Source organism: Leifsonia sp. NPDC058194 (assembly GCF_042883605.1).
GTDB lineage: Bacteria > Actinomycetota > Actinomycetes > Actinomycetales > Microbacteriaceae > Leifsonia.
Genome location: NZ_JBHVVL010000003.1, coordinates 499333 through 557003, shown reverse-complemented (window position 1 = coordinate 557003; position 57671 = coordinate 499333). Strand labels below are relative to the sequence as shown.

The window sequence follows — 57671 nt, the reverse complement described above, 5'->3', positions numbered from 1 at the left end:
ACCCGGTGCAGTACCCGGACAAGAACCCGCTCCTCGACAAGGCATACGCGAAGCCCACGGCCGAGCAGGTCGCGGACGTTGGCACTGCGGCGACGGCCGCCCCGACGGCGAAGGTCGGCACGGGTGGCGAGCTACCTGGCAGTGGTGGAGTTCCTGTTCCCCTGATCGTGGGAATCGTGGTCGGGGTGGTCGTCATTGCCGGGGTCGTCGTCATTGTGGCCGTCCTCGGCGGGCGACGGAGAAAGTAGACGAGCGGTGTCGCATGAGGCGCGACCGGACTGACCCGGCGGGTCCTCCCATGATTGGCGGTAGACGAACCATCCGTGATACTTGTGGGTGGGGTCTCGGGGGTATGCCGCCGGCGTTGACGTTGCGGGCCCCGAAAGGCAGTGGCCGCACGGATGCGCGGTGTGCGCGACGGTTGCAGGATGGGGTGCGATGAAGTCGAGGGGAGCCCTCCGGGGCATGTTCGCGGGCGCGCTCGCCCTGGCGTTGGCGACGGTTCCCGCGGTCTCCGCGATGGCCGACACCGGCTCCAGCTGGTGGTACGACTACTACAACGTCGGGCAGGTCCAGTCAGAGGGGTGGACGGGCGAGGGTGTCAAAGTCGCGGTCATTGATCGACAGATCAATCCAGAGCTCCCCGTGTTCCAGGGCACGTCACTGACCGTGTCCGACGCCATGTCTTGTGCGTCTCCGGTGACCACGACAGCCGTTACCCGTGACTCCCGACACGGCACGAACATCACCTCGCAGCTCATCGGCAACGGGCAAGGTCCGAGCGCGGTGAAAGGCATCTCACCGAAGGCCGACGTCACCTTCTATGGTCTGGGCGCAGGGGACAAATGTCCTACAGAGGTTGTCGGTGGACGTGACTTGAGCGACTTCGGTCAGGCCCTTCATGCGGCGGTCGCCGATGGGAACAGTATCGTCACCACTTCCGTCGCGTGGGATGCGCTTACGTCCGGGGATGTCACAGAGCTTGCGAAGGCTATTGCCCACGGCGTGGTCGTCGTCGGGTCGACCAACAACGACCCCAGCCAGAACACTGCTTTTCCGGCAGCCTCGAACGGCGTGGTTGCTGTGAACTCGATCACTAGCGCGGGCGCAATCCAGCCGGCTGAGAACGATCCGAGCGTCCCCAACATCGTCGACGAGGTGACCGTGGTCGCTGCCGGGGAGGGGCTTGCGGGAATCGGCGACGTCGAAGCCGGCAGCTGGACTGCGACATCGACATCGGGCGCTTCTCTCGCGACGCCAATCGTGGCGGGCATTCTGGCTGTGGCGAAGCAAAAATATCCGAAGGCGACGGGCAACCAGCTGGTCCAGTCGCTGATTCACAACACGACGCCGGAGGATCACGCGTTCGTGCGTGACACGACGAGCGGTTTCGGCTACGGCCCGGTTTCACTCACCCATCTCTTGGCGGTGGACCCGACGCAGTACCCGGACGAGAATCCCCTGCTGGACAAGGCCTCGGGTGAGCCGACGGCGAAGCAGATCACGGATGCGGGCGGTGCGCCGACTGCTGCCCCGTCGGCGACGCCCGGGGCGGCTGTTCAGTCACGGGACGGTGGTGGCATTTCTGTACCGCTGATCGTGGGGGTCGTCGTCGGTGTTCTCGCCGTCGTCGGTGTGATCGTGGTGATGGTCGTGCTCGGCGGCCGACGCAAGAAGAAGACAACAGGGGGTATCGCATGAGCAACCGAACCTGGGAGACGCGCCTTCGCGCACTTTCCACGACGGCGACGGATGTCCGGCTGCCAGCAGCAGACCGGATCAGGCAGCAGTTCGACGATCTAAAATCGGCCTTGGACAAGGCAGCGAGCGAGAGCGGTCTCCAGGGGCAGACCGATGAGGCGGCAACCACTGCGTTGTCGAGCGTGTCGAGCAGGGCTGCCAATGTGAGCGCGTCTCTCGAATCCGTACAGAACACCGTCGAGTACGCGAACGAGAGACGGCGTGACCTGGCTCACCACGAGATCAACTCTCTCGATCAGAAGGCCCCGGCATCCTTGTCGGGCGCCGAAGCGAACATCCTCCAGTCAGCCGTGAGCGGCTCACTTTTCGCGTTCGGTCCGCTGTCGATCGTTGCTGGGGCCGGCGCAGTGGGAATCGTCAACAACTTCCTCGCGGCGAACCGCGAGAGCCATGCGCGCGAGGCGGTCCAGCGCATCAGTGACGTGATGGACGACATGGCACCGGAGCCCCCTGCCCCTATCCCGACGCCCAAGAACGATCGTGACAAGGACGGGAACTCTTCGAACTCGTCGACATCGCGCGACACCGTGGGCGGTGGCCCCCGCGGCGGCATCCCCACCGGCGGCTCCTTCGGCGGCTACCCCGGCGCGCACGTCGAGCCCCTGTCGCAGGTCGACACGGGCGGCGTCATCAGCTTCCCGCACTCGGGCGGCTCGACGGGAGGCGGTCACACCGGGACGGGCGTGACGCCCGGCACCGGCATCGACGGCTCCATCACGCCCGACGGCCCGATCTCCGGCGGTTCGACGACGCCCGGGTGGGGTTCGGGAGGCAGCGGCAGCGGGCTCGGTGGCGGCAACGGCGGCGGCTTCGGCGCGACGCCCGGTCTGGCGGCCGGCGCGGGCGGGGCGCTCGCGCTCGGCGGAGCGAAGCTCGTCGCGGCGCGCGGTGGGTCGATGCTCGGCTCGGGTCTCAACGCCAAGGTGGGCTCGCTCGGCGCCGGTGCTGCCGGCGGCAAGCTCGGCGGTCTGAGCGGTGCGGCGGAGTCCGCCGCGGCACGCTCCGGCTCGCTCGCGGGCGCGGGACGCGCGGGAACAGGCGGACTGCTCGGATCCGGTTCCGGCTCGGGTGCGGCGGGAGCCGCAGGCGAAGGCGCTGCCGCTCGCGGCGGTGCCGGCGCGGGCATGATGGGCGGAGCCGGCGGCGCGGGCCGTTCGGACGAGAAGCGGCAGGGCCGCGGACTCGGCGGCCCGATCGCGCCGAAGATCGACGAGGACCAGGAGCGCGGACCCCGGTCGGCGTCGGCCGGTCCCGGCGGCCGCGGCTGAGCCGCGGGTTTCGATTCACCAGGGTGCTGAAGGATGTGGGCGTGAACACGATCACGACTGAGCCGTGCAGACGGGCGTGACCGAGCGGCGTCGTCTTGCGATCGTCGACGGTGCGCGCGTGCACGAGATCGTCGTCCCCGTCGGCACGCTGCTCGAGACCGCGCTCGACGGAATCGGTCTGCGCCTCCAGCCCGGAAGGCATGTGCTCGTCGAACGCACGGGGCGCGAGGTCGCGACCGACCAGCCCGCCTGGCGCTTCGACGACGGCACCCTCCTCTCGGTGGTCGACCTCCACGACCGCCCGCAGCCGAGCACCCGCAGCTCTACCGCATCCGGAGCAGGATTCCCGACCGAGACGGTCGCCTGGTGGATCCTCGGTGCCGTCGGCGTGCTCGTCAGCGCCCTCGTTCTCGGGGGTGCGGAGTCCCTTCCGGCCGGCTTCCGGATCGGCGGAGCGGTCGGCCTCGGACTCGCTGCGCTGATCGTCGGAATCACCTGGTCAGTGCGCACGCGCGACGACCAGGCGCCCTCGGCGACCGCGACGGCCGCCCCTGCAGCGGCCCTCGGGCCCGTGGCGCTCGCTTTCGCAGCGGGAGCCGCGGCGATTCCGCCGACGGCCCACAGCATTCCTCTCGTCGTCCTCGCCGGTCTGGCCGCCACCGCGGTGCTGGCCGCCGTGATCGCCCTCGTGGCCGGTTCCGAGGCCGTGCGCGACTCCGCCGGTGCCGCTGCTGTCGTACTGCTCATCCTCGGCGCGATCTGGGCACTGGCGCTCCTGCTCGGGATGCCCGCCCAGGGGGCCGCGGCGATCTCGCTCGGCGCCGCGCCGGTCGCGTTGCGGGCTCTCCCGACGATGCTCCTGGATGTGCCGCCGGGCATGTTCATCGACTATCAGCGCTACCAGTCGACGCGCTGGGCGGTGCGTGAGCGTGTGCCCGAGCCGGGCGAGGCCGTCACTCTGACGGGGGCGCGGCGCATCGCCGGCCAGTCGACCGCTCGACTGCAGACGGCGACAGTGCTGATCGCGGGGATCGCAGCGGTCTCGGCTCCCGTGGCCCTGATCCCGCTCCAGCCCGTCGATCCGCTTCGCTACTGGGGCCAGCTCGTCCTCGCGGCCACTGTCGCGCTCGCGCTGCTGCTCAGTGCGCGGCGGTCCTCGGTCCGGCTGCTGCGCTGGGTTCCCCGCGCCGCCGCCGGAGTGGTGGTCCTCTCCGTGGTCGTCGCGGCGACCCTCGCCTCCGGCGCCCTCGGGCTCAGCGTCGCCGCGGCCGGACTGCTCGTGATCGGGATCGCGACCGCGGCCGTGCTCGTGGCCGTCGGCCGCGGGGCGAGTTCGCTGTTCTGGTCCCGCCTGGCCGACCTCGTCGAGGCGCTGTGCGTGGTCTTCGCGCTTCCGGCCGGTCTCGTCGCCGCCGGTGTCATCGACCTGATGAGAGGGGTGATGGCGTGATGAGCGCTGTCTCGTGCTGGAACTGCGGGCAGGCGTTGCCCGACGGGACCGCCCGTTGCCCGTCTTGCGGCGTCCCCCAGGACCGCCGTCCCCTCGCGCCCAGCACCGGCGGCGTTCCCGCCGTCGGTTCGCTGCCCGTGACCTCTCGCGCCGTCGCCCGCGACGCGTCCCCCCTCGGCCCGGAGTTCGCCGGGAGCCCGGCCGCCGTCGGAGCGCGCCTTGCGGCGTTCACGATCGATGTCGTCGCGGTCGCCGTCGTCGGCGTCGCCGTCGCGGCCCTGACGCGCTCCGTCGTCCTGACCGGCATCGCCGTCGTCGAGCTGGGCGTAGGCCTCCTCGTCCTGCAGGCGCGTACCGGACTGGGCCTGGGGAACGCGCTGCTCCGGCTGCGCGTCTCGCGCAGCGACGCACCCTTCTCGCCCGGCCTGGGCCGTGCGTTCGTGCGGTCCTTCCTCACCGGTGCGGGCTCGCTCGTGCTGGGTGTCGGAGCCTGGGTCGTCGAAGCCTCGTCGGCGTGGGACAGCGGTACCAAGCGCCGGTCCTGGGCGGACCGGGCCGCGGGCACCGTGGTCGTCGCCGTCCCGCGGCGCACGAAGACCGAGGCCGCAGCCCCCGCAGCGCCCTCGATCGTGGCGCCGCCGCTGCCCGGCGGCGTCTCGTTCGACCTCTCCGAGCAGGTGACGGTGCTGCCCGGCGCCGCGCCTGCCATCGCGCCCGCGTCGTCGGCGAGTCCGGCGGCGCCGCCCGCGCCCGTCCTCGCGCCGCCGCAGGTCATCCCCTCCCGTGACGTGCGCGGCGTCGTCGGCGACACGGGCCGGTCCTCCGACACGGGAACGGGAACAGGCACAGGCACAGGCACCCCCGGTGCTCCGGGTCCGGTCCCCGTCGAAGCGGCCGGCGGCACCGTCGGCGGCGAGACCGGCGGCGAGCTCCTCCTCATCTTCGACACCGGTCAGCGGGAGCAGCTCCCCGTCCCCGTCGCGGTCAACCTCGGTCGTGCCCCTGCGGGGTCCGAGCCCGGCGACCGTCTCGTCGTAGTGCGCGACCCCGAGCACACGGTGTCGAAGACGCACGCGCGTCTCGAGCACTCGTTCTCGGGCACCTGGATCACAGACGGCGGCTCCACCAACGGCACCGAGCTTCTCGACGAGACGGGCGCCTCCCGCCGCCTCGAGCCCGGGGTCCGGACCCTCGTCGAGGACGGCGACCGCGTGCAGCTCGGCAATCGCGTCTTCACCATCAGCAGACTTCTCGGAGGTGCCTCATGAGCGCTGGTCCCCGGCTCGCACCGCCGCGCGTCCCCGGCGGCAAGATCGTCGTGCAGGCGCCGCCCGAGCTCGTTCCGAGCGAGAGCGGCGGCCTCATCACGTCCCTGCTGCCCATGCTCGGCAGCATCGGCGCGATCGTCATGGTCACGATCTCGAACGCGGGGCCGACCGGGTTCATCACGGGCGGAATGTTCCTGCTGTCCTCGCTCGGCTTCGTCGCCGTCAACGGCTGGCGGCAGCGGTCGCAGCGCACGTCGCAAGTGCTCGGAAGCCGGCGGGAGTATCTGGCGTACCTCTCCGAACTGCGGGACACGGTGCGCACGGCCGCGCGCCAGCAGCGACGGTACGGCAACTGGGTGAACCCGGCTCCGGCCGCGCTTCCGTTCATCACCGAGGACCGCACGCGGGTGTGGGAGCGCATCGCGTCCGACGAGGACTTCCTGCTCGCCCGGATCGGCGTCTCCGACCAGCCGCTGTGCGTCACGCTCGAGGCCCCCGAGCTGCCGCCGCTGGCCCAGCTCGACCCGGTCGCCGCATCCGCCGCGCACCGGTTCATGCTGACGCACGAGATCCAGCCGCGCCTGCCGCTGGCCGTGCCGCTGACCGAATACTCGCGGGTGGAGATCACCGGCGGCGACGAGAACGCCGTCCGGTCCCTCGCGCGCGCCGTCCTGCTCGGCGTCGCGACGATGCAATCGCCGGACGACGTGCGCATCGCGGTGCTCGCGGGGGAAGGACAGCTGTCGCAGTGGGAGTGGGCCAAGTGGCTCCCGCACGTGCAGTCGGTCCGCGTGGAGGACCGACTCGGACCCGCACGGGCGATCGCGTCGTCCATCGACGAGCTCGCCCGGATGCTGCCAGCCGAGCTGCGCGAGCGTCCCCGGTTCTCGCCCGGTGCGAAGGCCGCGCCTCACGTCGTCCTGGTGGTCGACGGTGCGCGCGTTCCCGCGGGCGATCCGCTGGTGGGCGGCGACGGCGTCGCGGGCGTGACCGTCATCGAGCTGCCGACGCGCTGGGGCGCTCTGGAGGACTCCGACGTGCTGCGGCTCGCGCTGCCCGGCGACCCGGCCGCACCGGCCGACCGTGCGGAGGCCATCGACCTCCGTTCCGACACCCGCGTCTTCACTCCGGACACGGTCTCGGTCGTCGAGGCGGAGGCGACTGCGCGCCGCCTGCTCCCGCTCTACGCCGGTCCCGTCGCCGCGGTCGACGGCGGCACGACGCGTTCGCAGCTGGAGCTCGTGGAGCTCCTCGGCCTGCCCGATGTGCGCGAGGTCGACTTCGACCGCGCCTGGTCCGGCCGGCTGGAACGCGACAGACTGCGGGTCCCGATCGGTCAGGACACCGACGGCGCGACGCTGGTGCTCGACCTCAAGGAGGCCGCGCAGCAGGGCATGGGCCCGCACGGCGTGCTGATCGGTGCCACAGGCTCCGGCAAGTCGGAGGTGCTGCGCACGCTGGTGCTCGCCCTCGCCCTGACGCATTCGCCCGAGCAGCTCAACTTCGTGCTCGTCGACTTCAAGGGCGGCGCGACCTTCGCAGGCATGGCGGGCATGCCGCACGTGTCGGCGATCATCACGAACCTCGGCAGCGAGCTCGCCCTCGTCGACCGCTTCCAGGACGCCCTGCAGGGCGAGGTGGTGCGGAGGCAGGAGCTCCTGCGCGCCGCCGGCAACTTCGCCAACGTCTCCGACTACGAGAAGGCGCGTCGCAACGGGCGCACCGACCTCGAGCCGCTCCCCGCCCTGCTGATCGTGGCGGACGAGTTCTCCGAGCTGCTCGCGGCGAAGCCCGAGTTCGTCGAGAGCTTCGTCAGCATCGGCCGCGTCGGCCGTTCGCTGCAGATCCACCTCCTGCTCGCGTCGCAGCGCCTCGAGGAGGGCAAGCTCCGCGGACTCGACACCTACCTGTCGTACCGGATCGGTCTGCGCACCTTCTCGGCGGCAGAATCGCGCACGGTGCTGGGCGTCCCGGACGCCTACACGCTTCCCCAGGAGCCGGGCGTCGGCTATCTCAAGGCCGACACCGAGTCGATGACCCAATTCCGGGCCGCCTACGTCTCGGGACCGCCGAAGACGCGCCGCCGTGCCGGGGCCGGGGACGGCCAGGTGACGGCGACCGCGGCGGATGTCGCACTGTTCACCGCAGCGGCCCAGCCCCTGGAGATCGCGGAGTCGACCGATGCTCCGGCCGTGACGACGGTGGTCGAGACCATCGAGGAGCGCAGCACGTTCCAGATCGCCGTCGAGCGGATGAACGGCCGCGGACCCGCCGCACACGCGGTATGGCTGCCGCCGCTGCGCGATCCCGAGCCGCTCGATCGGCTCCTGCCCGATCTCGCGGTCGATCCGGCGCTCGGCCTGGTCTCGCCCTCGTGGCGCGCAGCGGGCTCGCTCACCGTTCCGCTGGGTGTCGTCGACGTGCCGCTGGAGCAGCGGCGCGAGCAACTCGTCGTCTCCCTGGGCGGAGCGGGCGGTCACGTCGCGATCGTGGGAGGCCCGCTCAGCGGCAAGTCGACGCTGGCCAGGACGCTGGTGGCGTCGCTCTCCCTCACCGGGACTCCGCTCGAGCTGCAGTTCTACGTGCTCGACTTCGGCGGCGGCAGCTTCGTCGGCCTGCAGCGCCTGCCGCACGTCGCCGGGGTGGCCACGCGCACCGAGGAGGAGTCGGTCCGCCGCACGGTCGCCGAGGTCGAGTCGATCCTGGACGCCCGGGAACTCTACTTCCGCCAGCACGGCGTCGACTCGATCGACACCTACCGCCAGCGCCGCGCGGAGGGGCTGGTCGACGACGGCTGGGGCGACGTGTTCCTCGTCGTCGACGGCTGGTCCACCCTGCGCAGCGAGTACGAAGCGCTCGAGCCGCGCATCCAGGCCATCGCGGCGCGCGGACTCAGCTTCGGTGTGCACCTCGTCATCACCACGAACCGGTGGCTCGAGATCCGTTCCAGCCTGAAGGATCTGCTCCAGACGCGGGTGGAGCTGCGTCAGGGCGACGCCAGCGACTCCGAGATCGACCGCAAGGCCGCCGCGAACGTTCCCGCCGACGCCCCCGGTCGCGGTCTCGCGCCGAGCAAACTGCACATGCTCGGCGCCCTGCCGCGCATCGACGGCTCGGGCGATGCGTCGCGACTGGTCGACGGGGTCGACGATCTCGTGGAGCGCGTCTCGAACGCCTGGCGCGGGCCCGCGGGACCGAAGCTGCGGCTCCTGCCGGAGAACATCTCGCTCGACGAGGTGCGCGACCAGGCGCCGTCGGCGGACCGTCGGCTGCTGCTCGGTGTCGACGAGGCACAGCTGGCTCCGTTCGGCATCGACCTGGCCGCCGAGTCCCACCTCTACCTCTACGGCGACTCCGGGATGGGCAAGTCGTCGTTCCTGCGCGGCATCGTGCACGAGATCGGTCGGCTCTACACGCCCGATCAGGCCAAGATCTTCGCCATCGACTACCGGCGCGCGCTGCTCGGCGAGATCCCGAGCGAGTACCTCGGCGCGTACATCACCTCGCACGACCAGGCGATGTCGGGTGTGGGCGAGCTCGCGCAGTTCTTCTCCGGCCGGCTTCCCGGACAGGACGTCACCACCGAGCAGTTGCGGGATCGCTCGTGGTGGAAGGGTGCCGAAGGCTTCGTGATCGTGGACGACTACGACCTCGTGGCGACCAGTCAGGGCAACCCGGTCGCCGCGCTGCGCCCGCTGCTCGCCCAGGCGGCGGATGTCGGCCTCCACGTCATCATCACCCGCCGCACCGGCGGGGCGAGCCGTCAGGCGTACGACCCGATCATCCAGGGGTTCACCGACCTCGGCGTGACCGGCATCATCCTCGGCGGCAACCCGGAGGAGGGGGCCTTGATCGACCGGGTGAAGCCGATCCCGTCGGTGCCGGGACGCGCCCAGGTCGTCAGCCGCGAGCGCGGCCTCTTCTCGGCGCAGCTCGCACTCCCTGCGACCCGAACGGGGCGATGAGGCGGCGGATGGAATCGAATAGGCTGGCGGTGACGCCGGGGTTCCGGCGGCCCCGTGACCAGACCGGGGCCGCACGATCCGGTTCGTCGGGGGAGAGGATCTTGATGCCCGGTCGTACGGTGCGGAGCGCTGAGGCATGAGCAGACGTGCCATCGCCTCGCCGCCCGTGCTGCCCGGGTACGCCGTCATCCGCCCGCTCGGCTCCGGGGGCTTCGCCGACGTCTTCCTCTACGAGCAGGACCTCCCGCGGCGCGTGGTCGCGGTGAAGGTGCTGGCCGCAGAGGCGGTCAGCGACGAGACCCTGCGGGCGTTCAACGCGGAGGCGGACATCCTCGCCCGGCTGAGCGCGCATCCCGCGATCGTCACCGTGCACCTCGCGAGCATCTCGTCGGACGGGCGACCGTTCTTCGTGATGGAGTACTGCCCCGACACGATGAGTGCACGACTCCGGCGCGACTCCCTCGCCCTGACGACCGTGCTCGAGACCGGCGTGCGGATCGCCGGCGCCGTCGAGACGGTGCATCGCGCGGGCCTGCTGCACCGCGACATCAAGCCGTCCAACATCCTGATCACCGCGCTGGGCTCGGCTGTGCTGGCCGACTTCGGCATCGCGGCAGCCGACGACGAGGACGGCGACGTGGCGATGTCCGTCCCGTGGTCGGCGCCCGAGGTCCTGCAGGAGACCACCAACGGCACCGTGGCGAGCGAGGTGTGGAGTCTCGCAGCCACCGTCTACACGCTGCTCACCGGGCGCAGCCCCTTCGAGTCGGACCGCCGGCAGACGAATACGCGAGACCTGATGACGGGCCGCATCCTGAAGGCCGTCTACACGCCGACCGGGCGCGACGACGTCCCCCCTCGCCTCGAGGACGCCCTGCGGACCGCGTTGTCGAAGGACCCGTCGCGTCGGTTCGCGTCCGCGCAGGCGTTCGCGGAGGAGCTGCGCTGGGTGCAGTACGAGCTCGGGATCCCGCCGACGGCGATCGAGGTCGCGTCGCCCGAGTGGGCGCGCGCCGCGGGCCTCATCGACCTCGACGACCGCGATCGCCGCGGCCCCGTCGTCTCCACCGTGAACCCCGATTCGCGCCGCGCCCAGCGCGAGGCCAAGCAGGCCGCAGCGGCGGCGGAGGCGAGGCGCGACCGCGACGGCCTCGTCGTGCGCGAACGCCGCTGGGCCGGCAACCCGCTCGTCCCCGCCCTCATCGGCGCCGGTGTGGCCGTCGTCGCGGTCGTCGGCGTGGGCGTTGCGTTGATCGCCGGCGGAGTGCTGTGAGGCAGCAGGCCCCCCGGCGCCGTTTCGGCCGCGTCGCCGCGGTTGTCGCGGTCGTCGCCGCGATCGGGCTGGTCGTGACGGGCGCCGTCGTCGCGCAGGGGTACGACACACAGAAATCCGAGGCGGTCGAGAGCTCCGTGTGGGTGACCAAGGCGTCCGGCCAGTACGCACGCGTCGACACCGACCTGAAGCAGCTCAGCACGGTGCGGGATGCGGAGGATCCGAGCGGTGTCGTGCAGCACGGCTCACAGGGCATCGTCTTCACGCAGGGGTTCCGCCAGGCGTGGGACGTCGACCCCGCCGACCCGAAGGCGCTGGTGGAGGGGTCTGCGGCGGAGGCCGCATCCGCGCCGTCCTCGTCGTCCACGGAGTCCTCCGGCGGCTCGACCGGCGCCTCCACCCCGAGCGGCACCCGGCAGGTGCTCTCGAACGGCGACTGGGCCGCCTACCTCACCGATGCCGGCACGGTGTACGTGCAGCAGATCTCCGGGCAGGGATCCGCCGGCAAACCCGTCCCGATCGACCCGTTGCAGCAGGAGCGCGCCACGACGGGTGCGGAAGGGTACGTCGCGACGGCCGTCGCGGTGGCGGCGGACGGCACCGTCGCCCTGTACTCGGCGAAGGAGCGCGCGGTGCGCGTCTACGACGCCGCGCGCGGCACCTGGACAGGCGACGCCGCGAAGCTCGACTCTCCGCCGCCGGCCTCGGCCAAGGTCGCGCTCGCGCTCGCGGGCGACACCTGGGTGCTCGCAGCGCCCGCGCAGAGCAAGGCGTGGATCGCCGGCCGTGGCGCCGCGGTCGACGTCCGCCTCGGCAGCGACGCACTGGCCGGGAGCACCTCCGACGACGGCACCGCGTACTTCGCCGACGGCTCGGGCCTCGTATCGGTCCAGGTGCGCAGCGGCCAGTCGGGCCGCACGCTCGACGCGTCCGGTACGCCCGCCCCGCCGACCGAGGTGGCGGGCACCGTCTACGGGGCGTGGCTCTCCACGACGGCCGGGCAGCTTTGGTCCGCCAGTGGCGGCACGAATACGCTGGACGTTCCCCAGGGCACCCTCGAGGACGCCAAGTCCCTCGCACCGCAGATCCTGAGCAACGGCCAGCGCGCCGTCCTCGACGAGACCGAGTCGGGGACGCTCTGGACCATCCCCGACGGCACCCTCATCCCGCCGTCGCAGTGGAACGCGGACGACGAGAAGAAGACGCAGGAGACCGAGACCACGACGCAGGTCGAGGAGGTCACCCAGGAGATGCCGCCGGTGGCGCAGCCGTCGACCTTCGGCGTGCGCGCGGGCGCGACGGCCATGCTGCCCGTGCTCCTCAACGCGCATTCGCCGGTCAAGCGCGCCGTGCTCACGATCGTTCCCGATTCGATCGGGGGCGGTCTCAGCGATCCGGGCTTCGGCGACCTCTCGCTGACGGCCGACGACCAGCAGCTCGCCATCCACGTGCGGGCGCAGAGCGGCACCGCGACGTTCAGCTACGTGGTGACCGACGGCATCATGCAGTCGCAGCCGGCGACCGTGACCTTGCACGTCGTGGCAGACGCCGACAACGGCGCCCCGGCCTGGTGCGGCATCGAGAACTGCATGCAGACCTGGCCCACCGTGTCGCTCGCGCCCGGCGGCACCGTCTCCGTGCCCGTGCTCTCCGCGTGGGTGGATCCCGACGGCGACCCGATCGCCCTGGCCGACGCCCGCAAGTCGGACGCGGCCGCGCCGATCCGCGTCGTCGCGACCGCCGACGGTCACGTGGCCGTCCGCCACACCGACCCGAACGCCGGCGCGGGCACCTACGCCGTGATCGTGACGGTGGTGGACGCGCGCGGTGCGCAGACGACGAAGGAGCTCGTCGTCTCCGTCGCGGCCGATCCTGCCTTGACAACGGTGCCCGCCGCCGTCGTCACCGGTGTCGGCGAACCGCGCACCGAGGCGATCGCCGACCACGTCGAGGGCGGCTCCGGCTCCTACCGGCTCACCGACGCCGTCATCACGACGGGCGACAAGGACAACGCGACGGTGACGCCGAACGGCGCGGCCGGCACCATCCAGCTGACGGCGAAGGCCGCCGGCGAGTATTTCGTCGGCTACACCGTTCAGGATGCGCAGACCAAGGCCGAGCAGACCGGCGTGCTGCGGTTCAGCGTGGTCGCGGGAGGCCGTGCGCTCACCATCCCGCCGCTCGTCGCCTTCGCCCGGGCGCAGGAGGACACGACGCTGGACGTTCTCCCGGCCGTCCAGAACACGTCCGGACGCGTCCTCGCGGTGCAGTCGGTGACAGCGGACGCCGACCGGCTCTCGGCGAGCGTCGTCGACAACGCCCAGGTGCGCGTCAGCGGCACCACCGCCGACGGGCGGCCCGGGCGCATCGGCACCGCCACGGTCACGATCGGCGACGGCGCGGGGCAGACCGTGCAGGGTGAGATCACGGTCTTCCTCGTCGACCCGGCGACCGGCATCGGCCCGATCGCGCGCCCCGACGCCGTGACGGTGCGCGCGGGGACTCAAGTCGACATCCCCGTCACCGCCAACGACATCGCCCCGCGCGGCGAACGCCTCGTCCTCGCCTCGCAGATCGAAGGATCGGGGGCGCCGGGCGAGCTCGTGTTCGCCGCGGGAGACACGGTCCGATACCTCGCACCCACGAAGGCCGGGGTCTACACCCTCCACTACTCGGACTACGTGGAGTCCGACCCCAGCCGTCTCGACTCGACGGAGATCACCGTCACGGTCGTGGCGGACGGCGCCAACCGTGCCCCCGAGCCGTCGACGCTCACCGCCCGCGTGCGCGCCGGCGGGACGGTCACGCTCGCCATCCCCTCCGCCGGGCAGGACCCGGACGGCGACGCCACGGTGCTCTCCTCCCTCGCACAGCCGAAGGCCGGCTCGGGCGCCGCCACGATCGGCGCCGATGGCCGCTCGGTCGTCTACTCCGCGCCGGGCGGCGGTGTGACCGGCGGTCAGGTGTCGTTCGGCTACACGCTGCGCGACCCGGCCGGCGCCACCGGCGACGGGATCATCCGCATCGCCGTGCTCGGCAGCGCCGATGCGGATGTCGCTCCGATCACCTACAGCGACGCCGTGCGCACGGTCAAAGGATCGGGCACGCCGCTCACGGTGCAGCCCCTCCTGAACGACCGCGATCCGGCGGGAGGCACGCTCAGCCTCGTCTCCGTGGCGCCGAACGCGCCCGAGCTCCCGGGGTCGAGCGAGTACAACCGGCTGAAGGGCCTGATCGCATCGGGAACCGACCTGAAGTCCGGGACGGTCCGTCTGCTGCCCGGCGACGTGGAGGGTGTGCAGTCGTACATCTACACGGTGAAGTCATCGGCCACCTCCAGCACCGCACAGGGCCTGATCGTCGTGACCGTGACGGCGGAGGCCGCGACTGATGTTCCCGTCGTGACCGACACCGTCATCGGCACCCGCGACCGCGGGGAGCTCGCCACCGGCGTCGACGTCGTCGCGGGCAAGACGATGTGGAGCTCCGGCAGCATCTCCGATCTCACGCTCGCGGTGTGGGGCCCGTCGGCCTCGTCGTACACGGTGACGGGCCACCGGATCAGCGGGCCGGTCCCGCGCGACGGCGCGCTCGTTCCGTTCGCGATGACCGGCACGGACCAGACCGGGCGGAAATCCATCGGCTACGGCTTCCTGCGCATCCCCGCGTTCGACGACATGCGCCTGCAGCTCGCCGGCGGCCTCACCGCGTACAAGGTGGGCGAAGAGCAATCGGTGACCATCCCGCTGAAGGAGGCCGTCGACCTCGCCTCCGGGGACGCCCTGCAGGTGCGCGACGACAGCACCTTCGCCGTACAGCGCGCGAACGCCCGGTGCACGCCCGCCGGCGGCTCCAGCGCCTCGTACGCGGCCGGCAGGGAGGCGCCGTGGAACGACACCTGCACGGTGCAGGTGCGCCTCGCCGGCCAGAGCACTTGGACAGCGCTGCCGGTGCCGGTCGTCATCCAGCCCAAGAGCCCGCAGGCGCAGCTCAACTCGGTCAGCCGCACGGTCGCCCCCGGCGCCTCGCAGACCATCGACCTGTACTCCGATCTGACGAGCTGGGAGGGTGGCCGCGTCGGCGACCAGGCGGCCCTCGACTACCGGATCGTCTACTCGGGCACGAACTTCGCCGTCACCCAGTCCGGCCGGACCCTCACCGCGACGGCTCGGGCGGACGCCCATCCCGGCGCTCGGGAGGCCGTCACCGTCTCGGTCACCTCGTTCGGAGGCCTCACCGCCACCGTGACGCTCGTCGTGGGCGCGGCACCGCCGGATGCGCCGCGGGCCGCCACCTTCACCCAGTCGTGCTCGGTGAGCGCCGGCCCGTCGTGCTCGGTCACGGTCATCGGTGTGGCGGGGGAGTACGACCCGTTCCAGGGCAAGCAGGGCTCGGGCCTCAAGCTGGTCGGCCTCGGTCAGACGACCTGCGCGGTCGCCGCGATCTCCGCATCGGGGACCACCGCGCTCACCGCGACCTGGCCCGGAGGAGCGAAGCCCGCCGGCGGCAGCTGCATCGTGCCGTACACGGTCGCCGACGCCCAGGGTCGCACCGGCGGGGGCACGCTCACCCTGGATGTGCAGGGGTACCCGGCGCAGCCGAGCTCGGTGACGACGACCGGCTTCACGGGATCGAGCGTCACGCTCCTCGTCACCCTCGGCGAGGCGGCCCTCGCGCATCCGGGCCTCCGCGGTGTCGCGATCTACGAGAACGGCCAGCAGGTGCCGTCGAGCTGCGCGGCCGGCGCGGCGGGCACATACTCGTGCACCGTCGGCGGCCTCGTGAACGGGCAGCGGCACACCTTCAGCGCGCGGGCGGTCAACGCAGTGGGCGAATCGCTCGACACGACGCCGGTGCTCACCTGGGCGTACCAGCCTCCCGTGATCAGCGGCGGCAGCAGCGGCACCGTCTACGACCCGGCCCGCACGACCGCGACGCAGGGCGTGATCTCGCTGTCGATCCAGTCGAGCGACGACACCAGCGGCTTCCAGATCAGCATCGACGGCAACCCGGTCGCCCAGATCCCGCGCAGCGGCGCCACCACGACCTGGACGGGGACGGCCTCCCCGGGATCGCGGAACGTCTCGGTCATCCCGGTCAGCCAGTTCCAGCCGCCGCTCGGGTCGGGCAACACGGGGTCGGCGTGGGCGCAGTCCGTGCAGGTCTCCGGGGCGCCGATCGTGACGTCCAACGGCACGCTCGTCGCGTCGTCGAACACGGGGCTCCAGCTGAAGGATGTCGGCGTCGACGCGAATCACAGTGCCAAGGGCGTCAACGTGCTCTATGCCGTCTGGCGGGAGGGGGCGCCGCAGCCGTCCTGTTCCATGGACGGCAACGGCAACCCGGTGATGCCCGGCGGGCAGGCGTCGAACACCTTCGGCGGTCTGCAGGAGTACACCAAGTACTTCGGGCAGGCGTGCGCCGCGAACGGATTCGGAGCAGTCGCGTCCGGCGTGCAGCAGGCGTACACCTTCACCGTCTCGCCCGGCGGGCAGGGCGTCACGTACACGGTCGGCGTCGACCCGTCCCGCACGATCACCTCCGGCGCCTTCACCACCGGCTACGAGTTCCTGAACGTGACCGGGCCGAACGTCCCGCAGCGCAACCTCTTCGGGGTCTTCTACCGCATCAACGGCACACTGACCTCGAACTTCGCGCTCTCCCGTGACGTCGACCCCGGCCACATCACGTACAGCTACTGCTTCCTGAGCAGCACCAGCGCGTGCGGGGCGGAGGCCGACGTGACCTCGACGACCATTCCCACGACGGTCACGGTCAACGTTCCGACGGACTGCACGGCCACCCCGACGAAGGACGACCTCGTGTTCTCGGGAGCGGTGAAGTCGGCTGATGCGTACACGATCGCGATCGCGAACGACACCACGACGCTGACCGTGAGCTACAAGGTCACCTTCACCGGCGCCTACCAGGCGCTCGGCGAACGGACGCTGACCCGCTGCGGCGTCGCAGCACCGGCCAACCCCGACCCCGATCCGGGGACCGGCGGCGGTGCCGGCGGATGAGCGACGACATGACCCAGAAACCGCTACGACCGCGACCGACGACCGAGGAAGACGCATGACCATCACCCCCGAACAGACCGCCTGGTTCCAGTCGACCTTCGCCCAGCTCGTGGAGAACGTCGAGCAGGCGGTGCTCGGCAAGCGGCACATCGTCGAGCTCGTGTTCGCGACGCTCCTGAGCGAGGGTCACATCCTGCTCGAGGACGTCCCCGGCACCGGCAAGACGGCACTCGCGCGCGCCCTCGGCCAGACCATCCGGGGCACGTCGACGCGCATCCAGTTCACCCCGGACCTGCTCCCGGGCGACGTGACCGGCATCACCGTCTACGACCAGAAGCGCGGCGAGTTCGAGTTCCACACCGGTCCGATCTTCGCCAACGTGGTGCTCGCCGACGAGATCAACCGTGCCAGCCCGAAGACGCAGTCGGCGCTGCTGGAGGTCATGGAGGAGGGCCGCGTCACGGTCGACGGCGTCACGCGCCCGGTCGGTGTGCCGTTCGTCGTGATCGCCACCCAGAACCCGGTGGAGCAGGCCGGCACCTACCGCCTGCCCGAGGCGCAGCTCGACCGCTTCATGATCCGCGCCTCCATCGGGTACCCCGACGACGCGTCGACCCTGCGGATCCTGCAGGGGGCGATGCACCCGCGTCGCGAGGTGCCGGAGATCGTGGACGCGCAGCTGATCGTGACCATGTCCGACCTGGTCGCCGGCGTCTACAGCAGTCCGCTCGTGCTCGACTACATCATGCGACTCATCGCGGCCACGCGCCGCGCGACCGAAGTCAAGCTCGGAGCGAGCGTGCGCGGCGGTCTCGCCCTCGCCCGGCTCGCGGCCACCTGGGCCGTCGCCCACGGCCGCAGCTTCGTCACCCCCGACGACGTGCGCGACCTCGCCCTGCCCGTGCTCGCCCACCGCCTCGTGCTCAACCCGGACGCCGAGTTCGACGGCGTCACCACCGACGCCGTGATCGGCCAGATCCTGCTCGACGTCGAGGCGCCCGTGGAGAACGGGGTCGCCTGAGGCCGATGACCGAGTACGACGACACCTCCTCGCGGCTGACGCGCACCGTCACCGGCACGCGTACGCGCGCCTCGACGGTCACGAGCGTCACGAGGAGCAGCACCGGCATCGTCGAGGACGGCGTCTTCTGGGGTCGTGCGGCCGCGGCGGCCGTCGGCTCGGCCGTGCGCGCCTCCGCGCGCTGGCTGGCCGAGACCGTCACCGCGCCCGGCTGGCTCGTCGTCTGCGTGCTGGTCGCCGGTGCCGTCGCGGGCTGGACCGCAGGGTGGAGCCTCGGCTGGATCGTCGCTGCGGCCGCCGCGGCGCTGATCGTCGTCTGCGTCCCGTTCCTCCTCGGCTCGCACGACTACCGCGTGCAGCTCGCTCTCGACCGGGAGCGGGTGGTCGCGGGCGACGACGTCACCGGCAGCCTCGTGGTCCGCAACGCGGGAGGCAGGACCTCGCTGCCCGGGCGGGTGGACGTGCCCATCGGCACCGGCCTGGCGGAGGCCTACGTGCCGCTGCTCGCCGCCGGTGCAGAGCACACCGAACGCCTGTCGATCGCGGCGGCCCGCCGTGGCGTCATCGATGTCGGGCCGGTCTCCGTGTCCCGCGGCGACCCCATCGGGCTGCTGCGGAGGGAGGCCCTCTGGCCGGAGATCCACACCCTCCACGTGCATCCCGTGACCGCGCTCATCCCCGGTACGAGCGCCGGCCTCATCCGCGACCTCGAGGGCCTGCCGACGAGCACGATCGTCGACGCCGACCTCGCCTTCCACGCGATCCGCGACTACGTCCCCGGGGACTCCCGCCGCCACGTCCACTGGAAGTCGACGGCGAAGACCGGGCGCCTCATGGTGCGCCAGTACGAGGAGGCGCGGCACTCGCGCATCGCGGTGACCATCGGCATCACGGCCGAGGAGGAGTACGAGTCCGACGACGAGTTCGAGCTCGCCGTCAGCGTCGCCGCGTCGCTCAGCCTGCAGGCCGTGCGCGACGGACGCGACCTGGTCGTCACCACGAGTGCCGAGCGTCCGGAGCTGGTGCGCGGGGAGGTCGTGACGATCCGCACGCTCCCGACCCGCAACGCCGCCGCGATGCTGGACGGCTTCTCGGAGATCGAGCTGGCCGAGCGCGCCAGCCGCCTCGAAGACGTCGCGAAGCTCACCGCTCAGTCGAACCCGAACCTCTCGGTCGTCTTCCTCGTGACGGGGGCGCACACGCCTCTCGGCCGGTTGCGCGGCGCCTCCATCGCCTTCGGGCCGGACACGCAATGCGTCGCCGTCCGCTGCGATCTCGGCGCGGATCCGGCCTTCCGCCGCTTCGGTCCGATGAGCGTCCTGACGGTCGGCGCGCTCGACGACCTCGGCAAACTCATCGCGCGCGGAGCGTTGCAGTGAGCGCCCCGGCGGGAGGCGACGGAGCACGGGCGGCAGCACGCCGGGCCCGCAGGCAGCGCACGGCGGCACTCCGGCTGGACGTGCCGCAGACGATCCTCGCGGTCGCCTACGTGCTCGTCGGCCTCGCCCTCGCATGCGCCATCGCGTGGCCGCTCTACGAGACGCCACGGCTCATCGCGGTCGCGGCCTACGCCGGCGCCGTCGGCGTCGGCACGGCCGTCGTGGCCCGCCTGCGGCGCTGGCCCGCATGGTTGCACATCGTCGCCGTCGCCGGTCTCTACGTCGTGGGCGTGGTGCCGCTCGCCGTGCCCTCGGCGCTGGCCTCGCCCCTCGGCGTGCTCCGCGGCCTTCTCGACGGCGTGACCGGCATCGTCCTGGGCTGGAAGCAGCTGCTCACCCTCGACCTGCCGGTCGGCCAGTACCAGGCCGTGCTCGTCCCGGTCTACGCGCTCTTCCTGATCGGGTCCGCGATCGCGGCGGCCCTGGCGCTCTCACCCGGGCGCCGGGCGGCCGCGGCCGTCCCCGTCGTCCTCGGGATGGGCGTCTTCGGCATCGCGTTCGGCGCCACCGACCCGGGATCGCCCTTCGTCCTGCTGGGCATCCGCATCGACGCGCCTCGCGAGGTTCTGCTCGGCCTGCTCCTGATCGCCGCCTCCCTCGTCTGGCTGAGTCTGCGGACGCAGCTGCGCCGTCGCGCTGCGCTCGCCGCCGCGCGCGGAACGGTCGGTGTGGTGCGCCAGGGCTCGGCCTCCACGGGTGCCGCGGTCCGCCGCCGACTGCTGGGTGCCGGACTCCTCGTCGTCGCCCTGGCCGCGGGCCTGACCGCCGGTCCGGCCCTCGCCGGCACGACCGCGCGCGAGACCCTGCGCACCTCGACCGAGCCGCTGCTGGTGGTGCAGCAGCAGACCACGCCGCTCGGTCGCTACCGTGCCTCGTTCGAGAAGGACGCCTACGACCGCATCCTCTTCTCGGTCACCGGCTCGGGATCCGGTATCGACCGGCTGCGGCTGGCCACCCTGGACGACTGGGACGGCGAGCACTTCCTCGTGTCGGGCGACACCCGCTTCTCGCGCCTGCCCGGTGGTTCGCCCGCGCCGAGCGCGCAGACCCTCACCGTCACCATCGGCGACGGGTACTCGGGCATCTGGCTGCCCGTACCGGCGGACACCCGCACCTCGCCGACGTTCAGCGGCCCCCGCGCGGCCGCGCTGACCGACGCCTTCTACCTCGACAAGCAGACCGGCGCGGGCATCGACACCACGCAGGGCGCCGACGGCGTGCGAGGCGTGCGCAGCGGAGACAGCTACGAGGTGCAGGGGACCGGTACCCCGGCCGTCCAGCTGTCGGATCCCGGGACCAGCAGCCTCGTCGACCTGAAGGCGCATCCCCAGCTGGCCGCGTGGCTGGAGGCACAGGGGCAGCCGCGCACCGCCGACGGCTTCGAGGAGCTCGTCTCCCGGTTGCGCGATCGCGGCTACCTCAGCCATTCGCTCGCGGAGGACGATCAGGCCTCCAACTGGATCGCCGCGTTGCGCAGCCAGGCCGCTTACCCGTTCGAGTCGAGCTTCGCCGGTCACTCGACGGCGCGGATCGAGGCCCTGTTCGGGCAGCTGCTGGAGCAGCAGAACCGGGTCGGCAGCGCCTCCAGCGCCGACCTGCTGGTCGCCGGGGTCGGCGACGACGAGCAGTTCGCGGCCGCGGGCGCTCTGCTCGCCCGGGCGGTGGGCTACGAATCCCGCGTCGTCGTCGGCGTCCGGATGGGGACGGGTGAGACGGGCGGCGTCCCGGCCTGCTCGCACACGTGCACGGGAGCGAATCTGGCCGCGTGGATCGAGGTGCGCGCCCCGGGATCGGGCGAGTGGACGACCGTCGACGTCGAGCCGCAGTTCGAGAAGGCTCCGACACTCATCTCGCTGAACCACCAGCTGCCCAAGAACCCGACCGTCCCCGAGCAGCCGCAGGTCGGCACCGTGCTGCCGCCCGCCGCCCAGCACGACGACCGGGATGCGACCCGAGCCGTCGTTCAGGAGCAGCCCGAGTGGGTGTCGGTGCTCCTGCGCGCGCTGACGATCGTCGGCCTCGCGGTGGCGACCCTCATGCTCCTGACGCTGCCTCTCTTGGTGCTGCTGGTCGCGAAGCGGATGCGGCGGGGGCGCCGCCGCCGAGCACCCGTGCCGGAGGTCGCGGTGGTGGGCGCCTGGGCCGAGCTGATCGATTGCCGCACCGACGGCGGCGATCCGGCGCTGCCCGGAACACGGCGCGACGTCGCGGCAGCCATCGGCTCTCGCGCAGCCATCGAGCTGGCCGCGCTCACCGACATCGCCGTGTTCGCCGAGCATCCGCCCACGCGGGAGGCGGCGGAGCGGGCATGGGAGCTCGTCGACTCCGAGCGGGAGCGTCTGCGCGCCGAGCGCGGTCCCGTCCGGTCCCTGCTCGCAGCGGTCAACCCCGCCTCGTTCGTGCGCGCCCTCGGCCCGCGCACGCGACTCTCCTGGCGACTCCTCGCGGCGCCCCGAACCCGGAAGGCGAGCGCATGAACGACAGCAACGCCACCCTCGTCGCCCTCACACTCGTCGCCGGACTCGTCGGCCTGATCACCGGGCTCGCGATCTTCCTCTGGTACGCCGCCGCGCTCTCGCGGGTGTTCGCCCGGCGGAACGTGGAGCCGTGGCGCGCGTGGGTGCCCGTGCTGAACGAGGCCGAGATCCTGCGGCTCGGCGGTCGTCCCGCCTGGACGGTCGTGTTCTTCTTCATCCCCGTCGTGTGGGTCTACGCGATCGTCCTGCGCGCCCTCGCCGCGCATCGGATCGGGCGCACGTTCGGCCGCGGTGCCGGCTCCACGGTGCTCGCGGTCGTGCTGCCGCCGGTGTGGGCGACCGTGCTGGCGGCGACCAGGGAGCCGGTCGCGGCCGAGGAACGTCCGGCCCCGCGGGCGGAGCCCTCCGAGCCCCGACCGGAGCCGGTCGCACCGGCGGCGATCGTGGAGCCTCCCGTCGCCCTCGCACCGCCCGCGCCCGTGGCGCCCCCGGTGCCGATCACGCCGCCTCCCGACCTCGTGGCCGCTGCGCCGCCTCCAGAGCAGCACGTTCCCTCGGCCGCCGCGCCGTCCGCGGAACCCGACGCCGACCTCGCGCCGATCCGCACCCCGTTCATGGATGCACCCGAGCCCGCCGCGCCCGAACCCGTCGTGCCCGAACCTGTCGCGCCCACGATCGCCCCCGCCGAGGAGAGGACCGACATCGACATCGAGCTCGACGACGACGCGGCGGAGACCATCGTGGTCGAGCGCGCCGCCGTCGTCACCTGGACGCTGGTCACCGACGCGGGCGACCGGCACCCGCTCGAGGCGGACGTCGTCGTCCTGGGCCGTCGTCCGGCAGGGGAGGAGCCCGGAGTCCAGTACCTCGCCGTGCCCGACACCTCGCGCACCCTCTCGAAGCAGCACGCGTGCCTCACCCGGCAGGGTGACGGCTGGATCGTCACCGATCTCCAGTCCACGAACGGTGTGTTCCTCGAGCTCGACGGGGTCGAACGGCAGCTCGCCCCCGGCGACTCGGCCTCCGTCTCCGGCCGGCTCCTGCTCGGGACCGTCGGTCTGCGCATCGAACGGGAGGACGCCCGATGACCGCCGTCGTATCCGGTGTCCAGCTGAGCGCCGACGCCCGCAGCGACGTGGGTCGCCGTCGGGCGGCCAACGAGGACTCCTGTCTCGCGGTCGCGCCGGTGTTCGCGGTGGCCGACGGGATGGGTGGCCACGAGGCGGGCGCGCAGGCCAGCGCCGAGGTCGTGGGCGCCCTCCGCGACACCTTGTGCGCCGGCACCGGCATCGTCGACCTGATGCAGGTGTCGACGGCGATCGACGAGGCGTCGCGCCGCACGGCCGCGCTGGCCGCCACGACCGCACGCGGCGCCGGGAGCACTCTCAGCGGTGTCATCCTGGTCGTGCACGAGGGCCGGCCGCACTGGCTCATCGTCAACGTCGGCGACTCGCGTGTGTACCGCCTCATCGGCGGCTATCTGGAGCAGCTGACCGTCGACCACTCCCTGGTGCAGGAGCGGATCGACGCCGGCGTGCTGCGCGACGAGGAGCGGGCGTCCGCGCCCGACAAGAACGTGATCACGCGCGCCCTCGGGTCGATGGACGCGCGTGCCGACAGCTGGCTCATGCCGGTGACCACGGGCGAGCGCCTCCTGGTGTGCTCCGACGGCCTGCACGGCGAGCTCAGCGACGAGCAGCTGCGCGAGATCCTGGTCGCCGGTGGCCGTCCGTCGGCCACGACGGCGGCACTGATCCAGGCGGCGAACCGTGCCGGGGGACGCGACAACGTCACCGCGGTCGTCGTGGACGTGCTCGCGGGAGGCGACCCCGGCACGGCCGGACCGGCCGACACCCGTGAGCCCTCCGGATGGACCGACGACGGAGACACGGTGCCCGTATGAGCCGCGACGACGTGCAGCAGCCGAACGAGCCGAACGTTCTGGAGGAGCTCGACGAGACCATCGTCGTGCGCCGCGGCGAGCCGGAGCGCGAGCCGGAGCCCGAGCCGGTGGACGAGACGATCGTGGTGCACCGCCCGCAGCCGGTGGATGAGACGGTCGTCGTCGAGCGCCCGGACGCGCAACCGGAGCCCGAGCTCGACGACACGATCGTCACCCCGCGCCCCGATCCCGAATTGGACGCGACGCGTGTGGTGCATCGCGAGGAGGAGGGGGAGGACGGCGTCGAAGCGACGCGCGTCGTCCACCGTCCCGACGACGACGACGACGCCGACGACGCCGACGACACCGTCATCGGTCGTCGATCCCCGGCTCCGGCCGAGGCCGCACCGCACGCGGCCGTCGCACCCGCCGTCCCGCCGCGCACACCCGCCCCGCGAACGCCCGCCCCGCGAACCCGACGCTCGCTCCGTGCCCAGCGCACCCCGATCGTGCTCCCCACGAGCGTGTCGGCGTCCGCCCGCGCCGCCGAGGCGGTCGGGGCGAACGCCGTCGACGCCTACGCGCCGCGCCCCATCCCGGCGCCGCCCGCTCCGGGGCCCGACCTCGGCTCGGGGCCGGATGCCACGCGTGCCGAAGCGCCGTCGATGAGCTCGGTGCGCCGTTCCAGCCGGAAGGCCGGGTGGGTCGTCCTCGCTGTGATCGCCGGAGCGTGCGTCGTCTCGATCGGCGGACTGGTCGGGATCGCTGCGGTGATCTTCGGCGGCTAGGCGTCCGGTGTCGCCGCCGCCCGCCTCCGCCGCGCGAAGAGGACGCTCAGCGCGGCGATGGCGGCCAGCAGGCCGGCGCCGATGACGGAGATCGCCACGGCGATGGCCGACTGCCGAGCCTGGCTGTCGTCGTTCGCCCGCACGCTGACGGTTCCGGCCGTCGCCGTGCCCTGCGATGGCGCGGAACCCGACGCGAACGGATTCGGCGGGCCCGCGGTCTCCGATCCGGGGACCAGCACGATCGCCTCATACGGCTGCACGACGCCCCACCCGGAATCGTCGTCGCGCGCGTCGGGATGCGCTCGGATCGCGCTGGCGGTGAGGCGGTAGGCCCACTCCGCCGGCGTCTCGTCGGGATGCGCGGAGGCGACCAGCGCAGCGGCGGCCGAGACGTAGGCGGTGGCGAAGCTGGACGCGGGAGCGCTGGACGCGTAGACGCAGTCCCCGCCGGTGTTCGCCGCGGTCAGGACGTTCTGGCCGGGCGCGCTCAGCGCGACGTGCGCACCGTGGATGCTGTCGTCGGTGACGACGCCGCTCGCCCCGGTCGCAGCGACGCCGAGGACGCCCGGGTAACCGGCCGGATAGCGCACGCCGTCCTGCTGGTCCTTCTCCAGCGCGAGGGACGAGTCGCGGTTGCCCGAGCTCGCGACGATGAGGCTGCCGTGCGCTGTCGCGTAGGCGACGGCATCCCGGAGCGCCGGGTCGTCGACGGCCGTGGAGAGCGAGACGTTGATCACCTGGGCGTTGGCGTCGGCGGCGAACCGGATGCCCGAGGCGAGACGGGCGATGCTGGGCCCCGCGCCCGCTGCCACAGCCTGGTCGTCGGTGCCGGCGAAGACGCGCACCGACAGGATGCGGGCGTCGGGGGCCAGCCCCTCCACCCCGGAGCCGTTCACGGTCGTCGCGGCGATCTCACCGGCGATGGCCGTGCCGTGACCGTACCCGTCCGCGTACCCGGCCGAGCCGACACCGTCGCCGACCATGTCGGTGCCGCCCGCGAGAACCCGGGCGAAGTGCGGGTTGGCGGCGTCCACTCCCGAGTCGACGACGGCGACCACGACGCCGGCCCCGCGGGTGATGTCCCACGCGGAGGGTGCCTGGAGCCGGTTCAGCGCAGGCGGGCGCTGGGGGATGAGGGTCGCGGCGTCCGTGCAGCCGGTGTCGGCTGCCGCGGCGACCGACGGGAGGGAGGCGGCGCGCGCGGTGGGAACGCCCGGTGCGCCCGCTGCGGTCAAAGCGGAGGCCGGAGCAGCCGCGAGCAGCACCGCGACCGCCCCGGCAAGCCCCGCGATCGTGAACCGACCGCGCGACCGGGTCATCCCGCCGACGCGGTCGAGGTCGCCCCCGCGGCGGACGTGCTCAGTTCGGGGCCGCTCTTCAGCAGCGCCACCCAGCTCAATTCGATCGTGCCGACGTCCTCCGGTGCGTAGCCGAGCCGCTTGACGGTCTCGTCGTCGGCGCCGGGCAGGGCGAAGGCCGTGCCGGTCGCGTCCACCAGCGTGAGCATGCCGGCGCTCCCGCTGCCGCGCCCCGCAGCATCCACGAGAGCGCCGTGGCCGGCCTGCACGGTGACACCGGCGGTGGCCTTCCGCGACGACGGCGCGGTGGCGAGCACGGTGCGCGTGCCGCCGGAGTCGGCGGACAGCAGTGCACACGCGCGATCGCCCGACGTGATGGAGGTGAAGCCGTCGGCGGGCCAGTCCGCGCCGCCGGCGGGTGCCTTGGCGGTGTGCAGGCTCGCCACCGCGGAGGCGGAGACGTCGCGTACGGCCGTCATCGTCCGGCCGGAGCCGAGCTGGTAGAGCTGCCAGGCGAGCGGGCTGAGCGTGGCGAGCGCGCCGTCCGGCTGCACGACGAAGCGCTGCTCGGCCGGGCTGCCGGACGTATGGACGACCTCGCCCACCAGCAGGGGGCCGTCGTCGAGTGCGCCGCCGGCGACCGGCGTGCCTGCGTCGGTGATGACGAGCGGCTCCAGCGGGGCGCCGGGAGAGAAGAGGTTGAGCCAGTCGGACGAGACGCGGACGGGCGCGAGGGAGTCGATGCCCGCGGCGCGCAGCACCGCGTCGGCGTTCTCCCCGTCCACCTTGTAGCGCAGTCCGGCGGCGACCACCCAGCGGTCGTCGCCGTTCTCGACGACGACGGCGCGGGAGGTCGCGGAGGCAGCGGGCCGGGTGGCGATCGTCGTCGCGACGCCCGCGTCGTCGGTGACGCAGGCCGTCCAGCCGGTGTTCACGAGGGCGTCCGGAGCCGGCAGCGCATCCGGGGCCCCGACGATCCCGACCGGGTCGGCGACTGTGATGCCGGAGAGGGCGTGCGAGTCGGTCGTGATCACAGCGAAGCTGGACGAGGGGATGAGGAGCCGGGCGCTCGCGGTGTTGATGACCGGGTGGAGCACGCCTTTGACCGAGACGTAGCGCGCGCCGGTGTCCTTGGCGATGAGCATCCGGCCGTTCTGCCAGCCTTGCGGCAGACCGGGCTGGATCAGCCCGTAGAAGGCTCCCGCGAGGAGCACGGCCGCGGTGAGGACGATGGCGATGACGACCGCACGCAACGGGCGGGCGGGCTCGAGCTCCTTGCCGCCGGGTGCGCCGCTGACGAATGCGGTGAGCAGGCGTCGACGCGAGAAGTTCTGGGCCTCGATGAGGTCGGTCTTGCTGGCCACCGGTCAGGCCAGTCCGGCCGCGATGACGCCGATCGGGAGCAGCAGGGCGAGCACGACCACCTCGGCGGTGTCCGCGAGACGGCCGAGCCGGACGCGCACGCGCGGGTCGAGCAGCGTGACGACGATCGTGATGAGCGTCACTCCGCCGAGGACCGCGAGCAGGGCGGGGATGAGCGCGGGCTGGGCGAGTGCCACCGTGAGACCCGTGGCGGCGATGCCGGCGGTGCCGAGCGCCATGAGGGTCAGCACGTTGCTGCGCGAGTAGCTCTGCCGTGCGGGGAACATCAGGCCGAGGAACGCCAGCGCGCAGAGCACGGCGCCGAGCGGAGTCGCGCCCGCGACGACCGGGGTCGAGGCCAGCACGGAGAGCCCGAGTGCGAGCCGGAGCGCCACGAGGGCGCGGTGGCCGGCAGCGGCGCGGCGGCGCACGTCCTCCGCGTCGATCGGCGCGGGAGCGGCGAACACCTCGCTGTCGCTCTGCGGGCTGATCACCCGGAGGCGGGTCGAGCTGAGGGCGAGCCAGGGGAGGGCGTTCGCCAGCGTCGCGACGATGGCGACCGTGAGGGAGTACGCGGCGGTCTGGGCGTCCGGGATCAGGCCGGTGATCACGGCAGGGATCCCGACGGCGGCTCCTGTGGCGACGGGGACGAGCTGGAGCTCGGGACGATACGGGGTCAGCGCGAGCGCGGCTCCGCCGATGACGACGGCCCCCAGGCCGGCTGCAGCCAGCGGCCAGCCCCAGAGGGGCTCTCCGTCCGGGACGGCGAGGTAGCCGCTCACGCCGCCGAACGCAGCGGCGGCGAGGCCGAGACCGCACCCGGCCTCCGGCTGGCCGACGCGCGACAGGACGGCGGACGTGGTGAGGAGGAGGACGGCGCCGCAGATCGCGACGATCAGGCCGATCGCCAGCGAGTGTCCCGCGGCGACCAGCAGCACCGCGCACACGGCGAGCATCGTGAGGCTCACGGCGAGGGCGGTGCGGGTGTTGTCGGCGGGGGTCCACGGGCGGTGCTGTTCTGCGGTGGCGTCGAGAACAGCCTCCACGATGTCGTCGTAGACGAGCGGCTCGGCGAGCAGGGCGCCGCGGGCGAGCGTCAGCAGCTCACCCTCCTGGATGCCCTGATCGAGCGCGCCGCGGCTCGGGTCGACCGTGCTGCCGTCCGCGCGCTGGAGGGTGTAGCCGACGTGCGTCATGGTCGGGTCGAGCACCCCGAGGCTGCGGGCGAAACCGGGCATCAGCTCGATGAGCGGCAGATGGGCGGGGACGCCGACGTCGAGCCGTCTGCCTTCGCTCTGGACGGAGATGCGCAGGAGCGCCCGCAGTGTGCTGACGGATTGACTCACCCGGTCCGTGCCTCCCCCTGTGTCGCTGTGGCCGGTGCCGACCGCCACGCCGCCTCAGTCTAGCCAAGCCGACGCGCGGGCCCTTCGCATGGGTGCTACCACTGATATCCGTCCGGAGAGGTTGCGTCCGTCCGGGAACGCCAATACCGTGGCGGGAGTCGACATGACCTCGATTGCGCTCTGCATGTCGGTGGGTTTTTGGGGGGTCTTGCCGTGCGAATCAGCGATGGAATCAGGAATGGAGTGTCATGGTTGACGGAGTGATCTCAGCAGGAGAGGGCGCGCTCAAGCGGGGCGCCCAGGCGGTCGGAACCGCCAAGTCCGGGATCGACCAGCAGGTCAAGTTCGTCCGGGGCGAGATCGAGCAGCTCCGCGGGTTCTGGACCGGAGAGGCGGCCGGCGCGTTCTCGCAGCTGATGGCCCGCTGGGACGACGAGACCCGCAAGCTCAACGACGTGCTCATCACGCTCGAAGACGCCCTCAGCGGCACCGAGCGCGACCAGGTCAGTACGGAGGAGTCGCACCAGCAGACGATCTCCGGCCTCTCGTCGATGATGGGCTCCTGAGCCGTTCCGGCCCAGGCATAAGGAAGGTTTAAACATGCAGTCGATGTCAGTCGACCCCGGACAGCTCACCGCTCTCTCGGGTCAGATCCGCACCGGTGCCAACGGCATCAAGTCCCAGCTCGAGCAGCTCGAGTCCGAGGTCGGCAAGCTCCGCGCCTCGTGGGACGGCCAGGCGCAGGCCGCGTACGACGACGCCCAGCGCAAGTGGACGCAGTCCCTCACCGCCCTGAACACGCTGCTGGAGCAGATCTCGAACAAGACCGACGAGATCTCGCAGCACTACGTGTCGTCGGACAAGTCGTCCGCCGGGCGCTTCTCGCTCTGAACGACGTCTCTCGCGGATCGTCGCCGGTGGATTCCGGCGCCGGTCCGCGAGCGCGTTCGCACGTAGTCCCGAGGAGGGGAGGGAACCCATGACCGGTTCTGCCAAGAAGGTGGGAGTCGACGGCGAGACCGTCCTCGACCACGCCAAGAGGATCGACGCGGCGACCGTGGCCGATGCTCCGAAGCTCGTCACCGAGTACCAGGTGGGCGGCAGCACGGGAGGATCGGCCGAGCCCGCTCTGGCCGGCTTCGTCGCCCAGCTCGGGAGTACGCTCGACACGATCGCGGCCAACGCCACACTGCTCAACAAGACCGTCGCGTCGAACACCGACGCCCTGCGCGACGCGGTGCGGACGCTGAACGCGGCCGACGACCAGGCCAAGGCCGATGCGCAGACGCTCCAGGCGGTGATCGACGACCAGCCGAAGCCGAAGGCGAAGGCGGCCGCCCCGGCGACGCCCGCAGCCCCGGCCCCGGCCGCCCCGGCGACGAGCACGGGGTCGCAGAGCGCGGGCGAGTTCTTCCAGTCGGCCGCAGGCGGCCAGCACGGCTGACGCCGTTCGCGTCCAACGACGAGAGCCCCGTGGATCCCGGATCCGCGGGGCTCTCGTCGTCCGGGGCGCGTCAGCTCACGTTCTCGGCGAAGTCGATGTCCTTCGTCTCCTTCGAGAGCAGGAGGGCGATCAACGTGAGCACGCCCGCCAGCGACAGGTAGACGCCGACCCAGACGGTCGATCCGGCGCCGATCGTCCACAGCCAGACCGCGATCGTCGGCGCCACGGCGGCACCGAGCACGCTCGACAGGTTGTACGCGATGGCCGAGCCCGTGTACCGCACGTTCGTCGGGAAGAGCTCGGGCAGCTCCGCGCCCATCGGGCCGAACGTGAGACCCATGAGGGTGAACCCGACGATGAGCAGTGCCATCGTCCCGATCGTGCCGCCCGCGAAGAGCGGGACGAACAGCAGACCGAAGACGATGATCCCGAGCGTCACCCAGATCAGCGTCTTGCGGCGGCCGAAGCGCTCGGCCAGGGGGCCGGCGACCAGCGTGAAGACACCGAAGAAGACGACGCCGATGATGAGCATGACGAGGAAGTCGTTGCGCGTGTAGCCGAGGCCCGGCACGAACGTCGACGGATCGAACGTCTTGCCGGCCTTCTCGGCCGCGGCGCGGGCGGCGTCCACCGAGCCGGCCGTCGTCCCGTAGGTGAGGGTGAACGCGGTCATCAGGTAGAAGAGCACGTAGGTCGCCAGCATGATGAAGGTGCCGAGGATGATCTGCCACCAGCTCGTCTTGAAGACGCGTGCCAGCGGGAGCTTGGCGACCTCCCCGTCGTCGACGACCTTCTGGAAGGCGGGTGTCTCCACCAGCTTGAGCCGGACGTACAGCCCGACGATCACGAGCACGGCGCTGAGCAGGAACGGCACACGCCACCCCCAGGCCGTGAACGCATCCGCGCTCATGGACAGGTTCAGGATCAGGAAGAGCACGTTCGCGACGATGAAGCCGATCGGGGCGCCCAGCTGCGGGAACGTGCCGTAGATGGCGCGCTTGCCCGCGGGGGCGTTCTCCGTCGCCAGGAGCGCCGCGCCGCTCCACTCGCCGCCGAGCCCCAGGCCCTGGCAGAAGCGCATCACGACGAGGAGGAACGGGGCCCAGAACTCCCAGCCGGGCGTCTGCGCGGTGGGGAGGCAGCCGATCAGGACGGTGGCGACGCCCATCGTCAGCAGCGAGCCGACGAGGGTGCCCTTGCGCCCGATCCGGTCGCCGAAGTGCCCGAAGAGGATGGAGCCGACCGGCCGCGCGATGAAGGCGACGCCGAAGACGGCGAACGACGACAGCAGTGCAGCTGTCGGGTCCTCGCTGGTGAAGAACAGCGAGGGGAAGACCAGCACGGCCGCGGTCGCGTAGACGTAGAAGTCGTAGAACTCGATCGAGGTGCCGATGAGGCTGGCGAGGATGACGCGGCCGCGGGAGTTCGCGGGCTGCGGGGAGGACGTGGGGTTGACGGAGGCCGTCGTTGACATGCGTGGGAACTTCCGAGACGGGAGGCGAGACCGCGGGGCGTGCCGGCGTCGATCGGGCGTCCGGAGCTGGTGAGGCGGGAGAAAGGAGCGTGGAAGCGCTTGTGGCGCACCCTCCAGCTTATGCACCGACCTGGGCGCGCACGAATCCTCGTCCGTCGCCGATCGCTAGGCTGGGCGCATGGATACTCTGTTCAACGTCCTGCACGTGGTCGCCGCCGTCTTCATCGTCGGGCCCATGGCGATCCTCCCGATGACGGCGATGCGTGCTGTGCGTGCCGGCAACGCCGGACAGGTCCAGGTGCTCGCGAAGTCGACGAACCTCATGTCGCTGCTGTCGCTGCTCGTGATCGTCTTCGGCTTCGGCGCGATGAGCCTGGCCGACAAGAAGTACGACCTGAGCATCCTCACGCCGTGGATCCAGTGGTCGATCGTCCTCTACGTCATCGCGCTGGGGCTGACGCTCTTCCTCGTCGTCCCGACGATGCGTCGCGCAGCCGAGGCGATCGAGGGCGGGACCGTGTCGAAGTACCCGGCCATCGCGGCCGGATCCGGGGTCGCGACCCTGCTCCTCGTCGCCGTCGTCGTGCTGATGGTCTGGAAGCCGTAGCCTCAGCCGCGCAGTTCCCGAAGCGCGATCGCAGTGGCGAGCGCGGCGTGGGCCGCCTCCTCGCCCTTGTCCTCCTTCGAGCCGGGGAGGCCCGCGCGGTCGATGCCCTGGGCCTCGTCGTCGAGCGTGAGCACGCCGAACCCGACCGGCTTGCCCGTGTCGAGGGCGACACGGGTGAGACCGTCGGTCGCGGCGGCCGAGACGTACTCGAAGTGCGGAGTGCCGCCGCGGATGATGACGCCGAGCGCCACGACCGCGTCCGCGCCGGCCTCGAGCGCCGCCTTGCTGACGACCGGCAGCTCGAAGCTGCCCGGCACGCGGACGAGCGACCAGGTCGCCCCGGATGCCTCCAGCGTGCGCTGCGCGCCGGCGATCAGGCCGTCCGTGATCTGCTCGTGCCAGGTGCCGGCGACGATGACGACCGTCAGGCCGCTTCCGTCGATCTGCTCCGTGCTCTCCGGGGCTCCCGCTCCGCTCATCGTGTGGTCCTCTCCGCTGCGATCGCAGCCGTGTCGTCCATCGGGGGCGTCTCGATGCTCCCGATCGCGTGACCCATCCGGTCGCGCTTGGTCTCCAGGTAGCCCTCGTTGAAGGCGCCGACGCCGACGATGAGCGGAACGCGCTCGTCCACGTCGATGCCGTGCTCCTCGAGCTGGCGCACCTTCTCGGGGTTGTTGGTCAGCAGGCGCACGGACTCGATGCCGAGGTCCTGCAGGATGGCCGTGGCCGCACCGTAGTCGCGTGCGTCGATCGGCAGCCCGAGCGCGAGGTTGGCGTCGAGGGTGTCGAGGCCCTCCTCCTGCAGCTTGTACGCGCGCAGCTTGTTGATCAGGCCGATGCCGCGTCCCTCGTGCCCACGCAGGTACACCACGACGCCGCCGTCGCGCTGGATGGTGTCGAGAGCCGCATCCAGCTGCGGACCGCACTCGCACTTCAGCGAGCCGAAGGCCTCGCCCGTGAGGCACTCGGAGTGCACGCGCACCAGCGTCCCGTTGGCCGCAGGCTCTCCCGCGACGATCGCCACGTGGTCGGCGCCGGTCATGCGGTCGCGGTATGCGCGCATCCGGAACGGGCCGTGGGTGGTCGGAACGGTGGTCTCGACCTCGAAGATGACGCGGGAGGACTCCGGGACGGGGGTCACCGGCGCCAGCTGCTGGTCGCAGTGGAACTCCTGCAGGTACGCGATGAGCGCCTCGATGGTGACGACGAGCACCCCTTCACGTTCGCCGAGCTCGATGAGCCCGGGCAGGCGCATCATCTCGCCGTCGTCGGCGACGATCTCGGAGATGGCCGCGACCGGGGTCAGGCCGGCGAGGGTGAGGAGGTCGACGGCGGCCTCGGTGTGGCCGTCCCGTTCGCGCACACCGCCCTCCACCGCGCGCAGCGGAAGGATGTGGCCTGGCCGGTGCAGGCTCGCCGGAGTCGATTCGAGATCGGCGAGGACTCGCAGCGTGTGAGCGCGGTCGGCCGCGCTGATGCCGGTGGAGAGGCGGTTCGCCGCGTCCACGCTCACCGTGTAGTTCGTCCCGCGGTCGTCCTCGTTGTGCGCGACCATCACCGGCAGGTCGAGGCGGTCGGCGATCTCGTTGGTCATCGGGGCGCAGATGAAGCCGGACGAGTTCTTGACCGTCCAGGCGATCCACTCCTGGCTGGCCAGCTCGGCGGCGATGACGACGTCGCCCTCGTTCTCGCGGCTCTCGTTGTCCACGACGATGACCGGACGGCCGAGGCGCAGTTCCGCGAGGGCCTCCGGGATGGTGGCGAGGCTCATGACTCACTCCGTTCGTTCCGCTCGCCGAGTGCGAGCATGCGTTCCACGTGGCGGGCGAGGATGTCCGTCTCGATGTTGACGCGATCGCCCGGGGCGCGATCGCCCAGGGTGGTCGCTGCGAGCGTCTCCGGGATGAGGGAGACCTCGAACCAGCCGTCCTCGCGGCCGCCACCGACCTCGCTGACCGTCAGCGAGACCCCGTCGATCGCGATCGAACCCTTGCGCACGACGAGCGCCGCGTGCTCCGGGTCGAGGCTGAGGCGCACGACGCGCCACGCGCTGCCGTCTGTGACGGAGAGCACCGTCGCGGTGCCGTCGATGTGCCCCTGCACGATGTGGCCCCCGAGTCGGTCGCCGACCTGCGCCGCGCGTTCGAGGTTGACCCGGCGACCGGGGGCGACGTCGTCGAGGGTGCTCATCGCGAGCGTTTCGGCCATCACGTCCGCGGTGAACGTCTGTGCGTCCTGGCCGATGACGGTGAGGCAGACGCCGCTCACCGAAATGGAGTCCCCGTGCTTCGCGTCGCTGACCGCGTGGGGGCCGCGCACCGTGATCCGGGCGGCGTCGGCGACGCGGTCGACGGCGGTGATCTCGCCGAGCTCTTCGATGATTCCGGTGAACATGTCAGCCTTCCTGGGCGGCGTCGGAGGGGGAGGGGGCGATCGGGGCCGCCCGCACGTAGAGGTCGCCGCCGAGCTGTTCGACGTCGAGGATGCGCAGGCGCCGCTGATCGCCGATCGTGTCGACGCCGATCTCCCCGAGGGCGAGGCGCGGTCCGCCGATCAGCGTGGGTGCCAGATAGATGGCGTACTCGTCGACCAGACCTGCGGCGACGAAGGCGCTTGCGAGGGTCGGGCCGCCTTCCACGTAGACCCGCCGGAAGCCCCGCTGGTGGAGGTCGGCGACGACCGCGTGGAGGTCGTGCGTCCCCTCGAAGACGACGGGGCGCGGGTGGCGGAACACGGCGGCGTCGTTCGGCACCGCGCGGGTGCCGACGACGACCGGCGTCGGCTGCTCGGCCAGGAGCTCTCCGGCGTCGCCGCGGGCGGTCAGGCTCGGGTCGTCCGCCAGAACCGTCCCGGTGCCGACGACGATCGCGTCGGAGGCTTCGCGCTGTTCGTGCACGCGCTGTCGCGCCGCCGTGCCGGTGATCCACTTGCTGGTCCCGTCGACCGCGGCCGCGCGGCCGTCGAGGCTGCTCGCCCACTTGACGGTGATGTGCGGGCGTCCGAGGCGGGCGGCCGTCAGCCAGGCGCCGAGGAACCGCTCGATCTCGTCCGCGAGGACCCCTCCGGTGACCACCACGCCGGCCTGGCGCAGGCGCTCTGCCCCGCCGCCGGAGTGGCGGCCCGGGTCGTCGACGCCGTAGATCACTTCGGCGACGCCCGCGGCGATGAGAGCCTCGGAGCAGGGTCCGGTGAGTCCCCAGTGGTTGCACGGCTCCAGCGTGACGACGGCGGTCGCTCCGCGCGCGCCGCCGTCCGGCAGCTTCGAGAGCGCATCCACCTCGGCGTGCGGGGTGCCCGCCCCTCGATGCCAGCCCTCGGCGATGACGGTGCCGTCGGGGGCGAGGAGCACGCAGCCGACCCGCGGGTTCACACCGGTCGCCGGGCCGTTGGCGGCCAGCTCGAGCGCGGTGCGCATGGCTGCTTCCCGGGTCATGGGATGGTCGTCCTGTCTGTCGAAGAGCGGACGTGTCCCGGGGTCGCGCGGGCGACGGCCGTCGCCGGCCACCGCTTCGTGCTGCCTCCCATCCGGACTGAGCGGGCGGGCCTGAGCCTGCACGCATTACCGTCGGTACCGGAATTCCACCGGTTCAGCAGGAGGCGTTCGCACGCCGCCCGCTCGCGGACTGTCACCGCCGGTTCGGACTCTCACCGACCCCGGAGCACGTTGTTCTGTTGTCGAGTGTAGTCAACGTCCTCGTGACGGGACTATTCCCCGCTCAACGCGGCGTCATCGTCGCGGGCCACGAGGGCGCGCGCCGTCCCCTCGTCCACGACGAGGTCGGTGATGAGGTCGGCCGCCAGCGCGCCGCGGAGGCTGTGCACCTTCGACGGTCCGGAGACGATGCACACCCGGCGGGGCACGCGCTTGATCAGATCGATGTCCGGCCCGCTGGCCCGCTGGTTCAGAGGGATGTCGTGATGGCTGCCGTCTTCGCGGAAGAACACGGTCGCCACATCTCCGACGACGCCGGACTCGTCGAGCGAGGCGTAGTCCTCCTGCCCGAGGTAGCCGCCCGCGTAGACGTGGGAGCGCACCTCGGAGAAGGGGGAGCCGAGGCCGAACAGTGCGACGTCCATCCGCTCCTGGATGTCGAGGATGCGCCGGGTGCTCCGCTCCCGCCACATGGCGACCTTCGTCTGCGGATCGTCGAAGAGCGCGGGGACGGGGAACTCCTGGATGGTGCCCGAGTAGGTGTCGCCGAAGCGGCGGAGGATCTCGGACGCGTAGAGCACACCGGTCGTGTAGGTGTTGCCGGCGCCGTTGAGCTGCACGAACTCGACGTTGTGCAGTTCCTTCGGGATGAGGTGGCGGCTGAGCGCGCTCATGGTGGAGCCCCACGCGACGCCGACGGTCTGGTTGGAGTCGATGAAGCGGTCGAGAATCCGTGCAGCCGAGATCGCTACGCGCTCGAGCCGGTCGACGTCGCTGATCGCGCTCGGCATCGGGACGATGTGCGCGGCGATCCCGTAGCGGTCATGGATCTCCTGCTGGATCCGGGTGGCCCGTTCGTGCGGCTGCGCGATCTGGATGGTGACCAGTCCGGAGGTCCGCGCGTAGCTGAGCAGCCGCGAGACGCTGGATCGCGACGTGTGCATCTCGTGCGCGATGGCCTCCATGGTGAGGTCCTGCATGTAGTAGAGGTGCCCCGCCTTGAGGGCGTCGCGCACCTTGTCCGTGAGGGTGTCGGGTTCGGGAGAGGTCATCGGGGTCGTCTTCTCGGCTCGGGGAGCGCTGCACGTATGTGCATCCAGCTTGATCGAAGTTGTGCAGGCATCCAAGACTATAACCGCACGTTTCACCCGATCGATAGAAATACAGGAGTTCCCGTGACAGCGACGTCGAGCGTCCGCAGCGAGGTCAAGCACCTCCAGGATCGTCCCACCGCCCAGGTCGTCATCATCGGCGGCGGCATCAACGGCCTCGGCACCTTCCGCGACCTGGCGCTCCAAGGCGTCGACGTGGTGCTCGTCGAGCGCAACGACTTCGTGTCGGGCGCGTCCGCGGCATCCAGCCACATGATCCACGGCGGGATCCGCTACCTCGAGAACGGTGAGTTCCGTCTCGTGAAGGAGTCGGTGACCGAGCGCAACGGCCTGCTCAAGATCGCGCCGCACTACGTCAAGCCGCTCCAGACGACGATCCCGATCTACTCGACCTTCTCGGGCATCCTCGCCGCACCGCTGCGCTTCCTCACCCACAAGCAGGGCAAGCCCAAGGAGCGCGGCGCGTTCCTCATCAAGACCGGGCTCACCATCTACGACGCGTTCTCCCGCGACGGCGGCAGCGTCCCGCGTCACAAGTTCCACGGCCGCAAGAAGTCCCTCGAGACCTTGCCGGAGCTGAACCCCGGACTCAAGTACACGGCGACCTACTTCGACGCCTCGGTGCACGATCCCGAGCGGCTCGCCCTCGACGTGCTCGCCGACGGCCTGGCCGCGGGCCCGCACGCCCGCGCGGCGAACTACGTCGAGGCCATCGGCACGAAGGACGGCGGCGTGCTGGTGCGCGACCGGGAGTCGGGCCAGGAGTTCGCGATCACCGCGGAGGTCGTCGTCAACGCCTCCGGACCCTGGACGGACCTCACGAACGAGGCCCTCGGCCGGGCCACGACCTTCATGGGCGGGACGAAGGGCTCGCACATCGTGCTGGACAACGACCGCCTGCTCGAGGCGTGCCAGGGACGCGAGATGTTCTTCGAGAACAACGACGGCCGCATCGTGCTCATCTACCCGCTCAAGGGCCGCGTGATGGTCGGCACCACCGACATCGACGCCGACATGAGCGTGCCCGCGGTGTGCACCGAGGACGAGATCGACTACTTCATCGAGCTGGTCTCGCACGTTTTCCCATCGATCCCGGTCACCCGCGACCAGATCGTCTACAGCTTCTCGGGCGTCCGGCCGCTGCCACACCACGACGACACCGCTCCGGGATTCGTCTCCCGCGACTACCGCATCGTCCCCGGCACGCTCGCCGGGCTCGGTGACACCGCGGTCCTCAGCCTCGTCGGCGGCAAGTGGACGACGTTCCGCGCGCTCTCCGAGCATCTCGCGAACGAAACCCTGGCCGTGCTGAAGGCGGAGCGCCGTCTCTCCACCCTCGGGCTCGCCATCGGCGGCGGCGCGGGCTTCCCGACCACCCCGCAGGCCGAGCGCGACTGGGTCGCCCGCTACGGGGCCGATGTCGGCGCCGAGCGGGCCGCGCAGCTGCTGCACCGCTACGGCACGAAGGCGTCGTTCGTCATCGACGCGATCACCGGGGCCGAGGGCGACGACGTGCCGCTGGCGGCCGCCCCCGGCTACTCGCGCGCCGAGATCGACTACCTCGTGCGCACGGAGCACGTCGCCCACCTCTCCGACGTCTTCCTGCGCCGCACGAGCCTCGCCTTCACCGGCTCGGTCAACGGCCCGCTGGTTCGCGAGATCGGCGAAATCACGGCAAACGCGCTCGGATGGTCGCCAAACCGGCGTTCCGAGGAGGAAGATGCGTTCATAGCGGAACTGGCCGCCGCCCACCGGGTGCACCTCGTAGCCGGGGACGGGAGCGAAGCCGCGGCGCTCCGATAATGCACGAACGTGCATAGCACGGTCCTTGTTACGGGTCGGCACGGCCCAATAGCGTTCAAGTGCCCACCCTGACTTGGATCACACCTCATCGCACAACAGGGTGCGGGTCAACCGAACAACTGGAAGGTCAACGTGGACAATATCGGTGTAGATTTCCTGTCTGAGTTGGTGGGCACGGCAATGCTGGTCCTCCTCGGTACCGGTGTCGTGGCTAACGTCGCACTCATCAAGAACAAAGGCTTCAACGGCGGGTTCCTGATGGTGAACATCGGCTGGGGCATCGCGGTGTTCTCGGGCGTCGTCGTGGCATACAACTCCGGCGCCCATCTGAACCCGGCTGTGACCCTCGGCCTCGTGGCCAACGGCGCGAAGACGTTCGGTGCCGGCAACGCCACCGTCGATGTGAACTTCGGGACGGTGGCGCTGTTCATCCTCGCCCAGCTCCTCGGTGCGATCATCGGAGCCGTCTTCACCTGGCTCGCGTACAAGAAGCACTTCGACGAGGAGCCGGACCCGGCGAACAAGCTCGGCGTCTTCTCGACCGGCCCGGCCATCCGCAGCTACGGCTGGAACCTCGTCACCGAGATCATCGGCACCTTCGTGCTGGTGTTCGTGGTGATCGCGTTCGGCCACCAGCCCGGCCAGGCGGTCGGCCTCGCCGCCCTCGGCGCTCTGCCCGTCGCCCTCCTCGTGATCGGCATCGGCGCGAGCCTCGGTGGTCCGACGGGGTACGCCATCAACCCGGCACGTGACCTCGGTCCGCGCATCGCCCACGCGATCCTCCCGATCAAGGGCAAGGGCGGCAGCGACTGGTCCTACGCGTGGGTCCCGGTCGTCGGCCCGATCATCGGCGGTCTGATCGCCGGCTGGCTGGCGCTCGTCCTCCTCCCGATCATCAAGTAGTGCCCGGGGGCCGGCCCGGTTCCGGGCCGGCCCCCTTCTCCTCACAGCACCTCCCCTCCCCAAAGAACAAAGGAGTTACCTATGGCCGACTACGTCGTCGCTATCGACCAGGGCACGACCAGCACCCGCGCCATCATCTTCGACAAGTCCGGGTCGATCGTCTCGACCGGCCAGCTCGAGCACGAGCAGATCTTCCCGAAGGCGGGATGGGTCGAGCACAACCCCGTCGAGATCTGGAACAACACCCGTGAGGTCATCGGCCAGGCGCTCTCGAAGGCCGACCTGACCCGTCACGACATCGCCGCCGTCGGCATCACGAACCAGCGCGAGACCGCGGTGGTCTGGGACAAGAACACCGGCGAGCCCGTCTACAACGCCATCGTCTGGCAGGACACCCGCACCCAGCCGATCGTCGACCGCCTCGCGGCGGACGGCGGCGTCGAGCGCTTCAAGCCCATCGTCGGCCTCCCTCTGGCGACCTACTTCTCGGGCACGAAGATCGTCTGGATCCTCGAGAACGTCGAGGGCGCCCGCGAGCGCGCCGAGCGCGGCGACCTGCTCTTCGGCACCACCGACACCTGGGTCCTCTGGAACCTGACCGGCGGCGTCGACGGCGGCGTCCACGCGACCGACGTCACCAACGCCTCCCGCACGCTCTTCATGGACCTGGAGACGCTGAGCTGGCGCGACGACATCCTCGAGGCGTTCAACGTGCCGAAGTCGATGCTCCCGGAGATCAAGAGCTCGTCCGAGATCTACGGCACCGTCGAGCCATCGAGCCTGCTGCGCGAGGTCCCGGTCGCGGGCATCCTCGGCGACCAGCAGGCCGCGACATTCGGCCAGGCGGCGTTCGATCCGGGCGAGTCCAAGAACACCTACGGCACCGGCAACTTCCTCATCTTCAACACGGGTGAGGAGATCGTCCACTCCAAGAACGGTCTGCTGACGACGCTGGGCTACAAGCTCGGCGACGCCAAGCCGCACTACGCCCTGGAGGGCTCGATCGCCGTCACCGGTTCGCTGGTGCAGTGGCTGCGCGACAACCTCGGCCTCATCTCGAGCGCCCCCGAGATCGAGGAGCTCGCCAAGACGGTCGAGGACAACGGCGGCGCGTACTTCGTGCCGGCGTTCTCCGGTCTGTTCGCGCCGTACTGGCGGTCGGACGCACGCGGTGCGCTCGTCGGTCTCACGCGGTACGTGAACAAGGGACACATCGCACGCGCTGCGCTGGAGGCCACGGCCTTCCAGACCCGCGAGGTGCTCGACGCGGTCAACGCCGACTCCGGTGTCGACCTGACCGAGCTGAAGGTGGACGGCGGCATGATCGCCAACAACACCCTCATGCAGTTCCAGGCCGACATCCTCGGCGTCCCCGTCATCCGCCCGGTCGTCGCCGAGACGACCGCGCTGGGTGCGGCGTACGCCGCCGGTCTCGCGGTGGGCTTCTGGGAGAACCTGGACGACCTCCGCAAGAACTGGCAGGAGGACAGCCGCTGGGAGCCGAAGATGGAGGCCGCCGAGCGCGACCGCCAGCTCCGCCTCTGGAAGAAGGCCGTCACGAAGACCTTCGACTGGGTCGACGAGGACGTCGAGAACGCCTGACCGACTCACACACGACGAACGCCGCCCGGTCCGCCGGGCGGCGTTCGCCGTTCCACGGGGTGGTGGCGCGGGCCGGCTCCCAGCATCACCTCTCGGTTTCCTCATGGCTCCGAAAGGGCGCCTGCAGGTGGATCCTCTAGCGTCCAGGTGTGAGACATTCCTCGACCGCGGTCGCCGTCCGGCACGGACGGCTGGCCGCCCGTTCGGCGCGCGGGCCCCTGTTCCGGCTGATCGCCGCCGCAGTCGCGGTCGTCGTGGTCTCCGCCGGCGCCGTGACCGCGTACGCGGTCGGCGACACGCTGCACTCGCTCAAGCCCGCCATCCACCTCGTGTCCGCCTCGGGGAAGACGATCGCGCCCCCGACGGTCGGCGCCGAGAGCGGCGCGGTCAACATCCTGCTCGCGGGCACGGACACCCGGACCGATCAGGGCGGCCAGTTCTCCACCGCCGACGAGCTCGCCGGAAGCTCGGGCGCCGGCAACAACGACGTCACGATGGTCCTCCACCTCTCGGCCGACCACCAGCACGCGACCGTCATCAGCATCCCGCGCGATCTGATGGCGCCCATCCCGTCGTGCCCCACCTCGAACGGGCCGACATCGGCCGTCTCGAGCGGTCAGTTCAACACGACGCTCTCGATCGGCGGGCTCTCGTGCGTCGTGCTGGCGGCCCAGCAGCTGACCGGCCTGACCATCCCCTACGCGGCCGAGATCTCGTTCGACGGGGTGATCGCGATGTCCAACGCCGTGGGCGGGGTCACGGTGTGCCTGGCCTCGGCGGTGACCGACCCCTACGTCGGTCTCGACCTGCCGGCGGGGGAGCAGACGCTCGTCGGGGCGCAGGCCCTGGCCTTCGTCCGCAGCAGGCACGGAGTCGGCGACGGCAGCGACCTCGGCCGCATCAGCGACCAGCAGCTCTTCCTCTCCGCGCTGCTGCGCAAGGCGACCAGTGCCGGTGTGCTGAGCAATCCGCTCACCCTCTACGGCCTCGCGAAGTCCGCGACCGCGAACATCCAGCTCTCCGACACCCTCGACTCGCCCACCACGCTCGTCTCGATCGCGCTCGCGTTGAAGAACGTGCCGCTGACGGACTTCGTCTTCGTCCAGTACCCGTCGATGACGGACCCGGACGACGTCAATCGGGTCGTCCCGGAGCCGACCGGCGTCGCGGCTCTGCAGCAGGCGTTGACGACCGACTCGCCGATCCAGCTGACGGGCACGACGGGCTCGGCGACCGAAGCGGCGCCGTCCACCGCCGCCCCGACCGCGACGACGGTGCCGACGCCCGCGGCGACGGGATCGACGCCCGCCCCGACGAGCACGACCGCCGCCACTCCGGCGCCGACGTCGACCGCGGTCGCGCTGCCCTCCGACGTCACCGGCCAGACGGCGGCCGAGCAGACGTGCACGAAGGGCAACTGACCGGGTCAGCGGGGGAGCACGCCCACCAACCGGTCGAGCCCGGCGATCCGGCGGACGCCGAGCGCCGCCGCATCCGCGGCGTCTTCCGGCGACGGGACGGCCGCCCGGCGGTCCAGCCACACCCCGGTGAGACCGGCCGCCGCAGCTCCGATCGCATCCGTGCGCAGACGATCGCCGACATAGGCCGCCTGCTCCGGGGCGACGCCGAAGACCCGACAGGCGTGGTGGAAGATCTGCGGGTCCGGCTTCGTCGAGCCGACGTCTCCTGATGCGATGAGCACCGGGATGCGTCCGTCGAGACCCACGGACTCCACCTTGCGGCGCTGGAAGGCCAGGTCGCCGTTGGTGATGAGGCCGAAGCGCACCCCCGGTGCCGCAGTCTCCAGCTCGTCGAGGCAGGCGAGCGCGTCGTCGTGGAGCGTCCACGCCGCGACGTAGTGCTCGAAGTAGCTCGCGAACCACGCGCTCGCCTCCTCCGGCGAGAGCGTCACGCCGTGGCGGGCGGCGAAGTCGCGAGCGCGCGCCTGGCGCTGCCCCTCGAAGTCCAGACGGCCGGCGAGGTACTCGTGGTAGTGCTCTTCTTCGAGGTCGTGCCAGAGCCCGGCCAGCTCGGTCGCCTCCATCGATCCGTACGGCTCGCCGAGGGAGGAGGTGAAGGTGCGGATGCCGCGTTCGACGGCGGCCCGGTGCGCGAAGAGCGTGTCGTCGAGGTCGAAGAGCACGACGGCGGGAAAGGTCATCCCAGGGTCTCCGGCGGCCAGCCTTCGCCTGCAGTGCGCGGGTCGGTCGCGAGCAGTCCGGCCTGCCAGTCGTCGCGGCGCACTCCGCGATGGACGGCACCCAGGCGACTCACGCCTTCGAAGCGGAAGCCGGCCCGCCGGGCGACGGAGGCGCTGGCGATGTTGCCCGCGAAGGCGTGCCAGACCACCCGCTGCAAGCCGAGGCCTGCCGGCCCCTGCGCGAAAGCGTGATCCAGAGCGAGGGAGACCGCTTCGGACATCAGACCGCGCCCGCGTGCTTCGGGAGCGAGCCAGTAGCCGATCTCGGCCCCTCCGTCCTCGATGGCGTGGAGGCCGACCATGCCGACGAGGTCGTCGCCGACGCGGATCCCCCAGGTGCGGATGCGCCCGCTCGCCCAGCCGTCGGCGACGAACCCCGTCACGAAGCCGACCGCGTCGTCGTGGGTGTACGGCGACGGCACGGTCGTCCACTCGGTGATGGCGGGGTCGACGCACAGCTCGGCGATGCGGTCGACGTCGGCCTCGGTCGGCACGGAGAGCACCACCCGCTCACCCGTCAGGACCACGGGCGGAGCGGATGGCGCCGCCATCAGCGTGCCCGCCGCAGGAAGCCGACCCGGTCGTACACCTTGGCGAGGGTCGCCTCGGCGACCTCATCGGCGCGTGCCGCGTTCTGCGCGAGGATGCGGTCGAGTTCCGCGGGATCGGCGAGGAGCTCGAGCGCGCGCTCGCGGACCGGGCCCAGCTCGCCGACGACGACCTCGACGAGTCCCTTCTTGAAGTCGCCGTAGCCCTTGCCCTCGTACTCCAGCTCGATCGACTGGATCGAGCGGCCGCTGAGTGCGCCGTAGATGCTGAGCAGGTTGGAGATGCCCGGCTTGCCCTCGCGATCGAACGACACGACGCCGTCGGTGTCGGTCACCGCGCGCATGATCTTCTTGCGCGTCGCGTCGGGCTCGTCGAGCATCCACACGATTCCGGCTCCGGAGTCGGCGGACTTCGACATCTTCGACGAGGGGTTCTGCAGGTCGTAGATGCGCGCGCTCTCCTTGAGGGTGAGCGTCTGCGGCACGACGAACGTCTCGCCGAAGCGGCTGTTGAACCGCTCGGCCAGGTCGCGGGTGAGCTCGACGTGCTGGCGCTGGTCGTCGCCGACCGGCACCACCTCGGCGTCGTAGAGCAGGATGTCGGCGGCCATCAGCACCGGATACGTGAAGAGGCCGACCGAGGTCGCCTCCGCACCCTGCTTGGCCGACTTGTCCTTGAACTGGGTCATGCGCGCCGCCTCGCCGTACCCGGTGATGGTGGCGAGCACCCACTGCAGTTGCGCGTGGGCGGCGACGTGCGACTGCACGTAGAGGGTGGAGGCGGACGGGTCGATTCCTGCCGCGATGTACTGCGCCGCCGTGCGGCGTGTCTTCTCGCGGAGCTCGGCCGGGTCTTGCGCGACGGTGATCGCGTGCATGTCCACGACGGAGAAGAACGCGTCGTGCGTGCTCTGCAGGTCTTTCCACTGCAGGAGCGCGCCCACGTAGTTTCCGAGGTGCAGGGAGTCCGCCGAGGGCTGCATGCCCGAGTAGAGACGGGGGAGAGAGGTCATGTCCGTGCTTTCGAGTCGATGGATGCGGATGCTTCAGATGGCGTAGTCGACGACCACAGGCGTGTGGTCCGACCATCGCTCGTCGTAGGCGGCCGCACGGTCCACCGCGTAGTCCTTCACCTTCGCCGCGAGGGCGGGGGTGGCCAGCTGGTAGTCGATCCGCCAGCCCGTGTCGTTGTCGAACGCCTGCCCGCGCCACGACCACCAGGTGTACGGGCCGTCGACGTCGCCGGCCTGCCGGCGTCCCACGTCGACCCAGCCGAGACCGGCTCCGGCGTTGTACCCGGGCTCGCCCTCCGCTCCGACGAAGCGGTCGAAGTAGGCGCGCTCTTCGGGGAGGAAGCCGGCGCGCTTGACGTTGCCCTTCCAGTTCTTGATGTCGAGGGTGCGGTGCCCGACGTTGAGGTCGCCCATCACGACGGCGAGCTCGTTGTGCTTCTGCAGCTCGGGGAGGCGCTTCTCCATCGCGTCGAGGAACGTGTACTTCGCGACCTGCTTGTCCGTGCCGGCCTCGCCCGAGTGGACGTATGCGCTCACGACCGTGACCACGGTGCCGTTCACCTCGTAGTCGGCCTCGAGCCAGCGACCGGCGCTGTCGAACTCGGCGGGGCCCAGCTCGACGCGGTGGATCGCGGCGCGGTGCCGGCTCGCGATCGCGACGCCCGCGCGGCCCTTGGCCGTGGCGGGGTCGTGGACGATGTCCCACTCCGGGCCGAGCAGCTGCTCGAGGTCCTCCGTGGAGGCGCGGACCTCCTGGATGGCGAGGATGTCCACGTCGCGTCCGTCGAGCCACGCGCCCATGCCCTTGCGGAACGCGGCGCGAACGCCGTTGGTGTTGATCGTCGCGATTCGCAGCGGTTTCGTGGGCATGGATCAAGCCTAGCGGTGGCCGCCGACGCTCCCGAGGTCCAGCAGATCGTTGAGCTGGTGCTCCGCCTTCTCCACTCTCCGCTGCGCGGACAGCCGACGGAACCAGTGCGCCTTCGACAGCTCCGTCCTGGCATCCGCGAGCTCCGCCCGCGCCACGACGACGCGGGCCTCGTGCTCGGCGGCGGCCCGTTCGGCTGCGGCCTGCTCCGGGGTGATCATGCGCGGGGAGAGACCGCGGTCGAACATTCCGACGGCGATCCACGACGCCGAGAGCAGGATGACCCGCGAGACGAGGTTGAACCACAGCAGCAGACCGATGAACACCGCGAAGGTGGCGAGCAGCGGGTTCTTCGTGGCGCCGCCGAGCAGCACCCCGCCGAGCACGCTCAGCCCGGCCAGCACAGCCGCTCCCAGCAGCACCCCGAAGAAGAGGTTCCGCCACGGGATGGCGACCCGCGCCATCACCCGGAACATCGCACCGAGGGTGACGATGTTCAGAGCGACCGACACCACGAGGCTGGAGATCCGGGTGATGACGCCCGTCACCGTCGAGTCCGACGGCAGCCCGATCAGATCGAGGAAGAACGTCAGCGCCTGGGTGCTGACGATCGAGAGCGCCGCCGAGAAGACGAAGACCAGCCCGAACCCGAGCGACAGGAAGAGGTCCCGGATCTTCTGCAGCACGTAGTTGGTGGTGTCCCGGCTGAGGCCGAAGACGGCGCGGACGGCCTGGCGTGTGTAGTAGAGCCAGCCGATCGCCGTCCAGAGCAGACCGATCGCGGCGATCGCGCCGGCCCACCCGAACGAGGTCGCCTGTTCGAGCTGAGAGGTGTCGATGACGCCCTCGCTGGTCGGCGTCGCGATGAGACCGGGGACGGCACGGTTGATCAGCTGGACCAGTGCCCCGTAGATGTCGGGGTTGCTGGTGAGCCACAGCCCTGCGACCGAGAAGCCCAGCCACACCGCCGCGAAGATGGCGAAGAGGGACTGGAAGCCCATCCCGGCGGCCCGCAGGTTGCCGTCCGAGTGCGAGTAGTTCATGTAGACCCGGTACGGCCGCAGCGCCTGCACCCACTTCGCGATGAGCGACACCCGGGCGACGGGCCGTTCGAGTCGCTCCTTGATCGGCTCGGTGGCGTCGAGCAGCCGCTCCCTCAGCGTCTCCTCGGGCTCGACAGTCCCCTCTGCGCGCTGCAGCGACGGATCGGGGCGCGCCGCCTCCGGCGCGGGTCGGGTCTTCTTGGCCACCGGTTCAGGATACCCAGCGCCTAGGCTGATGGGATGCCTTCCGCGATCGTCCTCGGCGGCACCGGCCTGCTGGGCCGGGCGACCGCTCTCCGTCTCGCGACGAGCGGATGGCAGGTGACGGTCACCGGTCGCGACCCCGCCCGGATGCCCGTGGCGCTCACCGAAGCCGGGGTCGTGCACGAGCGCTCGGATCGCAGGGATCCCGCGGCGCTCGCCGCTGTGCTCGGCCGCGGCGCCGACCTCGTCATGGATGCGCTCTGCTTCACAGCGGACGACGCGCGCTCCCTCCTCCCGCATCTGGCCGGGGTGGGCGCGACCGTCGCGTTCTCCAGCAAGGCCGTCTACGTCGATGCGGAGGGCCGTCACATCAACTCCCCGGAGCGCCCGCGCTTCCCGGACCCCGTACGAGAGGATGCGGCGACTCTCGAGCCCGCCTGGGACGGGAGCTATCGGAGCAGAGAGGGGTACGGACGCAACAAGGTCGCGGCCGAGCGCGTCCTGCTGGAAAGCAGTCACCCCGTCACGATCCTGCGGGCGTCCAAGGTGCACGGTGTCGGAGCGGCGCTCCCGCGCGAGTGGCACTTCGTCCGGCGCGTGCTCGACCGCCGGCGCGCCGTGCTTCTCGCGCACCGAGGCCGTGGATTCGACCACCCGACGGCCGCGGCGAATGCGGCCGCGCTCGTCGAGGTCGTCGCGCCGTTGCCGGGGTCGCGCATCCTGAACACCGCCGATCCCGACGTGCCGACCGGTCTCGACATCGCGCGCATCGTCGCCGCCGTCCTCGGGCACCGCTGGGACGAGATCCTGGTCGACGACGGGACTCCGGGATGGCACCCGTGGGACGTCGTTCCGGGAATCGAGCTCGACCTCACGGCGGCACGGGGACTGGGCTACCGGCCTGTGGGCGACTACGCGGCGACGGTCCGGCCCGCCATCGAATGGGCGGCGTCGTTCGGAGCGGAACCCCCGTGGGCGGCCGACGTCGATGAGGACGACTTCGACTACGCGGCAGAGGACGCGTATCTGCGAGCCCGGTGACCGGAACGAGGCGACAGCGTGAGGCGACAGCGCGAAAGCCCCGGCCATCCGAACGCATGTGCGTGGACGGCCGGGGCTTTCGCGTCACAGCTCAGTACGAGTAGCTGGAGTATCCCGCAGACGCGGCAATCAGTCCGCCGACGATCGCCAGGACCACGAAGAGGACGATGAAGGCGATGTAGACGTAGCCGATCACGAGTCCGGCGATGGCCAGGCCGCGGCCGCTCTCGCCGGTGCGCTTGATCTGGCTCAGGGCGATGTGGCCGCAGATCACGCCGGCGAGGGGAAAGACGAACGCCCCGACGAGCGCGATGATCGCGAGGACGTTCGTCCCGCTCTTCTGAGCGGGATACGGAGTGTACGCGGCCGGGGGAGCGGGCGGGTAGGCGTTCGGGTTCTGGTCGGTCATGGTGAGGTGGCTCCGATCGGGATGCGGGGTCGGTCGTGTCGGTGAGGTGTTGTCGGTGAGGTGTTACTTCTGCGAGACGCTGTCCGCCAGGATTCCCGCGGGGTGCAGGATGGCGGCGATCGCGTTGGCGGTCTCCTGGAACGCCGTGTCGGTCTTGGCGGCGCCGATCGCGCCGCCCTTCAACGCACCCCCGGCCATGTTGCGGTTGAGGCGTGCGACCAGGCGACCCTGCTGGTCGACCATGAAGTCGACGAGGAAGGACATCTGGAAGTTCTTGCCGGCGAACGCGCCGAGCCAGAAGGTGGAGGCGGCGCTGCCGCGCTTGGCGAGCAGGCCACCGGTCGGGGTGGAGGTGACGGTGAATCCCTCGGACTGGAGGGCGGAGACGACGAGCTGCTTCGCGGCCTCGTGGTCGCCGAGCAGGAAGAAGTCGTGGGCGGACGCCATGGCAATACCTCGGGTGGGTGTCGAGTGAGCGGGCCCCGGTCGGACCCGGTGTGTCACTCTACCGGGGGACACGGGTTTTGGGAATCCCGCTGGCCCATTGGTCACTCGGTCCGTACGAGCGAGGCCGTCGTTAAGTGGGAAACGCCCCTCCGCGCGAGGCGGAAGGGCGCTTCTCGGTATCGGCGCCGGCTACGGCTTGCCGCGCATGATGGCCTGCTTGACCTCGGCGATCGCCTGGGTCACCTGGATGCCACGCGGGCAGGCGTCGGTGCAGTTGAAGGTCGTCCGGCAGCGCCAGACGCCCTCCTTGTCGTTGAGGATGTCGAGACGCACCTGGGCGTTGTCGTCGCGCGAGTCGAAGATGAAGCGGTGTGCGTTCACGATCGCGGCCGGCCCGAAGTACTGGCCGTCGGTCCAGAAGACCGGGCAGGACGAGGTGCACGCGGCGCAGAGGATGCACTTGGTGGTGTCGTCGAAGCGCGCGCGGTCGGCGACCGACTGGATGCGCTCCTTGTCCTTCTCGGGCTTGCTGTTCGCGACGAGGAACGGCTGCACCTCGCGGTAGCTCGCGAAGAACGGTTCCATGTCGACGATGAGGTCCTTTTCGAGCGGCAGGCCCTTGATCGCCTCGACGTAGATCGGCTTGGAGATGTCCAGGTCCTTGATCAGCGTCTTGCAGGCCAGCCGGTTCCGGCCGTTGATGCGCATCGCGTCCGATCCGCAGATACCGTGCGCGCACGAGCGGCGGAACGTCAGCGACCCGTCCTGCTCCCACTTGATCTTGTGCAGGGCGTCCAGGATGCGGTCGGTCGGGAAGAGCTCGACGTCGAAGTCCTGCCAGCGCGGCTCGGTGTCCACGTCCGGGTCGAAGCGGCGGATGATCAGCGTCACGGTGAACGACTGGATCGGGGCTTCGGGAGCCGGGGGAGTCTCCAGTACGGCGGTCGACATCAGTACTTCCTCTCCATGGGCTCGTAACGCGTCACGACGACCGGTTTCCAGTCGAGCGTGATGTGGTCCGCCGCGTCGGCGGAGTGCGGGTCGCCGGTCAGGTAGGCCATCGTGTGCTGCATGTAGTTCTCGTCGTCGCGCTTGGGGAAGTCGTCGCGCATGTGGCCACCGCGCGACTCCTTGCGGTTGCGGGCCGAGAAGACGACGACCTCGGCGAGGTCGAGCAGGAACCCGAGTTCGACGGCCTCGAGCAGGTCGGTGTTGTACCGCTTGCCCTTGTCCTGCACGACGATGTTCTTGTAGCGCTCGCGGAGGCGGTGGATGGTTCCGGTGACCTTCTCGAGCGACTCGTCGGTGCGGAAGACCTGGGCGTTCTTGTCCATCTCGTCCTGCAGCTCCTTGCGGATCGCAGCGATCCGCTCGGTGCCGGTGCCGGCGCGCAGGTCGCCGATGAGCCCGCGCACGAACGCCGCCGGGTCCTCCGGCAGCGGCACGGCGGTCGCCGTCTTGACGTACTCGACGGCGTTGTTGCCGGCGCGCTTGCCGAAGACGTTGATGTCGAGCAGCGAGTTCGTGCCGAGGCGGTTCGACCCGTGGACCGACACACAGGCGCACTCGCCGGCGGCGTACAGACCGGGGACGACGGTCGTGTTGTCGCGCAGCACCTCGGCGTTGTTGTTGGTCGGGATGCCGCCCATCGCGTAGTGGGCCGTCGGCATGACCGGCACCGGCTCGACGACGGGGTCGACGCCGAGGTAGGTGCGGGCGAACTCCGTGATGTCCGGGAGTTTGGTCTCGAGGACCTCGGCGCCCAGGTGGGTGCAGTCGAGCAGCACGTAGTCCTTGTGCGGGCCGGCTCCGCGACCTTCCGCCACCTCCTGGACCATGCAGCGGGCGACGATGTCGCGCGGCGCCAGGTCCTTGATGGTCGGGGCGTAGCGCTCCATGAACCGCTCGCCGGAGGCGTTGCGGAGGATCGCGCCCTCGCCGCGTGCGCCCTCGGTGAGGAGGATGCCGAGGCCCGCGAGTCCGGTCGGGTGGAACTGGAAGAACTCCATGTCCTCCAGCGGGAGCTTCTTGCGCCAGATGATGCCGACGCCGTCGCCCGTGAGGGTGTGGGCGTTGGAGGTCGTCTTGAAGATCTTGCCGAAGCCGCCGGTGGCGAAGATGATCGCCTTGGAGTGGAAGACGTGCAGCTCGCCCGTGGCGAGCTCGTAGGCCACCACGCCCGCGGGCTGGTCGACGCCGTCGACCTCGTTCATGATCACGTCGAGCACGTAGTACTCGTTGAAGAAGTTGATGCCGAGCTTCACGCAGTTCTGGAACAGCGTCTGCAGGATCATGTGGCCGGTGCGGTCGGCCGCATAGCACGCACGGCGCACGGGCGCCTTGCCGTGGTCGCGGGTGTGGCCTCCGAAGCGCCGCTGGTCGATCTTGCCCTCGGGCGTGCGGTTGAACGGCAGGCCCATGTTCTCGAGGTCGATGACCGCGTCGATGGCCTCCTTGGCGAGGATCTCCGCTGCGTCCTGGTCGACGAGGTAGTCGCCGCCCTTGACGGTGTCGAAGGTGTGCCACTCCCAGCTGTCCTCCTCGACGTTGGCGAGCGCTGCGGCCATGCCGCCCTGCGCAGCACCGGTGTGGGAGCGGGTGGGGTAGAGCTTCGAGATCACGGCCGTCTTGGCGTGCGGTCCGGCCTCGATGGCCGCGCGCATCCCGGCGCCGCCGGCGCCGACGATGACGATGTCGAACTCGTGGTAGTGGACGCCGTCGATGACGGTCGATTCAGAATCAGTCGTAGTCACAGGTTGGGTTTTCCGTTACTTGACCGGGCAGAAGGACGGCAGCTGGTCGGCTGCGGCGCCCACCGGGCAGGGGTCGAAGGTGAAGATCACGAGGGTGCCGAGCACGACCATCACCACAACCGCGGCGAGGATCGCCCAGCGGAGGATGCGGTTCACCGTCTTGTTGTGCGCGTAGTCGTTGACGAGCGTGCGCATGCCGTTGCCGCCGTGGATCATCGCGAGCCAGAGCATGAGGAGGTCCCAGACCTGCCAGAACGGCGTCGCGTACTTGCCGGCGACGAAGGCGAAGTCGATCTGCTTGACGCCGTCGCCGAGCACGATGTTGACGAGGAGGTGGCCGAAGATCAGGACGATCAGCACGAGGCCCGAGAGCCGCATGTAGATCCAGCCCCACTTCTCCCAGTTGACGCCCTTCTTCCGTGCCGGGCGGGCGGGCGAGCGAGGCGCTTCGATGGTCGTCATGTCAGTGCCCCTCCGCGAAGATGTGCATCAGCTGCACCGGGATGAATCCGGCCATCAGCACGACCCAGAGCACGATGACGGTCCAGAACATGGCGCGCTGGTACTTGACGCCCTTGCTCCAGAAGTCGATCAGGATGATCCGGATGCCGTTGAAGGCGTGGAAGACGATGGCCGCCACCAGGGCGATCTCGCCGAGACCCATGATGGGGTTCTTGTACGTCCCGATCACCGCGTTGTACGCCTCCGGACTGACCCGGATGAGCGAGGTGTCGAGGATGTGCACGAGAAGGAAGAAGAAGATGGCGACGCCGGTGATGCGGTGAAGCACCCACGACCACATGCCCTCGCGGCCGCGGTACAGCGTGCCGCCCGGCCGGTTCTTCGTCGGCTGCAGAGTCCCTGCCGCTTGGTCTGGCACGAACAACCCTCCCTGGTTGCGTGGAGCTGAGTGAGGCGCGCTGAGCGCGCTGCCCAGTCTATGCCGCGGCCCTTCCCGGCGCTGCTTAGGGTGACCTCAGTTATCTCGACGTCGAGATAACCTCCGCCTAGCATCGTCCGCGACACCGCCCAATCCGAGCGCCGCCTCCACGGGATTCGGCTACGTCGACACCCCTGTCCGTGCCGGGCGACCGCAGTCTTCACACGACCGACGTTCGCGCAGATCGAAGGGATGCCCGATGTCGCCCACCCCGACCGGCCGGAGACAGCGGGAGCGGTTGGAGGAGATCCTCCGATCGGGCCACGGGCTGCGGCGATGGCTGGACACCGTCGCCGAGTCGACCGATCGCGAGGAACAGGTGGACGGGCTCGCGCCCGAGCAGGCCGTCGCGCTGGGGCGGCTGCTGGATGACCGTTCGGCGGAGGACCTGCTGTCCTCGATCGAGCCGGAATCCGCCGCCGGGCTGCTGAGGCGACTGGAGCCGGCGGATGCTGCCCGATTGCTCGCGACGGTGAACACCGACCTCGCCGCCCACATCCTGCGTGCGCTGCCGCGAGAGGTGCGCGACAGCGTGTTGAGCGCCGTGCCCGAGGTGCGCTCGGACGTCCTGCGCCGCCTGGTCGCGCGATCCTCCGACACGGCTGCCGGTCACCTCGTGCCGGAGGTCCTCACCGTCCGCGCCGACGCGACCGTCGAGCAGGCGATCGAGGTCGCCCGAGGCTTCGGCGCCCAGGGGGCCGATTCGCAGACCGGCGCCTACCTCTACGTCCTGGACGCCGACGGCGTTCTCGCGGGCGTCGTCGCGTTCCGTGCGCTCGTGCTCTCGCCTCCCGGCGTGCTCGTGTCCGCCCTCATGACCTCCGATCCGCTCCGTGCGCGCCAGGGTGCGCGCGCCGAGGCCGCCGCCCGCCTGCTCCTCGACCATCGGCTGCTGGCGCTGCCGGTCGTGGACGACGACGGCCGTCTGGCCGGCATCCTGACGGCGGACGCCGCGGCCGACATCGTGGAGGACGAGGCGATGGATGATGCCGAACGGCAGGGCGCATCGCGGCCGCTGGATGTGCCCTACCTGAAAGCGTCGCCGTGGCTGCTCTGGCGCAAGCGCATCGTCTGGCTGCTCGTCCTCTTCGTCGCCGAGGCGTACACGGGGACCGTCCTGCAGGTCTTCGAGCACGAGCTCGAGGCGGTCGTCAGCCTCGCGTTCTTCATCCCTCTGCTGATCGGAACGGGCGGCAACACCGGCACACAGGTCACCACGACGCTCGTGCGCGCGGTGTCGACGGGCCAGGTCCGCCTGAAGGACATCGGCCGGGTGGTCGCCAAGGAGACGGCGACGGCCGGGATGATCGCCGTCGCCATGGCCGGCGCCGGCCTCGTGCGTGCGTTCACGCTGAACGTCGGATGGCAGGTCGTGCTCGTCGTCTCGCTCACCCTCGCCGCGATCGTGCTCTGGTCGGGACTGGTGGCCTCCGTGCTCCCGCTGCTGCTGACGAAGTCCCGCGTCGATCCGGCGGTCGTGTCGGGACCGATGATCGCGACCATCGTCGACGGCACCGGGCTGATCATCTACTTCCTCATCGCGAAGGCGCTGCTTCCCGAGCTCGCCGGCCTGTGAGCATCCTCGACGAGTCCTCGCATCTCTTGATTCACCGGCCCGCGAGCGTACGTTCCGGGACATGACCCAGGATGAGCCCGTCATGGACGGAAGCAACGAAGCCGGAACCGCCGAGAAGGTCGCCGGGATCGTCGAGCAGATCCGCGCGGACATGCAGCTGCGCCCGCGGGAGGACAGCGAGAAGGTGCTGAGGCAGCGGCTGGAGGACGCCGGGCTCCACCTCGACGACGCGGAGATCTCGCGCATCGCCGCCGAGGTGCAGAGCGGGCCGTCCGTCGTGGACTGAATGCAGCCGCGAGGCGTCAGAGCACGTCGGTGGAGCCGGTGACCTTGAGGGCGTCGACGACCGACTTCACCCGCTGAGCGTGCTCGCTGGTGGTCACCAGCAGGGCGTCCGGAGTGTCCACGACCACGATGTCCTTCACCCCGATGAGGCTGATGACGCGCTTGCTCTGGCTCACCACGATCCCGCTGGAGGAGTCGGAGAGCACGCGCGCATTCTCGCCGAGGATGGCCAGGTCCGACTTGCGGCCTCCGGAATTGAGCTTGGCCAGGGAGGCGAAGTCGCCGACGTCGTCCCAGTCGAAGTAGCCCGGGATGACGGCGAGGCGCCCCGCTGCGGCAGCGGGCTCGGCGACGGTGTAGTCGATCGCGATCTTCTCCAGGCGCGGCCAGATGCGGTCCACAGCCGGACCGCGGGTCGCGGGGTCGTCCCACGCGGCGGCGAGTTCGAGGATGCCCGCGAGCAGTTCCGGCTTGTTGCGGCCGATCTCCTCGAGGAGGAGGTCGGCGCGCGAGATGAACATCCCCGCGTTCCAGAGGTACGAGCCGTCGGCGACGTAGGCCTCCGCCGTGGCGAGGTCGGGCTTCTCGACGAAGGCGTCGACCAGCCGGGCCGAGGGGGCGCCCTCGATCTCGGCCGAGTCGTCCGCGCAGTGGATGTAGCCGAAGCCGACCGCGGGCTCGCTCGGCTGGATGCCGATGGTCGTGATGTAGCCGGCGGCGGCCGAATGGACCGCCTCCCGCACCGCATGACGGAAGCGGGGCTGGTCGCGGATCACGTGATCCGCGGCGAACGAGCCGATGATCACTCCCGGTTCGCGACGCTCCAGGATGGCGGCGGCCAGCCCGATCGCGGCGGTCGAGTCGCGTCCCTCGCTCTCCAGCACGACGTTGGCGTCGGCGAGGTCGGGCAGCTGGGCCTCCACCGCGGCGCGGTGCGCGCGGCCCGTGACGACCATGATCCGCTGGTCGCCCGCGAGCGGCGTCAGCCGGTCCCAGGTGTCGCGCAGCAACGTCTGCCCCGAACCGGTCAGGTCGTGGAGGAACTTCGGTGCGTCTGCGCGCGACAACGGCCACAGCCGCGACCCGACGCCACCGGCGGGGATCACGCTGTAGAAGTGGTCGAGCGGGGTGCTGCGGCTCATGCTCGACAGGATACCGATCCGCGCTGGACATCCACCGTTCACGGCGGGTCAAGAGGGGCGCAACCACGGCTGTTTAGCGTGGGGGCATGCGGGTAGCGGTCGTCAGCGAGAGCTTCCTCCCCACGGTCAACGGGGTCACGAACAGTGTGCTGCGCGTGCTGGACCATCTCGCGGAGGCCGGGCACGAGGCGATCGTGATCTGCCCGGACGCGGGGGCGCCGGCCGAGTACGCCGGGTTCCGCATCCACCAGGTCCCGTCGATCGCCTACCGCCAGTTCCCGGTCGGGCTGCCAAGCCCGCAGGTGCAGCGCATCCTCAGCCGCTTCGCTCCCGACGTGCTCCACGCGGCATCCCCTTTCTTCTTGGGCGCGCAGGCGATCGCCGCCGCCAACCGCCTGGGCGTGCCGTCCGTGGCGATCTACCAGACGGACGTCGCCGGGTTCGCCCGCCGCAACGGCCTCGGCCTGACGTCCGCGATCGCCTGGAAGTACGTCCGCTGGGTGCACGAGGGCGCCGATCTCACCCTCGCGCCCTCCGCCGCGTCGGAGTACGACCTCCGCGATGCCGGCGTCTCCCGCATCGGCCGCTGGGGCCGCGGCGTGGACCTCGAGCGGTATCACCCGAACAAGCGGCGGACGAAGGCGGCCGTCGCGCTGCGCGAGCGGCTGTCGCCCGACGGCGAGGTCGTCGTCGGGTACGTCGGCCGCATCGCTCCCGAGAAGCAGGTGGAGCGACTGCGGGCACTGCGCGGACTGCCCGGCCTCTCGGTCGCCATCGTCGGCGACGGCCCGGCGCGCGAGACCGTCGAGCGCGAGCTGCGCGGAGTGCCGGTCGCCTGGCTCGGGCGGCTCGGTGGCGAGGACCTCGCCGCGGCGTACGCGGCCTTCGACGTCTTCGTTCACACCGGGTCCGAGGAGACGTTCGGACAGACGGTGCAGGAGGCGCACGCGTCCGGGCTCCCTGTCGTCGCGCCGCGGGCGGGCGGTCCCGTCGACCTCGTCGAGCACGGCGTCGACGGTCTGCTCTTCCCGCCCGCCGACGAGCGCGCGCTGCGTGCCGCTGTCGCGATGATCGTGAGCGACACGGGCCTGCGGCTGCGGATGGGGGAGGCCGGACGCCGGGCGGTGCTCGGCCGGGGCTGGGATGTGCTCTGCGGAGAGCTGATCGGGCACTACGAGCGCGTGATCCTGAGCGCATGCGCAGAGGCCGAGGGGAGCGGCGTCCAGCCGCTCGGCAGGCAGCGCGCGTACAGTTAGGTGGCCGCTGCGGCGACCATCCACCCTTCCGTACGCTCTCTGGAGGTGAACGATGGCGAACATCAATCGACGCGGCATTCCCATGCCCTTCGTTTCCCGATCGCGCAGGGGTGACCCTCCCAGTTCCCTCCTCGCTCCGGAGCCGGTGGTCGGCACCGTCCCGACCCGCTCCAGCATGGTCGACAGCGCCGTCTATCGCGGGGGCGTGCGTGTCGCATCGCCCACCACGCTCGCCGAGACGTACCGGGCGCTCGACGCGACGCCCGACGGCGTGGCGTGGATAGGCCTCTACCGGCCGAGCGAGCGCGAGCTGATGTCCTTGGCGGAGGAGTTCAACCTCCACCCGCTCGCCATCGAGGACGCGATCGTCGCCCATCAGCGACCCAAGCTCGAGCGCTACGACACCGTGCTCTTCGTCGTGTTGAAGGCGGCCAACTACCTCGACGTGCCCGAGGAGGTCGACTTCGGCGAGCTGCACCTCTTCGTCGGACCGAACTTCGTGATCACCGTCCGCCACAGCGAGTCGCCCGACCTCTCGACGGTGCGGCACCGGATGGAAGGGGAGCCGGAGCTCCTCTCCCTCGGCCCGCAGGCGGTCCTGTACGCGATCATCGACGCGGTCGTGGACGCGTACAGCCCGGTCGTCGCCGGTCTCGCCAACGACATCGACGAGATCGAGACCCAGGTGTTCGGCGGCGACGCGCTCGTCTCCCGGCGCATCTACGAGC

48 protein-coding genes (2 of these 48 only partly in view) are annotated in these 57671 nt (G+C 70.9%); 27 read left to right on the top strand and 21 right to left on the bottom strand.

Annotated elements, in window-relative coordinates:
- The 14 genes from ACFVU2_RS14805 to ACFVU2_RS14740 all read left to right on the top strand — a co-directional run.
- Nucleotides 1-248 carry the 3' end of a S8 family serine peptidase gene (locus tag ACFVU2_RS14805; RefSeq protein WP_387875696.1) on the top strand. It extends 952 nt beyond the left edge of the window, so 248 of the gene's 1200 nt are visible here — the last part of the coding sequence; the start codon falls outside the window, past its left edge; the stop codon is at nucleotides 246-248.
- Between the two features lie 190 nt (nucleotides 249-438).
- Nucleotides 439-1701: a S8 family serine peptidase gene (locus tag ACFVU2_RS14800; RefSeq protein ID WP_387875693.1), complete on the top strand. Its 1263-nt coding sequence runs from the start codon at nucleotides 439-441 to the stop codon at nucleotides 1699-1701.
- A gap of 350 nt (nucleotides 1702-2051) precedes the next feature.
- The gene (locus ACFVU2_RS14795; protein WP_387875690.1) at nucleotides 2052-3029 is read left to right on the top strand and encodes a hypothetical protein; all 978 of its coding nucleotides are present in this window, start codon (nucleotides 2052-2054) and stop codon (nucleotides 3027-3029) included.
- Nucleotides 3030-3105: 76 nt separating this feature from the next.
- Nucleotides 3106-4479: a hypothetical protein gene (locus tag ACFVU2_RS14790; RefSeq protein ID WP_387875688.1), complete on the top strand. Its 1374-nt coding sequence runs from the start codon at nucleotides 3106-3108 to the stop codon at nucleotides 4477-4479.
- A 137-nt stretch (nucleotides 4480-4616) separates the two neighbouring features.
- Entirely contained in the window at nucleotides 4617-5747 is a 1131-nt protein-coding gene (locus ACFVU2_RS14785) for an RDD family protein (RefSeq protein ID WP_387875685.1), read from the top strand.
- Complete coding sequence (gene eccCa, locus ACFVU2_RS14780) at nucleotides 5744-9712, top strand: type VII secretion protein EccCa (protein ID WP_387875682.1); 3969 nt, start codon at nucleotides 5744-5746, stop codon at nucleotides 9710-9712. The genes ACFVU2_RS14785 and eccCa overlap by 4 nt, the downstream gene beginning before the upstream one ends.
- 136 nt (nucleotides 9713-9848) lie before the next feature.
- Nucleotides 9849-10985 carry a serine/threonine-protein kinase gene (locus ACFVU2_RS14775; RefSeq protein WP_387875680.1) on the top strand — a complete coding sequence of 379 codons (1137 nt, stop codon included), beginning with the start codon at nucleotides 9849-9851 and terminating at the stop codon, nucleotides 10983-10985.
- A complete protein-coding gene (locus tag ACFVU2_RS14770; protein WP_387875677.1) occupies nucleotides 10982-17008 on the top strand; it encodes an Ig-like domain-containing protein in 6027 nt (2008 codons plus the stop codon). Before ACFVU2_RS14775 ends, ACFVU2_RS14770 begins: the two co-directional genes overlap by 4 nt.
- Nucleotides 17009-17063: 55 nt before the next feature.
- Nucleotides 17064-18029 carry an AAA family ATPase gene (locus tag ACFVU2_RS14765; protein ID WP_387875674.1) on the top strand — a complete coding sequence of 322 codons (966 nt, stop codon included), beginning with the start codon at nucleotides 17064-17066 and terminating at the stop codon, nucleotides 18027-18029.
- Between the two features lie 5 nt (nucleotides 18030-18034).
- A complete protein-coding gene (locus ACFVU2_RS14760; protein WP_387875671.1) occupies nucleotides 18035-19408 on the top strand; it encodes a DUF58 domain-containing protein in 1374 nt (457 codons plus the stop codon).
- Nucleotides 19405-21945: a transglutaminase domain-containing protein gene (locus ACFVU2_RS14755; RefSeq protein ID WP_387875668.1), complete on the top strand. Its 2541-nt coding sequence runs from the start codon at nucleotides 19405-19407 to the stop codon at nucleotides 21943-21945. The genes ACFVU2_RS14760 and ACFVU2_RS14755 overlap by 4 nt, the downstream gene beginning before the upstream one ends.
- Nucleotides 21942-23033: a DUF5684 domain-containing protein gene (locus ACFVU2_RS14750; RefSeq protein WP_387875665.1), complete on the top strand. Its 1092-nt coding sequence runs from the start codon at nucleotides 21942-21944 to the stop codon at nucleotides 23031-23033. Before ACFVU2_RS14755 ends, ACFVU2_RS14750 begins: the two co-directional genes overlap by 4 nt.
- Nucleotides 23030-23848 carry a PP2C family protein-serine/threonine phosphatase gene (locus ACFVU2_RS14745; RefSeq protein ID WP_387875662.1) on the top strand — a complete coding sequence of 273 codons (819 nt, stop codon included), beginning with the start codon at nucleotides 23030-23032 and terminating at the stop codon, nucleotides 23846-23848. Before ACFVU2_RS14750 ends, ACFVU2_RS14745 begins: the two co-directional genes overlap by 4 nt.
- Nucleotides 23845-24615, top strand: a complete 771-nt coding sequence (locus ACFVU2_RS14740) for a hypothetical protein (protein ID WP_387875659.1) — start codon at nucleotides 23845-23847, stop codon at nucleotides 24613-24615. The genes ACFVU2_RS14745 and ACFVU2_RS14740 overlap by 4 nt, the downstream gene beginning before the upstream one ends.
- Here the strand turns inward: ACFVU2_RS14740 and ACFVU2_RS14735 are convergent.
- The 3 genes from ACFVU2_RS14735 to eccD are packed head-to-tail and all read right to left on the bottom strand — an operon-like array spanning nucleotide 24612 to nucleotide 28669.
- On the bottom strand, nucleotides 24612-25934 hold the full coding sequence (locus ACFVU2_RS14735) for a S8 family serine peptidase (RefSeq protein ID WP_387875657.1): 1323 nt from the start codon (nucleotides 25932-25934) through the stop codon (nucleotides 24612-24614). The two genes, ACFVU2_RS14740 and ACFVU2_RS14735, sit on opposite strands and share 4 nt — an antisense overlap.
- On the bottom strand, nucleotides 25931-27277 hold the full coding sequence (gene eccB, locus ACFVU2_RS14730) for a type VII secretion protein EccB (protein ID WP_387875654.1): 1347 nt from the start codon (nucleotides 27275-27277) through the stop codon (nucleotides 25931-25933). Before eccB ends, ACFVU2_RS14735 begins: the two co-directional genes overlap by 4 nt.
- A 3-nt stretch (nucleotides 27278-27280) precedes the next feature.
- Entirely contained in the window at nucleotides 27281-28669 is a 1389-nt protein-coding gene (gene eccD, locus ACFVU2_RS14725) for a type VII secretion integral membrane protein EccD (RefSeq protein WP_387875652.1), read from the bottom strand.
- A 200-nt stretch (nucleotides 28670-28869) separates the two neighbouring features.
- On the opposite strand from eccD, the gene ACFVU2_RS14720 reads away from it, so the two are divergent.
- The 3 genes from ACFVU2_RS14720 to ACFVU2_RS14710 all read left to right on the top strand — a co-directional run bounded on the left by ACFVU2_RS14720 (nucleotide 28870) and on the right by ACFVU2_RS14710 (nucleotide 30065).
- Entirely contained in the window at nucleotides 28870-29187 is a 318-nt protein-coding gene (locus tag ACFVU2_RS14720) for a WXG100 family type VII secretion target (RefSeq protein ID WP_387875649.1), read from the top strand.
- A gap of 34 nt (nucleotides 29188-29221) precedes the next feature.
- A complete protein-coding gene (locus tag ACFVU2_RS14715; RefSeq protein ID WP_387875646.1) occupies nucleotides 29222-29512 on the top strand; it encodes a WXG100 family type VII secretion target in 291 nt (96 codons plus the stop codon).
- Nucleotides 29513-29600: 88 nt separating this feature from the next.
- The gene (locus ACFVU2_RS14710; RefSeq protein ID WP_387875644.1) at nucleotides 29601-30065 is read left to right on the top strand and encodes a hypothetical protein; all 465 of its coding nucleotides are present in this window, start codon (nucleotides 29601-29603) and stop codon (nucleotides 30063-30065) included.
- Nucleotides 30066-30135: 70 nt separating this feature from the next.
- Here ACFVU2_RS14710 and ACFVU2_RS14705 read toward each other — a convergent pair whose 3' ends face one another.
- Nucleotides 30136-31539 (bottom strand): MFS transporter, encoded by a 1404-nt coding sequence (locus ACFVU2_RS14705; RefSeq protein WP_387875641.1) that lies wholly within the window; start codon nucleotides 31537-31539, stop codon nucleotides 30136-30138.
- Nucleotides 31540-31717: 178 nt separating this feature from the next.
- Between ACFVU2_RS14705 and ACFVU2_RS14700 the strand changes: the two genes are divergently transcribed.
- Nucleotides 31718-32146, top strand: a complete 429-nt coding sequence (locus tag ACFVU2_RS14700; protein WP_387875639.1) for a DUF2269 family protein — start codon at nucleotides 31718-31720, stop codon at nucleotides 32144-32146.
- Nucleotides 32147-32148: 2 nt separating this feature from the next.
- Here the strand turns inward: ACFVU2_RS14700 and ribH are convergent, their stop codons facing one another.
- From ribH to ACFVU2_RS14675, 5 genes are all read right to left on the bottom strand, one after another.
- A complete protein-coding gene (ribH, locus tag ACFVU2_RS14695) occupies nucleotides 32149-32625 on the bottom strand; it encodes a 6,7-dimethyl-8-ribityllumazine synthase (protein WP_387875637.1) in 477 nt (158 codons plus the stop codon).
- Nucleotides 32622-33917 carry a GTP cyclohydrolase II gene (ribA, locus tag ACFVU2_RS14690; protein WP_387875635.1) on the bottom strand — a complete coding sequence of 432 codons (1296 nt, stop codon included), beginning with the start codon at nucleotides 33915-33917 and terminating at the stop codon, nucleotides 32622-32624. Before ribA ends, ribH begins: the two co-directional genes overlap by 4 nt.
- Nucleotides 33914-34540: a riboflavin synthase gene (locus tag ACFVU2_RS14685; protein WP_387875633.1), complete on the bottom strand. Its 627-nt coding sequence runs from the start codon at nucleotides 34538-34540 to the stop codon at nucleotides 33914-33916. The genes ribA and ACFVU2_RS14685 overlap by 4 nt, the downstream gene beginning before the upstream one ends.
- Nucleotide 34541: 1 nt before the next feature.
- Nucleotides 34542-35579, bottom strand: a complete 1038-nt coding sequence (ribD, locus tag ACFVU2_RS14680) for a bifunctional diaminohydroxyphosphoribosylaminopyrimidine deaminase/5-amino-6-(5-phosphoribosylamino)uracil reductase RibD (RefSeq protein ID WP_387875631.1) — start codon at nucleotides 35577-35579, stop codon at nucleotides 34542-34544.
- Nucleotides 35580-35851: 272 nt separating this feature from the next.
- Complete coding sequence (locus tag ACFVU2_RS14675) at nucleotides 35852-36850, bottom strand: sugar-binding transcriptional regulator (RefSeq protein ID WP_387875629.1); 999 nt, start codon at nucleotides 36848-36850, stop codon at nucleotides 35852-35854.
- 123 nt (nucleotides 36851-36973) lie between these two features.
- Here ACFVU2_RS14675 and ACFVU2_RS14670 point away from each other — a divergent pair, with 123 nt between their 5' ends.
- The 4 genes from ACFVU2_RS14670 (at nucleotide 36974) to ACFVU2_RS14655 (ending at nucleotide 42639) form a co-directional block, all read left to right on the top strand.
- Nucleotides 36974-38713 (top strand): glycerol-3-phosphate dehydrogenase/oxidase, encoded by a 1740-nt coding sequence (locus ACFVU2_RS14670; protein ID WP_387875627.1) that lies wholly within the window; start codon nucleotides 36974-36976, stop codon nucleotides 38711-38713.
- Nucleotides 38714-38893: 180 nt separating this feature from the next.
- Nucleotides 38894-39616 carry an MIP/aquaporin family protein gene (locus ACFVU2_RS14665; RefSeq protein WP_387875624.1) on the top strand — a complete coding sequence of 241 codons (723 nt, stop codon included), beginning with the start codon at nucleotides 38894-38896 and terminating at the stop codon, nucleotides 39614-39616.
- 81 nt (nucleotides 39617-39697) lie between these two features.
- Nucleotides 39698-41218, top strand: coding sequence for a glycerol kinase GlpK (gene glpK, locus ACFVU2_RS14660; protein ID WP_387875623.1), 1521 nt, complete (start codon nucleotides 39698-39700; stop codon nucleotides 41216-41218).
- Between the two features lie 149 nt (nucleotides 41219-41367).
- Nucleotides 41368-42639 carry an LCP family protein gene (locus tag ACFVU2_RS14655; RefSeq protein ID WP_387875621.1) on the top strand — a complete coding sequence of 424 codons (1272 nt, stop codon included), beginning with the start codon at nucleotides 41368-41370 and terminating at the stop codon, nucleotides 42637-42639.
- Nucleotides 42640-42644: 5 nt separating this feature from the next.
- Here ACFVU2_RS14655 and ACFVU2_RS14650 read toward each other — a convergent pair whose 3' ends face one another.
- Genes ACFVU2_RS14650 through ACFVU2_RS14630 form a run of 5 tightly spaced genes read right to left on the bottom strand, consistent with a single transcriptional unit; the run spans nucleotide 42645 to nucleotide 47097 of the window.
- A complete protein-coding gene (locus ACFVU2_RS14650) occupies nucleotides 42645-43379 on the bottom strand; it encodes an HAD family hydrolase (RefSeq protein WP_387875619.1) in 735 nt (244 codons plus the stop codon).
- The gene (locus ACFVU2_RS14645) at nucleotides 43376-43945 is read right to left on the bottom strand and encodes a GNAT family N-acetyltransferase (RefSeq protein ID WP_387875616.1); all 570 of its coding nucleotides are present in this window, start codon (nucleotides 43943-43945) and stop codon (nucleotides 43376-43378) included. Before ACFVU2_RS14645 ends, ACFVU2_RS14650 begins: the two co-directional genes overlap by 4 nt.
- A 23-nt stretch (nucleotides 43946-43968) precedes the next feature.
- The gene (trpS, locus tag ACFVU2_RS14640) at nucleotides 43969-44979 is read right to left on the bottom strand and encodes a tryptophan--tRNA ligase (protein ID WP_387875614.1); all 1011 of its coding nucleotides are present in this window, start codon (nucleotides 44977-44979) and stop codon (nucleotides 43969-43971) included.
- Nucleotides 44980-45012: 33 nt separating this feature from the next.
- Nucleotides 45013-45849 (bottom strand): exodeoxyribonuclease III, encoded by an 837-nt coding sequence (locus ACFVU2_RS14635; protein WP_387875611.1) that lies wholly within the window; start codon nucleotides 45847-45849, stop codon nucleotides 45013-45015.
- A gap of 9 nt (nucleotides 45850-45858) precedes the next feature.
- Complete coding sequence (locus tag ACFVU2_RS14630) at nucleotides 45859-47097, bottom strand: YihY/virulence factor BrkB family protein (RefSeq protein ID WP_387875610.1); 1239 nt, start codon at nucleotides 47095-47097, stop codon at nucleotides 45859-45861.
- A 33-nt stretch (nucleotides 47098-47130) separates the two neighbouring features.
- Between ACFVU2_RS14630 and ACFVU2_RS14625 the strand changes: the two genes are divergently transcribed.
- Complete coding sequence (locus ACFVU2_RS14625; RefSeq protein WP_387875607.1) at nucleotides 47131-48135, top strand: NAD-dependent epimerase/dehydratase family protein; 1005 nt, start codon at nucleotides 47131-47133, stop codon at nucleotides 48133-48135.
- Between the two features lie 91 nt (nucleotides 48136-48226).
- Here ACFVU2_RS14625 and ACFVU2_RS14620 read toward each other — a convergent pair whose 3' ends face one another.
- From ACFVU2_RS14620 to sdhC, 6 genes are all read right to left on the bottom strand, one after another.
- On the bottom strand, nucleotides 48227-48544 hold the full coding sequence (locus tag ACFVU2_RS14620; protein WP_387875605.1) for a DUF4190 domain-containing protein: 318 nt from the start codon (nucleotides 48542-48544) through the stop codon (nucleotides 48227-48229).
- 63 nt (nucleotides 48545-48607) lie between these two features.
- The gene (locus tag ACFVU2_RS14615; protein ID WP_387875602.1) at nucleotides 48608-48991 is read right to left on the bottom strand and encodes a hypothetical protein; all 384 of its coding nucleotides are present in this window, start codon (nucleotides 48989-48991) and stop codon (nucleotides 48608-48610) included.
- A gap of 189 nt (nucleotides 48992-49180) precedes the next feature.
- Nucleotides 49181-49942, bottom strand: a complete 762-nt coding sequence (locus ACFVU2_RS14610) for a succinate dehydrogenase iron-sulfur subunit (protein WP_387875600.1) — start codon at nucleotides 49940-49942, stop codon at nucleotides 49181-49183.
- A complete protein-coding gene (gene sdhA, locus ACFVU2_RS14605) occupies nucleotides 49942-51744 on the bottom strand; it encodes a succinate dehydrogenase flavoprotein subunit (protein ID WP_387875598.1) in 1803 nt (600 codons plus the stop codon). The genes ACFVU2_RS14610 and sdhA overlap by 1 nt, the downstream gene beginning before the upstream one ends.
- A 15-nt stretch (nucleotides 51745-51759) precedes the next feature.
- Complete coding sequence (locus ACFVU2_RS14600; RefSeq protein ID WP_387875596.1) at nucleotides 51760-52206, bottom strand: succinate dehydrogenase hydrophobic membrane anchor subunit; 447 nt, start codon at nucleotides 52204-52206, stop codon at nucleotides 51760-51762.
- 1 nt (nucleotide 52207) lies between these two features.
- On the bottom strand, nucleotides 52208-52546 hold the full coding sequence (sdhC, locus tag ACFVU2_RS14595) for a succinate dehydrogenase, cytochrome b556 subunit (protein WP_025155604.1): 339 nt from the start codon (nucleotides 52544-52546) through the stop codon (nucleotides 52208-52210).
- Nucleotides 52547-52883: 337 nt separating this feature from the next.
- Here sdhC and mgtE point away from each other — a divergent pair, with 337 nt between their 5' ends.
- Both mgtE and ACFVU2_RS14585 read left to right on the top strand, forming a co-directional pair.
- A complete protein-coding gene (gene mgtE / locus ACFVU2_RS14590; protein ID WP_387875594.1) occupies nucleotides 52884-54260 on the top strand; it encodes a magnesium transporter in 1377 nt (458 codons plus the stop codon).
- A gap of 61 nt (nucleotides 54261-54321) precedes the next feature.
- Nucleotides 54322-54546 carry a hypothetical protein gene (locus ACFVU2_RS14585; protein ID WP_387875591.1) on the top strand — a complete coding sequence of 75 codons (225 nt, stop codon included), beginning with the start codon at nucleotides 54322-54324 and terminating at the stop codon, nucleotides 54544-54546.
- A 16-nt stretch (nucleotides 54547-54562) separates the two neighbouring features.
- Here ACFVU2_RS14585 and ACFVU2_RS14580 read toward each other — a convergent pair whose 3' ends face one another.
- A complete protein-coding gene (locus ACFVU2_RS14580; protein WP_387875589.1) occupies nucleotides 54563-55687 on the bottom strand; it encodes a mannose-1-phosphate guanylyltransferase in 1125 nt (374 codons plus the stop codon).
- Nucleotides 55688-55773: 86 nt separating this feature from the next.
- Between ACFVU2_RS14580 and ACFVU2_RS14575 the strand changes: the two genes are divergently transcribed.
- Nucleotides 55774-56943, top strand: coding sequence for a glycosyltransferase family 4 protein (locus ACFVU2_RS14575; protein ID WP_387875588.1), 1170 nt, complete (start codon nucleotides 55774-55776; stop codon nucleotides 56941-56943).
- A 52-nt stretch (nucleotides 56944-56995) separates the two neighbouring features.
- Nucleotides 56996-57671: the 5' portion of a magnesium and cobalt transport protein CorA gene (locus ACFVU2_RS14570; protein ID WP_387875585.1), read on the top strand. The gene runs 461 nt beyond the window's last position; the window shows 676 of its 1137 coding nt (coding positions 1-676); the start codon lies at nucleotides 56996-56998; the stop codon falls past the right edge of the window.

Bases quoted from the DNA above. Each gene is read 5' to 3' on its own strand.
- ACFVU2_RS14735 (WP_387875657.1), bottom strand. From the start codon at position 25,934: ATGACCCGGTCGCGCGGTCGGTTCACGATCGCGGGGCTTGCCGGGGCG.
- ACFVU2_RS14585 (WP_387875591.1), top strand. From the start codon at position 54,322: ATGACCCAGGATGAGCCCGTCATGGACGGAAGCAACGAAGCCGGAACC.
- ACFVU2_RS14750 (WP_387875665.1), top strand. From the start codon at position 21,942: ATGAACGACAGCAACGCCACCCTCGTCGCCCTCACACTCGTCGCCGGA.
- ACFVU2_RS14635 (WP_387875611.1), bottom strand. From the start codon at position 45,849: ATGCCCACGAAACCGCTGCGAATCGCGACGATCAACACCAACGGCGTT.
- ACFVU2_RS14580 (WP_387875589.1), bottom strand. From the start codon at position 55,687: ATGAGCCGCAGCACCCCGCTCGACCACTTCTACAGCGTGATCCCCGCC.
- trpS (WP_387875614.1), bottom strand. From the start codon at position 44,979: ATGACCTCTCTCCCCCGTCTCTACTCGGGCATGCAGCCCTCGGCGGAC.
- ACFVU2_RS14610 (WP_387875600.1), bottom strand. From the start codon at position 49,942: ATGTCGACCGCCGTACTGGAGACTCCCCCGGCTCCCGAAGCCCCGATC.
- ACFVU2_RS14765 (WP_387875674.1), top strand. From the start codon at position 17,064: ATGACCATCACCCCCGAACAGACCGCCTGGTTCCAGTCGACCTTCGCC.
- ribA (WP_387875635.1), bottom strand. From the start codon at position 33,917: ATGAGCCTCGCCACCATCCCGGAGGCCCTCGCGGAACTGCGCCTCGGC.
- ACFVU2_RS14800 (WP_387875693.1), top strand. From the start codon at position 439: ATGAAGTCGAGGGGAGCCCTCCGGGGCATGTTCGCGGGCGCGCTCGCC.
- ACFVU2_RS14665 (WP_387875624.1), top strand. From the start codon at position 38,894: ATGCTGGTCCTCCTCGGTACCGGTGTCGTGGCTAACGTCGCACTCATC.
- ACFVU2_RS14720 (WP_387875649.1), top strand. From the start codon at position 28,870: ATGGTTGACGGAGTGATCTCAGCAGGAGAGGGCGCGCTCAAGCGGGGC.
- eccCa (WP_387875682.1), top strand. From the start codon at position 5,744: ATGAGCGCTGGTCCCCGGCTCGCACCGCCGCGCGTCCCCGGCGGCAAG.
- ACFVU2_RS14650 (WP_387875619.1), bottom strand. From the start codon at position 43,379: ATGACCTTTCCCGCCGTCGTGCTCTTCGACCTCGACGACACGCTCTTC.
- ribH (WP_387875637.1), bottom strand. From the start codon at position 32,625: ATGAGCGGAGCGGGAGCCCCGGAGAGCACGGAGCAGATCGACGGAAGC.
- ACFVU2_RS14575 (WP_387875588.1), top strand. From the start codon at position 55,774: ATGCGGGTAGCGGTCGTCAGCGAGAGCTTCCTCCCCACGGTCAACGGG.
- ACFVU2_RS14700 (WP_387875639.1), top strand. From the start codon at position 31,718: ATGGATACTCTGTTCAACGTCCTGCACGTGGTCGCCGCCGTCTTCATC.
- ACFVU2_RS14615 (WP_387875602.1), bottom strand. From the start codon at position 48,991: ATGGCGTCCGCCCACGACTTCTTCCTGCTCGGCGACCACGAGGCCGCG.
- mgtE (WP_387875594.1), top strand. From the start codon at position 52,884: ATGTCGCCCACCCCGACCGGCCGGAGACAGCGGGAGCGGTTGGAGGAG.
- ACFVU2_RS14775 (WP_387875680.1), top strand. From the start codon at position 9,849: ATGAGCAGACGTGCCATCGCCTCGCCGCCCGTGCTGCCCGGGTACGCC.
- ACFVU2_RS14675 (WP_387875629.1), bottom strand. From the start codon at position 36,850: ATGACCTCTCCCGAACCCGACACCCTCACGGACAAGGTGCGCGACGCC.
- glpK (WP_387875623.1), top strand. From the start codon at position 39,698: ATGGCCGACTACGTCGTCGCTATCGACCAGGGCACGACCAGCACCCGC.
- ACFVU2_RS14710 (WP_387875644.1), top strand. From the start codon at position 29,601: ATGACCGGTTCTGCCAAGAAGGTGGGAGTCGACGGCGAGACCGTCCTC.
- ACFVU2_RS14760 (WP_387875671.1), top strand. From the start codon at position 18,035: ATGACCGAGTACGACGACACCTCCTCGCGGCTGACGCGCACCGTCACC.
- ribD (WP_387875631.1), bottom strand. From the start codon at position 35,579: ATGACCCGGGAAGCAGCCATGCGCACCGCGCTCGAGCTGGCCGCCAAC.
- sdhC (WP_025155604.1), bottom strand. From the start codon at position 52,546: ATGTGGTCGTGGGTGCTTCACCGCATCACCGGCGTCGCCATCTTCTTC.
- ACFVU2_RS14715 (WP_387875646.1), top strand. From the start codon at position 29,222: ATGCAGTCGATGTCAGTCGACCCCGGACAGCTCACCGCTCTCTCGGGT.
- ACFVU2_RS14620 (WP_387875605.1), bottom strand. From the start codon at position 48,544: ATGACCGACCAGAACCCGAACGCCTACCCGCCCGCTCCCCCGGCCGCG.
- ACFVU2_RS14625 (WP_387875607.1), top strand. From the start codon at position 47,131: ATGCCTTCCGCGATCGTCCTCGGCGGCACCGGCCTGCTGGGCCGGGCG.
- ACFVU2_RS14705 (WP_387875641.1), bottom strand. From the start codon at position 31,539: ATGTCAACGACGGCCTCCGTCAACCCCACGTCCTCCCCGCAGCCCGCG.
- ACFVU2_RS14740 (WP_387875659.1), top strand. From the start codon at position 23,845: ATGAGCCGCGACGACGTGCAGCAGCCGAACGAGCCGAACGTTCTGGAG.
- ACFVU2_RS14685 (WP_387875633.1), bottom strand. From the start codon at position 34,540: ATGTTCACCGGAATCATCGAAGAGCTCGGCGAGATCACCGCCGTCGAC.
- ACFVU2_RS14745 (WP_387875662.1), top strand. From the start codon at position 23,030: ATGACCGCCGTCGTATCCGGTGTCCAGCTGAGCGCCGACGCCCGCAGC.
- ACFVU2_RS14600 (WP_387875596.1), bottom strand. From the start codon at position 52,206: ATGACGACCATCGAAGCGCCTCGCTCGCCCGCCCGCCCGGCACGGAAG.